The 44,735-nt window shown below is 67.1% G+C and carries 36 protein-coding genes and 2 pseudogenes; 17 read left to right on the top strand and 21 right to left on the bottom strand.

Features of this window, described 5'->3' with window-relative positions; translation table 11 throughout:
* Positions 1-251 precede the first annotated feature (251 nt).
* The gene (locus AA75_RS47255; RefSeq protein WP_149038054.1) at positions 252-1,055 is read right to left on the bottom strand and encodes a hypothetical protein; all 804 of its coding nucleotides are present in this window, start codon (positions 1,053-1,055) and stop codon (positions 252-254) included.
* Positions 1,056-1,360: 305 nt separating this feature from the next.
* Here AA75_RS47255 and AA75_RS10175 point away from each other — a divergent pair, with 305 nt between their 5' ends.
* Positions 1,361-2,383 carry a helix-turn-helix domain-containing protein gene (locus AA75_RS10175; RefSeq protein WP_051812084.1) on the top strand — a complete coding sequence of 341 codons (1,023 nt, stop codon included), beginning with the start codon at positions 1,361-1,363 and terminating at the stop codon, positions 2,381-2,383.
* Between the two features lie 59 nt (positions 2,384-2,442).
* Here AA75_RS10175 and AA75_RS47250 read toward each other — a convergent pair whose 3' ends face one another.
* From AA75_RS47250 to AA75_RS10145, 6 genes are all read right to left on the bottom strand, one after another.
* Positions 2,443-2,901, bottom strand: a complete 459-nt coding sequence (locus AA75_RS47250) for a hypothetical protein (protein ID WP_149038053.1) — start codon at positions 2,899-2,901, stop codon at positions 2,443-2,445.
* A gap of 186 nt (positions 2,902-3,087) precedes the next feature.
* On the bottom strand, positions 3,088-3,927 hold the full coding sequence (locus AA75_RS10165; RefSeq protein WP_033819536.1) for an alpha/beta fold hydrolase: 840 nt from the start codon (positions 3,925-3,927) through the stop codon (positions 3,088-3,090).
* A gap of 219 nt (positions 3,928-4,146) precedes the next feature.
* A complete protein-coding gene (locus AA75_RS10160; protein WP_051812083.1) occupies positions 4,147-4,842 on the bottom strand; it encodes a sterol desaturase family protein in 696 nt (231 codons plus the stop codon).
* The gene (locus AA75_RS10155; protein ID WP_033819535.1) at positions 4,839-5,561 is read right to left on the bottom strand and encodes a FadR/GntR family transcriptional regulator; all 723 of its coding nucleotides are present in this window, start codon (positions 5,559-5,561) and stop codon (positions 4,839-4,841) included. Before AA75_RS10155 ends, AA75_RS10160 begins: the two co-directional genes overlap by 4 nt.
* A gap of 187 nt (positions 5,562-5,748) precedes the next feature.
* A complete protein-coding gene (locus tag AA75_RS10150; protein WP_033819534.1) occupies positions 5,749-6,399 on the bottom strand; it encodes a CE1759 family FMN reductase in 651 nt (216 codons plus the stop codon).
* On the bottom strand, positions 6,396-7,496 hold the full coding sequence (locus AA75_RS10145) for an LLM class flavin-dependent oxidoreductase (RefSeq protein WP_033819533.1): 1,101 nt from the start codon (positions 7,494-7,496) through the stop codon (positions 6,396-6,398). Before AA75_RS10145 ends, AA75_RS10150 begins: the two co-directional genes overlap by 4 nt.
* Before the next feature lie 237 nt (positions 7,497-7,733).
* Between AA75_RS10145 and AA75_RS10140 the strand changes: the two genes are divergently transcribed.
* Complete coding sequence (locus AA75_RS10140) at positions 7,734-9,059, top strand: DUF2252 domain-containing protein (RefSeq protein ID WP_033819532.1); 1,326 nt, start codon at positions 7,734-7,736, stop codon at positions 9,057-9,059.
* 135 nt (positions 9,060-9,194) lie between these two features.
* Positions 9,195-10,475 (top strand): hypothetical protein, encoded by a 1,281-nt coding sequence (locus tag AA75_RS10135; protein WP_033819531.1) that lies wholly within the window; start codon positions 9,195-9,197, stop codon positions 10,473-10,475.
* A gap of 397 nt (positions 10,476-10,872) precedes the next feature.
* Here the strand turns inward: AA75_RS10135 and AA75_RS10130 are convergent, their stop codons facing one another.
* The 4 genes from AA75_RS10130 to AA75_RS10115 form a co-directional block, all read right to left on the bottom strand.
* Positions 10,873-13,263 (bottom strand): hypothetical protein, encoded by a 2,391-nt coding sequence (locus tag AA75_RS10130; protein ID WP_033819530.1) that lies wholly within the window; start codon positions 13,261-13,263, stop codon positions 10,873-10,875.
* Positions 13,263-13,502, bottom strand: coding sequence for a hypothetical protein (locus AA75_RS10125; protein WP_033819529.1), 240 nt, complete (start codon positions 13,500-13,502; stop codon positions 13,263-13,265). Before AA75_RS10125 ends, AA75_RS10130 begins: the two co-directional genes overlap by 1 nt.
* 862 nt (positions 13,503-14,364) lie before the next feature.
* Positions 14,365-16,179 (bottom strand): glycoside hydrolase family 15 protein, encoded by a 1,815-nt coding sequence (locus AA75_RS10120; RefSeq protein ID WP_033819528.1) that lies wholly within the window; start codon positions 16,177-16,179, stop codon positions 14,365-14,367.
* A 107-nt stretch (positions 16,180-16,286) separates the two neighbouring features.
* Positions 16,287-17,909, bottom strand: coding sequence for a GMC oxidoreductase (locus AA75_RS10115; RefSeq protein WP_051812081.1), 1,623 nt, complete (start codon positions 17,907-17,909; stop codon positions 16,287-16,289).
* A 591-nt stretch (positions 17,910-18,500) separates the two neighbouring features.
* Between AA75_RS10115 and AA75_RS10110 the strand changes: the two genes are divergently transcribed.
* Complete coding sequence (locus tag AA75_RS10110; RefSeq protein WP_033819526.1) at positions 18,501-20,009, top strand: hypothetical protein; 1,509 nt, start codon at positions 18,501-18,503, stop codon at positions 20,007-20,009.
* Between the two features lie 30 nt (positions 20,010-20,039).
* Here the strand turns inward: AA75_RS10110 and AA75_RS53955 are convergent, their stop codons facing one another.
* The 5 genes and pseudogenes from AA75_RS53955 to AA75_RS10085 form a co-directional block, all read right to left on the bottom strand.
* Positions 20,040-20,237 carry a hypothetical protein gene (locus tag AA75_RS53955; RefSeq protein WP_033819525.1) on the bottom strand — a complete coding sequence of 66 codons (198 nt, stop codon included), beginning with the start codon at positions 20,235-20,237 and terminating at the stop codon, positions 20,040-20,042.
* A 487-nt stretch (positions 20,238-20,724) separates the two neighbouring features.
* A pseudogene (locus AA75_RS45400) lies at positions 20,725-20,928 on the bottom strand (helix-turn-helix domain-containing protein); the annotation flags it as partial.
* Positions 20,929-21,341: 413 nt separating this feature from the next.
* On the bottom strand, positions 21,342-22,769 hold the full coding sequence (locus tag AA75_RS47240) for a hypothetical protein (RefSeq protein WP_149038052.1): 1,428 nt from the start codon (positions 22,767-22,769) through the stop codon (positions 21,342-21,344).
* Positions 22,770-23,414: 645 nt separating this feature from the next.
* Entirely contained in the window at positions 23,415-23,978 is a 564-nt protein-coding gene (locus AA75_RS10090) for a TetR/AcrR family transcriptional regulator (RefSeq protein WP_033819522.1), read from the bottom strand.
* 46 nt (positions 23,979-24,024) lie between these two features.
* A complete protein-coding gene (locus tag AA75_RS10085) occupies positions 24,025-25,425 on the bottom strand; it encodes an amidase (protein ID WP_051812080.1) in 1,401 nt (466 codons plus the stop codon).
* A gap of 426 nt (positions 25,426-25,851) precedes the next feature.
* Here AA75_RS10085 and AA75_RS10080 point away from each other — a divergent pair, with 426 nt between their 5' ends.
* Entirely contained in the window at positions 25,852-26,175 is a 324-nt protein-coding gene (locus tag AA75_RS10080) for an Lsr2 family protein (RefSeq protein ID WP_033819521.1), read from the top strand.
* 108 nt (positions 26,176-26,283) lie between these two features.
* Here AA75_RS10080 and AA75_RS10075 read toward each other — a convergent pair whose 3' ends face one another.
* Positions 26,284-26,841: a TetR/AcrR family transcriptional regulator gene (locus AA75_RS10075; RefSeq protein WP_033819520.1), complete on the bottom strand. Its 558-nt coding sequence runs from the start codon at positions 26,839-26,841 to the stop codon at positions 26,284-26,286.
* A gap of 445 nt (positions 26,842-27,286) precedes the next feature.
* Between AA75_RS10075 and AA75_RS10070 the strand changes: the two genes are divergently transcribed.
* The 6 genes from AA75_RS10070 (at position 27,287) to AA75_RS10045 (ending at position 33,610) form a co-directional block, all read left to right on the top strand.
* Entirely contained in the window at positions 27,287-28,078 is a 792-nt protein-coding gene (locus tag AA75_RS10070; protein WP_033819519.1) for an SDR family oxidoreductase, read from the top strand.
* Between the two features lie 292 nt (positions 28,079-28,370).
* On the top strand, positions 28,371-29,603 hold the full coding sequence (locus AA75_RS10065; protein WP_149038051.1) for a hypothetical protein: 1,233 nt from the start codon (positions 28,371-28,373) through the stop codon (positions 29,601-29,603).
* A gap of 239 nt (positions 29,604-29,842) precedes the next feature.
* On the top strand, positions 29,843-30,517 hold the full coding sequence (locus tag AA75_RS10060; protein ID WP_033819517.1) for a nitroreductase: 675 nt from the start codon (positions 29,843-29,845) through the stop codon (positions 30,515-30,517).
* 64 nt (positions 30,518-30,581) lie between these two features.
* Complete coding sequence (locus tag AA75_RS10055) at positions 30,582-31,553, top strand: GlxA family transcriptional regulator (protein WP_033819516.1); 972 nt, start codon at positions 30,582-30,584, stop codon at positions 31,551-31,553.
* 214 nt (positions 31,554-31,767) lie between these two features.
* Complete coding sequence (locus tag AA75_RS10050) at positions 31,768-32,133, top strand: nuclear transport factor 2 family protein (protein ID WP_033819545.1); 366 nt, start codon at positions 31,768-31,770, stop codon at positions 32,131-32,133.
* Between the two features lie 1,285 nt (positions 32,134-33,418).
* Complete coding sequence (locus tag AA75_RS10045; RefSeq protein WP_033819515.1) at positions 33,419-33,610, top strand: three-helix bundle dimerization domain-containing protein; 192 nt, start codon at positions 33,419-33,421, stop codon at positions 33,608-33,610.
* Between the two features lie 23 nt (positions 33,611-33,633).
* On the opposite strand, the gene AA75_RS10040 is transcribed toward AA75_RS10045, so the two are convergent.
* Complete coding sequence (locus AA75_RS10040; protein ID WP_149038049.1) at positions 33,634-33,870, bottom strand: hypothetical protein; 237 nt, start codon at positions 33,868-33,870, stop codon at positions 33,634-33,636.
* Between the two features lie 284 nt (positions 33,871-34,154).
* Between AA75_RS10040 and AA75_RS10035 the strand changes: the two genes are divergently transcribed.
* Positions 34,155-34,538, top strand: coding sequence for a hypothetical protein (locus AA75_RS10035; RefSeq protein ID WP_063794324.1), 384 nt, complete (start codon positions 34,155-34,157; stop codon positions 34,536-34,538).
* A 124-nt stretch (positions 34,539-34,662) separates the two neighbouring features.
* Positions 34,663-35,193 carry a hypothetical protein gene (locus tag AA75_RS10030; RefSeq protein WP_149038048.1) on the top strand — a complete coding sequence of 177 codons (531 nt, stop codon included), beginning with the start codon at positions 34,663-34,665 and terminating at the stop codon, positions 35,191-35,193.
* A 28-nt stretch (positions 35,194-35,221) separates the two neighbouring features.
* Here AA75_RS10030 and AA75_RS10025 read toward each other — a convergent pair whose 3' ends face one another.
* Complete coding sequence (locus AA75_RS10025) at positions 35,222-35,749, bottom strand: DUF6069 family protein (RefSeq protein ID WP_149038047.1); 528 nt, start codon at positions 35,747-35,749, stop codon at positions 35,222-35,224.
* A gap of 486 nt (positions 35,750-36,235) precedes the next feature.
* Between AA75_RS10025 and AA75_RS10020 the strand changes: the two genes are divergently transcribed.
* The 4 genes and pseudogenes from AA75_RS10020 to AA75_RS10005 all read left to right on the top strand — a co-directional run bounded on the left by AA75_RS10020 (position 36,236) and on the right by AA75_RS10005 (position 43,338).
* Positions 36,236-38,716 (top strand): CehA/McbA family metallohydrolase, encoded by a 2,481-nt coding sequence (locus tag AA75_RS10020; protein WP_051812078.1) that lies wholly within the window; start codon positions 36,236-36,238, stop codon positions 38,714-38,716.
* Between the two features lie 133 nt (positions 38,717-38,849).
* Positions 38,850-39,476, top strand: coding sequence for a hypothetical protein (locus tag AA75_RS10015; RefSeq protein WP_051812077.1), 627 nt, complete (start codon positions 38,850-38,852; stop codon positions 39,474-39,476).
* A 618-nt stretch (positions 39,477-40,094) separates the two neighbouring features.
* A pseudogene (locus AA75_RS10010) lies at positions 40,095-40,448 on the top strand (transglycosylase family protein); the annotation flags it as partial.
* 442 nt (positions 40,449-40,890) lie between these two features.
* Complete coding sequence (locus AA75_RS10005) at positions 40,891-43,338, top strand: hypothetical protein (RefSeq protein WP_033819512.1); 2,448 nt, start codon at positions 40,891-40,893, stop codon at positions 43,336-43,338.
* A gap of 90 nt (positions 43,339-43,428) precedes the next feature.
* Here AA75_RS10005 and AA75_RS44765 read toward each other — a convergent pair whose 3' ends face one another.
* Positions 43,429-43,755, bottom strand: a complete 327-nt coding sequence (locus tag AA75_RS44765; RefSeq protein ID WP_206743436.1) for a hypothetical protein — start codon at positions 43,753-43,755, stop codon at positions 43,429-43,431.
* Positions 43,756-44,115: 360 nt separating this feature from the next.
* A partial coding sequence (locus AA75_RS09995; RefSeq protein WP_063794322.1) for a DsbA family oxidoreductase occupies positions 44,116-44,735 on the bottom strand: 620 nt, incomplete at its 5' end.

Raw genomic sequence — 44,735 nt, 5'->3', positions numbered from 1 at the left:
TGGGCATGTCCCTGCGTACCACCCGCCGCCACATCGCGGAGACCCAGGCGGTACCGGCTCCGGCCCTACCGCAAGCCGGTGCTCCGGCGGATCCCCGCTGCACGCGAACCGCCCCGCGCCGCCCACTCCCGCCTACCCGCCTACCCCCCGGGGACACCGGCGTCCGGCAGCGCGATCTTCCAGCCCCTGCCGGACACGGCGTTGCGCAGTGCCCGGCGTAGGCGGGCTCGCCAGACTGGCCGACGTCAGTGTCACACTGCCGATGCGTCGGTAGTCGTGATCAATCCAGTCTCAGAAATAACGACACCTTTCAGCCATACTGGAACGCTCTGGGAATTTGATGCACACAACTGCCAGGAATTACCACCGGTCGAGTACATTGCATCTTGCGGAGATTCAGAAAGATTAATTCCGACAGCTGGGAACTTGTAGGCCTGGCCTTGCACATCCATAACGACCTGGTCACCTTCAATCACATTTCCACCATTATCGAAAATGTCTCTTGCGAGGCCCTTGAGGTATTCATCGAAGGCGGCAGCGGCAGAATTCTCATAGTCAACACCGTCTGCATATGATTCACCCTCCCCATCCTTGGGGGAAATTTGGCGACCTGGCGCTTCGAGGGTGACCGTAAATGCCCCCGTCATATTCACAAACGATGGCGGAAGCCATTCCCATGCGTCATCATCGGGCTCCGGCTCAACCCTTGAGTATATGTCCCAGAAAAGGCTGTTTCCATCCGTCGGCTGAACCCCTCCTTGATATATTTCAATAACTCCCTGCGCATCCATGTACGGCACATCGAGGAAATCCGAGCTCCAGCTATCAAGAACGCCCGCAAGATGCATCCTGACAATACGCCTGCTCCCCACAATCCCCTTCATTGCAGGCAGCACTTCGTCCGAGGCGAGCGCCGTTCCGCTCCTCTGCAGGCTAAGATGCCCGCCCACGTGATTTCCGTCATCGAGCAGGCAGGTGACCGTCAGGCAAGTCGTCACTGCCGCATACGGGACTCCTGAAATGCCAAATTCGCCAACTTCACCTTCGGCAAGCATTATTCCTCCTGAGAAACATGATTAATTTGGAGTGCTCTGTTTCGGGAGATTAGGCACACGATCAAGATATCTCTCTGCCCGGATCCTCACGATGCCCTGCTGAGCCACACTTCCAGGCAGGGTTCGGAATCGTCGTGCAAGCGCCAACTCGGTAGCCACGCCTGCAGGCGCCCGGCTTGATCGGGCCGCCCACCGCTTCCGGGGGACTCCCGGACGTCGGGCGCTCATGTCATGATCATTCGATCGTGCGGCATGCGCCGCCGAGGAGCGCCGCTTGCCGGTGGTGCCGCGCAGCTGGGGAGACGATGCTCCGTATTCACTTCACCACGACCGACCTCAACCGGATCCGCTGGGCGCCACACCCCGAGCCGCTGATGGAGACGGTGCTCAGCCTCCAGCTCCTGCAACAGCCGCAGGCGCGCAGCGAACCGTTCGCCCGGTGGTCGGCGGAGGTCGGCCAGAGCCTCGGCCGAAGTGAACGGCAGCTGTTCGCACTCGTCACACCCGACGACGGCACGGTGCCCGAACTCCTCCTCGCGCCCACCGGAGCCGCCACTCTGGCAGACGCGCTGTCCGCCGTGCGGTCGAAGCCCGCCGCCCGGGCCATCTCCGATCTGGCGGTGACCCGCAGTATGCGACCCGACCTGCCGCAGTGGATCGCCGACGTCCACCACGGGCGTCCGGAGGCCACCGAGAGACTGATCGGGCTGTTGAGCGCCTACCACCGTCTGGCGGTCGCGCCGGCCTGGCGGTACGTGGAGCAGGCCGTCCGGGCCGCGTACGGCCGTGCGTCAGCCGCCACCGGCACCATGCTGAACGGCCTTCACCCGGCGATCAGCTGGGAGTTCCCGATCCTCACCGTCCCGTGCCACATTCCGCACGACGTCGACGTCCACCTGTCCGGCCGGGGGTTGCTCCTGATACCCGCATTCTTCCTGCGGGTCCCGACCGCGCGCCTCGACAACTACGACGAGCAGGCTCCCATCGAGCTCTATTTTCCGGTGCGCCACCAGCTCGCCGGTCTCCCGGAGGACACCCCGCACCTCGACCCCGGTCTCGTCCGTCTCCTCGGTCGCACCCGGGCCGCGGCCCTTGCCGCGCTCGCCACCGTTCGGAGCACCGCCGAACTGGCCACCCGGGTCGGCATCTCCGCCGCGACGGCCAGCCACCACCTCAATGCCCTGCGCGCAGGGGGCCTGATCACCACCACGCGCGAGCGCGGCATCACCCGTCACAGCCTCACGCACCTCGGTCTGCGTCTGCTGTACGGCACGCCTCCCGCCCCCGGACGGCCTGTGGCGGCTTTCCCCCCACCCGCCGCACGATGATCCGCCGGACGGAGTCGGCAGGCGCGGTTTACATCGTCGGCCCGCGGCGCGTGACAGGCTCACGCCCAGAGCGAGACGGTCACCTCTGCGTTCACGTCCTCGGAATCCAGCCAGATGCTGTAGAGGCACCTCGGCAGACCGGTCTCGGGGTTTCGGTGGACGCTGTCAAAGTCCCTGATGACCAGGCACTTCCTTCCGTCCTCCCCCGGCTTGAACTGGGTTGTGAATTCTTCTACCCCGCTGCAGACGATTGACGATCTGTTGCTCTTGTCCCAGAGCCGGACTTTACAAGTGATCAGGCTCCCCCCGCTCTCCTCATATCTCGGGGTGGGCAGATTGAATTCCACGACCACCGCATCCTGACGGACGTCGATCCACTCACTGTCAACTCCGGACGAATCATTGGCGCCCAACGGAATATGCTCCGAGTAGCGCAATTTCACTTCGTAGGAATAGATTGCCGCATCGGGCGGCGCTTGGATCGATCCTGCAGAGTCCTCTGATACATATCGGGTCATGCGTCGATACTGGCAGCCGCTCCCTCTTTCGGGCTTCCCGAACCGACTTCCCCTTCAGGCACGACCCGCCGGAGCCAGGGCCCCCGACCGCCCGGCGCGGACGCCCGACGGCCCGCCGGAGGTCCCGGCGGGCCGTCGCTCATCATCCCTCTCACCGCGGTGAGTCCCTGTTCCGCAGTGGGTCGCTCACGACGACGCGGCGTCGAGGATCAGGTTGGTGACTTCCTCCGGGTGAGAGACCGGCGCCGCGTGGGAGGAGTTCACACTCACCGTCGTGGAGTTCGCCCTCTCGGCCATGAACTGCTCCGCCGCGGGCGGGATGGTCTTGTCGCCGCACGCGACGAGGTACCACGACGGGATGTCCTTCCAGGCCGCGCTGTCGGCGGTGTCGCCCAGCGCGGACTGGTCGATGGGCCGCTGGGTGGCGGCCATGACGTCCGTCTTCTCCTGGGGCAGGTCACCCGCGAAGACCGGCCGGAAAGCCTCGGGCTTGATGTAGAGGTCCGTCCCCGTGCTGCCGTCCGGGCGGGTGTACGGGACCGCGTTCTGGTTCTCCGGCGTCAGCTCGCTCCCCGGGAAGGCGGCGAGGATCGAACCGGCACTCTCCCCCACCTCGGGAGCGATCGCGGCGATGTAGACCAGTGCTTTGATGTGAGGTTTGACATCGGGGTCCGAGGCTGCCTCGGTGATCACCTCGCCGCCGTATGAATGACCGCCCAGAATGATTTCGGTGTCCCCCAGGCTCTTGAGGAAACTCACCAGGTAGGACGAGTCCTGATGGAGGCCGCGCAGCGGATTGGCCGGGGCGATCACCCGGTAGCCCTCGTGCTGCAGCCGTGCCACCACCGATTCCCAGCTGGAGGCATCGGCGAAGGCGCCGTGGACCAGGACGATCGTCGGACGCGCCGTCGGGTGGTGACCGTGACCGTGAGAATCCGCCTCGGCGGAGAGCGCGGTACCGAAGCCTAGTGCGCCTGCGAGCACGCCTACGGCAATGGGGCGGAAAATCGCTGAACGGATATTCATGAACGCCTTCCTGGAACCGAATTAAATGCCCGGAGGGCGGCCTTTCAGGCTACGCCCCAGCCATGGATAGCCCAGGGAAAACGATGACAAACACTTATCACATCCGAACGGGTGATTCCGCTCAGGTCCACCGCGCCGGAGGCCGATCGAGGCCGCGAGCCGCGGCGCTCGCCCCGGCCGGCCGGCCGGCCAGCTTTGCTTCCGCACCGGCACCCGCGATCACAACTCGGCCGGGGAGACGGGTTCCGTGATGCCGAGGGTCTTGACCGTCTTCGAGGGCTGCACCTCGTCCTTCGCCGGGTTGGTGTTGAGCACGATGTCGGAGACCGGCGTGACGATGCCGAACCAGTACTTCTCGTTCCGGAAGTGGTGCAGTTGATGCGTCCGCCGGATCTCCCGGTACAGCGGGTTCTTCGGCTTGTAGGACGAGTGCATGAGGAAGTGCGTCCACTCGAACGCGGTGAGCAGGAGCAGTGACGTGGCGGTTCCGGTCAGGGCGGTACGGGTGGACCGGTGGACGGCGGTGTTCACAGCGGCGATGCCGGCCACGGCAACGGGCGCGATCCGCCTGTTGGGGAGGATGAAGGCCAGGGCGGGATCACGCGGGTTCAGGTGGTGCCGGCGGTGTTTGCGTGCGGCGAAGGAGTCGACGGTGCGTCCTCTGAACGTCCGTGGCCGCTGGTGAAGGATGTGGACGTGGACCAGCCATTCCAGGAACGGCTCCAGCGTCACGATCGTCGCGGCGATCCTCACGTCGCGCCGGGACCACCGTCCGAGGCTCACCCGTGCGGCGACGGTCAGCGCGGCCGCCGGGATGAGGACGCGCGGGCTGGGGTAGCGCGAGAAGAGACGGGCCGCACTCCGCAGGGTGAGACCGGCCGCACGGAACTGCGCCGTCCGCTGTTCGGGGTTCATCTGTTCTCCGACCCGGGGAAGAGGGCGTTCATCACGGCGGCGCCGTGTTCCAGCAACAGGGCTGCGCGTGACCGGGCCCGTTCCGGATCATGGTCGGAGATGGCCTCGACCACCTCTCCGTACAGGTGCACGGCGCTGCGTTCTGTGGCGAGGACGTTTCTGACCAGCGGCTCCGCCCGGCGGTACAGGGCGCGCATGCCGTTGAGCGCGAGCCGGTAGCAGATGTTTCCCGAGCCGTCGACGACCAGGTCCCAGAAGCGGATGTCCGCGGTCGGCCGGCTCTCGCCGTCCGGATCCGAGAACTCGCTCAGCACGTCCCTCAGCGCACGGACTTCGGCCTCGCCCGCCCGGGCGGCGCACAGCGCGGCGGCGTCGGCGCCGACCGCCGACCTCATCTCCGTCATCGCCCTGACGACCAGCAGGTCGATCGTGCCGTCGGTGCGCTGCAGGAGGTGTGGCACCAGATCGAGCCCGGCGCTGGTCCGGAAGTCCCGTACCCGGGTTGACTCCCCGTGCCGGATCTCCACCAGGCCGAGCTGGCTCAGGCGTTGAAGGGCCTCGCGCAGTGCCTGCCGGTTGACTCCGAACGTCTCGGTCAGGCTCCGTTCCGGTGGCAGGGACGAGCCCGCAGGCAGCGTCCCGTCCAGGATCCTGTTGGCGATCTGGTCAAAGACCGCATCTGACAACGCAGTTCGTCTCACCACGGTGAAGTCCGCCACGTGCTCCAGGCTGAGTCACATCTCCCCGAGTGGTCAAGAGGTCTGACCACCGGGAGTTCCGGATCTTCACCTGCATACGGGGGCACTCCGGTGCAGTCCAGGTCGCGGCCCGCGCGGTGCGGGGCCCGGGTCTCGCCCCCCGGGTCCGGCGGAGGTGGCCGCGGACCGGGGAGGGCGGTTGCGGCTCCTACACCCGTAGCGCGGCCAGCCGTTGTGCGAACGGCACCACGTCGAAGCCGTCCTGCGGATCCACCGAGGTGATCGCCCCGGTCAGCGAGCGGGGTGCGATCGCGGCGGCGGTGTCGACGTCCGGGGTGGTACCCCGTGCGGCGGGCGTCAGGAAATGGGCCAGCTCCGCGCCGGCCCGCGCGATCCGCTGCGCCAGGCCTTCCTCGCCCCAGTCCTCAGAGGCGGCGTAGACGGCGGTCGGCAGGACGAGCGCGCGCAGGTGGGTGAACAGCGGGCGCATGGCGTGTTCGGTGACCAGGGAGTGCCGGGCGGTGCCGCCGGTCGCGCCGAGGAGCACGGGTTTCCCGGTGAGCGCGTCCTTGTCGATGACGTCGAAGAACGACTTGAACAGACCGCTGTAGGACGCCGCGAACACCGGTGTCACGGTGATCAGGCCGTCCGCGGCCGCCACGCCGTCGAGCGCGGCGGCCAGCCGGGCGGACGGGAACCCGGTGACGAAGTGCTGGGCGATGTCGGTGGCGAGGTCCCGAAGTTCGATCACTTCGAGCTCCGCATCGACGTGCCCGAGCGTCGCGGCCGCGAGCCGGTCGGCGAGCAGGCGGGTGGCGGAGGGCGAACTCAACCCTGCCGATACGACGATCAGCTTCATGCCGTCCTTCCCTCCTTCGTGGTCTCCTGAGCGGCGGCCACCCGGGCCTGGTGCGTCGGTGCGTCCGGCACGCCGGCCGGGCGCAGGTTGGCGAACTCCTTGCGCAGGACCGGTACGACCTCCTCGCCGAGCAGGTCGAGCTGCTCCAGCACGGTCTTCAGCGGAAGGCCCGCGTGGTCCATCAGGAACAGCTGGCGCTGGTAGTCGCCGACGTGGTCACGGAAGGACAGGGTGCGGTCGATGACCTCCTGCGGCGACCCGACGGTGAGCGGGGTCTGGGAGGTGAACTCCTCCAGGGACGGGCCGTGCCCGTAGACCGGCGCGTTGTCGAAGTAGGGGCGGAACTCGCGTACCGCGTCCTGCGAGCGCTTGCGCATGAAGACCTGGCCGCCGAGGCCCACGATGGCCTGCTCGGGGGTGCCGTGTCCGTAGTGGGCGTAGCGCTGCCGGTAGAGGTTCACCATCTGCTTGGTGTGGGCGGCGGGCCAGAAGATGTTGTTGTGGAAGAAGCCGTCGCCGTAGTAGGCGGCCTGTTCGGCGATCTCGGGCGAGCGGATGGAGCCGTGCCACACGAAGGGGGCGACGCCGTCCAGCGGGCGGGGGGTGGAGGTGAAGGACTGCAGCGGGGTGCGGAACTTGCCCTTCCAGGTGACGACGTCCTCGTCCCACAGGCGGCGCAGCAGGGCGTAGTTCTCGACGGCGAGGTCGATGCCGTCGCGGATGTCCTTGCCGAACCAGGGGTAGACCGGGCCGGTGTTGCCGCGGCCCATCATCAGGTCGACGCGGCCGTCGGCGACGTGCTGGAGCATCGCGAAGTCCTCGGCGATCTTCACCGGGTCGTTGGTGGTGATCAGCGTCGTGGAGGTCGAAAGGATCAGGCTCTCGGTGCGTGCGGCGATGTAGCCGAGCATGGTGGTCGGCGAGGAGGGGACGAACGGTGGGTTGTGGTGCTCGCCGGTGGCGAAGACGTCGAGGCCTACCTCCTCGGCTTTCAGCGCGATCGCCAGCATGGCCTTGATCCGCTCGCGCTCGGTCGGGGTCCGACCGGTGGTGGGGTCGGTGGTCACGTCGCCGACGGTGAAGATCCCGAACTGCATCGTCCTCAACTCCTCTTTTGATTGAATATTCAATCATGCTCGCGAACCAGCCGCGACGCGGGGGTATTCCCGCCGCGCCGCACGTCCGGCGCTGCGGCACCTGTGGCGGTGACCGGTCCCCCGCTCCGCGCCCACGGCCACTCTGCCCGCCACGCGGTACCGAGGGGCAGGACATGTGGTCCGCCGTGCCCGGATCCTGGCGGTGATCCTGCCGTCCGCCCCCGAAGGATGCCGCACATGTCCGCCGCCGTTCCCGACCCCGCCGATCGCTGCGCGACCATCCTGCGGGTCTTCGACGCCGCCTTCGGCGAGCTGATGGCCGAGGACCCGGCCGCCTTCCGGGTGAAGTTCCGCAAGATGGCAGCCTCCGCGTTCGCCTTCTACCGGGGCACCGCCTGCCTCTACTACGCGGATGTGGCGGACGGACCGTTCGCCTCCTACGGCTCCGCCTTTCTCGACGAGCGGACCGGCAGGGTCTGGATCCACGGTGATCTGCACGCCGAGAACTTCGGCACCTACCTCAACTCCGAGGGCCGGCTGGTCTTCAACGTGAACGACTTCGACGAGGCGTACGTCGGGGCCTTCGTCTGGGACGTACAGCGGCTGGCCGCCTCCCTGGCACTGATCGGCTACGCCAAGGCGCTCTCCGACTCGATGATCACCGACCTGGTGAGGACCTTCGCGACGGCGTACCGTGCCCAGATCGGCGCCCTGGTCACCTCCGGCCGGCCCGCCTCGTACACCCTCGACACGGCCACCGGCCCGATCCTCGACGCCCTGCACCGGGCGCGCATGCGGACCCGGGTCGCACTGCTGGAGGCCGACACCGTCGTCGAGGGGTACGAGCGGCGCTTCCTGACCGGCAACGGCGCCGTCGAGCTGGACGAGGCCACCCGGGCCGACGTCCTCACGGCCTTCGCCCGCTACCTCGGCACCCTGCCGCCCGCCTCCCGCACCCGCCCGAACTCACTGCGGGTCAAGGACGTGGTCGGACGCCGGGGCATCGGCATCGGCAGCGCCGGCCTCCCCTCCTACAACCTGCTGCTGGAAGGCCCCACCGACGCCCTCGAGAACGATGTGATCATCTATATGAAACAGGGCCAGACGCCTGCGGCCGCACGGCACATCGACGATCCGGCCGTCCGCGGCCATTTCCAGCACGAGGGCCACCGGACGGTGATCTCCCAACGGGCCCTCCAGGACCACAGCGATCCCTGGCTCGGCCACACCGTGCTCGGCGAACGCGGCCAACTGGTCGCCGAGGTCTCGCCCTACGCCACCGACCTCGACTGGACCGACCTCAACGAGGGCGCCGACCTGCTCGCGGTCACGGAGTGCCTCGGCCGGACCACCGCCACCATGCACGCCGCGGCCGACGAGTCCGGCGGCCACAGCCTGGTGCCCTTCTCCACCGAGCACGCCATAGACGCGGCGATCGCCCGGGACGAACGGGGATTCATCGACCTCCTGGTGGACTTCGCCCACACCTACGGGGCCCGGACCCGCGCCGACCACCAGCTCTTCGTCGATCTCCACCGCAACGCCCGGATCCCCGGGCTATGACCGGACCGCTGGAACGAATGGCAGAACTCAGCGGACAGGAAACCGTCGGGGACGGCGCACCGCCGGCCGATCGGACCGCACGCTGTGCAAGAGGCCTGGCACAAAATTCAAGAACCGTACGGCAGGAGGCTAATCATGGAGCATGATCATATTTCACCGGAGAAGGTCGAGATCTTCGCCACATCGGAAGAACTGGCCGAAGAATTCACCCGCGAATGGGCATCCCTCGTTTCGACCGTAAACGGCATGCGCGACACATCGGCAAACTTGAAGGCCAGCTTCGACGCCGATCTGATACGCAAGCTGCCGGTGGAGTTCAGCAAGGCAATCGATGAAATCTCCATCAATCTGAAAAAGTACGAATCGGCGACCGTTCGCATTTACAGGACGATAAAAGGCATATGGGGGAGGCGTAACCCGGGGCGGGGGGCGATCACCGCCTTCGAAATGTTCACAAGCACCGACAGGAAGGTGATCAGGAATCAAATAAAGAGGATTATTGATGCGCTGGACAACGCAGGGTCCAGCCTCTCCGACCTTGAGCTCCTGGTCGCGGAAGAAGGAAGGGCGGGGGCCGGGTCGACGACAGCATCTCTCGGACACCTGTTCCAATCCGCGGAAACGAACTACGCCGCAGCAAAAATACGCGCAGACGTCATCATACGCGCCGCAAGAGGCTTCGTCTCGATGTCGCGCAAAATGGAGAATCTAGGCACCCGACTGGCCGATCTCAATGCCATGTACGCGGCAGAGGAAAGATCTGCCCACGAAGCCGAAAGCAAGAAGCTGGACGATCTGATCAGCGGCCTGTCCCTGGTGTACGGCTCACTTGCCGCAGATGACGACCAGATCAAGAAGCTCGCCGAATCCCTTAAAGCCGTTCGAGATTCCTCCGAACGGCTTGCAGACGACGGCGAGGCAGCTTTTCTCATCCCCCCCGAAATTCCCGATGAAAGCCGCGAGGCAGCGCTCCAGGCAATAAGAGATAACCTGAGGAGCACCGCAGCGGCTGCCTCCGATGCTCGCGCCACCCTCAAACCTCTCCTCATGGAATACGAGGAGGAAGGGCTCGGCAATATTGATACGATTAACGCGATCAAGCCATCCATAAAAAAGCTCGGGCCATCCAAAGCGCCCGGGAGCAAGACTGTGAAGGACATAGTCACTCTGGTCAAATTCCACCAGGGCAGGCTGATCGATGCTACATCCAACCTGGACAAACTGATCAAATCCCTGCAGTGCTTCCATACGCTCATCACTCAGGATGAGCCCGACTCCAGCCATTTCACAATCCTGGAGGCACGGAAAGCAGAGAATGATTACACGCTTCATTCCGAAAGATACTTCCACGTGATTCTAGAAATTCAGACCGGCCTCGACAGAGCCCTGGCGATGATTAGCCCTGAGGGTATCTGACCGCGCGTCGGGCTCACGCAGGGCCGCCGGCAGCGGACGGTGACCACGAAGCTGGAAACAGCGGAGAACAACTGCCGCCGCAGGCGACGAGCGGCGGCAGTTCCCAGTCAGAGGCGGGCATGCCCGTCGAAGCCGCCAGACCGAACCCGAACTGGACCGTGTCCGGGCCTGCCGGACCCAGAAGCCGATGGCGCCCCGTAAGCGCTCAGCGATCAGACCGGCGGACACGGACACAGAACCCGGAATCGCGGCGTCCAGCGACAGCCCAACAACGACGCCCACTGCGGCACGCCGGCCGCCCTCCGACCCCGTCCGCCTTCCGGATGACGAGCAGCGCTGCGCCCCACACACACGACCAGCCACTCGCGGCGGGTCGAATGCGGCGGGACAGGTGATGTCAATCGGATTTCTCGGGGTCCTCGAGGGAATCAGATTCCTCAATTTCTTGGTCACTGGTTCGACTGTCTTCCGGGCTACGATTGCGGTAGGTGCTGATGGGAGTGCTGTCCGTGCTGTAAAGGACCGCCTCACCGTCGTCATCGAATCTCGCGACATGGGTGTCCGGATGCGCTTCCTTGAACTCCTCGATACGTTGCCGCCGCTGTTCCTCCCGCTCCGCCTCCACCGTCTCCTCGTGTCGGATGCGACGCACCTCCGCGGACCTGTCAAGATGCTCACGGTATACGGCCTGCGTCGCAGCCGCCTCGTTCGCGGCCTCCTTGCGCGCGGCTCGGAGACCGAGATCGGCTGGTCCGGACAGAAACTCCGCAGCAGTCATCTCGGTGTTTCCATTCGGACCTATGATTTCGACCGTGGGAGATTTTCCGCGGCGTTCGCCGACGATGTCGTAGCCTGCGGCCGAGAGATCACCCAGGGCCTGGTACATGTCTTCGCTGCCAGGCTCATAGTGTCCGCTCTTGTTGGTCATACTCTCGATGTACCCGCCCTCCTCGATGATGATCTCCCCGGCACCGCCGACGTTGGCACCGGCCAGGACGGACGAGTGGTGGATGAACTCGATGTACCAGTCGATGTCCGTTCTCTGCAGTTCCTTCACCATCGTGTTGAATTGCTCGACCGTGCCCAGCGGAATGAATTTCTTCCCGAAGATGCTATTCCCGTCACGGTCGGTGACGGCAATGGCCTTCGGGTCGAACAGATAGAGCCGATTGGACTTTTCCCCGGCATCGGTGACCCAACCGTAACGGCCCGATGGAAAAGGCTTACCATTTTTGAGCAGCAGGCGTCCCGACACACAGTCCGGATGGGCCACCAACTCCTCGCGTTCCGCCGCATCATAATAGTAGGTCCCGGCCCGACCGACATCATCCGGCAGAGCCTTGTTGCGGGCAGCCGACCGGGCGCGGCTCTCCCCGTGCCACTCACCCTTCACCTGAATTCCCGGTGACTGGGGGTCACGCGGAGTCGGAGGATTGTCCCGTAGCCTGGTGCGCTGCTGCGGCTCGCTCAGCAGCTCAGCGGCCTGGTCGAGATTTCCTACGACATTCGTCAGCCTGGGCTTCAAGGTCCGGCGGACCTCTTCGGACGTGAAGTCGGTCCTTCGCTGCAGCAGTCCCCGGTTGCGCCACCACGCGTGATTGGGGTGGTTCCTGTTGGTGATATCGACCATCAGGAGGATTTTGAGGGCATCCGGATCGAAAGCGACCAGGTGATGTTTCTTGTGCCCCTGCTTCGGTTCCTTCCTCGGTACATGGATCTGAGTGGCCCGGTATCCATGCTCCCTCGCCCAGATTCCCCAGGTATCAGTTGTCGCCGCCCCCGGTGGGAAGTCCGGTAGATCACGTAGTTCTTTCGGAACCCGGCGCGCTTCGAAAAGATCAGCGAAATCATCCTTCAGTCCGAGGCTCCCCACCTTGTAGAGATGCAGGACCTCCACACCATGTGCGAGCTCGCTCTTCAAAATCGGCCCGGGTCCCTTGTTCACGAGAGTGCGAGCACCATCATCGGTGTATTCCGAAGCGGTCTCCAGATATGGGGTGGCGTAGGCCCCTCTCCCATAAGCACCCCATCCACTGGGCTTCAGCCCGGAGGTCTGGATCTTCGCTCCCACATCGTTGCTCGTCGTGCCGTGGAAGAAGATCTCCTCCTGTGGCTGTACATCGTGCAGAGGATTGCCCGGGACGGTCAGGTCGCTGCCGATGTCCATCCAGGCCTGACAGAGGCGATCGAACCGGACGATAGCCAATTTGACATGACTGACGATCCGCTGGCCCAAATCGATTACCTCACCATTGGAGTTAAGCCAGAGCGGAGCGCCGCTGACGGGATCCGGGCAGTTTGCGTAATCATCAAGATCTGTTTTCAGCGAGCCCAGTGAGGAAGCTATGGCCTGCTCGTTCACACGCATCTTCCTGGCCAGGCTGTCGAGACTCTCGACAGCCCACGCCGTAAAATCCCGATACCCCTCCTGGTCCTCGTCGGCCCGCCAGGTCGCCTGGTCCTCGAGGGCACCGAGCGTGTAGGTCTCGTCCACGTGGCGCCTGAGGTCTTCCACCTCCCCCTTGATGCATGAAATCCTCTCGAGGATTCTCTTGCGATTCCTTTCTATTGCCTCGTCGGCCTCGGTCACCGGCTCCGCATAGTTGGGAATCTCGAATTCCAGGGCATATACCAGATATATGAGATCCGCCATGAGTGCAGCGTGATTTATGCGCTTCCTTCCATCCCCGGAATAGTCCTCCTCCCCGTACAGTGCATGCAGGACGGTGGCGTGCTCGCCGACCGCTGCGACGAGGTCGGGCGAAATCAGGTACCTGGGCTCCACCATCACTCCGAATTTTCGAGTACGGTGCGGCAGAAATCCGCCACATCGGGGCGACCTCTGTCCATGCAGGCGGATTCGACGGTCTCCATTCCAACCCCCCTGATCATCTTTCCCAGCCTGCCCGTGTCCGACTTGCCGTTCGCGATGAGTGCGAGTTCGCCGACAAGCATGTTGAACTGAAGGGCGGCGCGCTCGTCGGCGGCCAGGCCTTCAATCTTCAGCGCGGCCTGCCAGACCTTCATTGCTTCGACGTATCTCCCTGCCGAAAACAACTGATCCGGAAGAATCTCGTACTGTTGTGATTCCTCGCCGCCGGCCGCCCCGGATGGGGCCACCGGCTGTGCCGGGCCGACCCCAGAACCGCCGACGTCCAGTTTCGATGCCCCTCCTGGATGTGTCTCGGGTCCACCGTGGCAGGGTCCGGCATCCGGGGAAGGGCCCTTTCCGCCGGATTTTGAATTTTGCATAGCTGCACCCACTCGTCACTTCCCCCCTGGAAGTCACGCTAAGTTAGCATTCTTCGGGTTCCGGGAGAGTGCGCCATCGGGCAGATGTGCGGGCATGTCGATCCGCATATCTCGTGCGCACCGCGCCCCTATTTGTCAACGAGGAATCGAGGAAGGATCCGAAGTGCAGTACCACCCATATTCTGGACGCGGAAAGTCTGCCGACCACCAGACCGTCCGAGCAACGTGCCGGCCCCGGTGTACTGGAGGCGGCGTGCCGTGGGTAACGACACACCGCCGGGCCGTCGCATCATCGTGTGGCTTTCCCCGGTATACACCCGGCGGGGTTTCGGCCAGTGCCTGCCGGGCCGTGGCGATGATGCGTGCCGGCCCCTTGGCCACGATCCCAGTGACGAAGGGCTGTCCGGGCCGGACAGATCACAGGTGCGGCAGTGGTCCGTGACCAGCTCGCTGCTCGGCTCGCGCAGGATCTCGCGCAGATCGTTCTCACCGGTCGGCAACTCGGCTGACAGACGGACCGACAGATTGCGCACGTTCAGACGACGCCGTGGACACATCCCGTCCCTCCGGTCGCAGGGAGCGCGGAGCGCAGGGAGACGGCTGCGCGCAGCAGTCGCACCCGACGAGGCCTGCGCTGTCAGGCGCGTTCTTCTGCACGACCGAGTGCAAGCGCGGTGTTCACGAGGGCGACGTGGGTGAACGCCTGTGGGGTGTTGCCGAGTTGGCGGCCCGCAAGCGGATCCCACTCCTCGGATATCAGGCCGAGGTCGTTGGCCAGACCGCGCAGCCGGTCGAAGAGTTCCCGCGCCTCGTCGGTTCTGCCGATGGCGATCAGGGCGTCGCAGAGCCAGTAGGAGCAGGCCAGGAAGGCTCCTTCGGATCCGGTGAGCCCGTCCACCGCGTCCGCCTGCTGCTCGGCCGCAGGTGTCGGGTAGCGGAGGATGAAGCCGTCGTGGTGCAGGTCGCGGCGGATCGCCTCGACCGTCGCGGCCACCCGCGGGTCGTCGGCGGGCAGGAAACCGGACTTGACCGCGAAGAGCGTGGCCGCGTCCAGCTCACGGCCGCCGTAGTACTGGGTGAAGACGCCGCGCCGGTGGTCGACGCCCCGGGTGCAGACGTCGCTGTGGATGAGGTCGCGCAGCTCGCGCCAGCGCTCGACGGGGCCCGGGAGCCTGGTCTCCTCCGCGAGCTTGACCGCACGGTCGTACGCCGCCCAGCACATGATCTTGGAGTGGACGAAGTGCCGGCGTGGGCCCCGTACCTCCCACAGACCCTCGTCCGGGTCGGACCAGCGTTCCTCCAGGAACTCCAGCAGTCTGACCAGCATGCTCCACACGTGACGCTCGATCCGGATGCCGGACCGATGGGCCAGGTAGAGGGTGTCCACCACCTCGCCGTACACGTCCAGTTGCAGCTGGTCGACGGCGGCGTTCCCGAAGCGGACCGGCCGGGAGCCCTCGTAGCCGGGGAGCCAGTCGGCGGTCTCCTCTGGTAGTCGGCGTTCTCCGCCGACGCCGTACATGATCTGCAGCTCGGCCGGGTCGCCGGCGATGGCGCGCAGCAACCAGTCGTACCAGGCTCTGGCCTCCTGGTGGTAGCCCGCGTTGAGCAGTGCCGACAGGGTCATGGTGGAGTCCCGCAGCCAGCAGAAGCGGTAGTCCCAGTTCCGCTCGCCGCCGATCTCTTCCGGCAGTCCCGCCGTGGCGGCGGCGACGATGCCGCCCGTCGGTTCATAGGTGAGCGCCTTCAACGTGATCAGCGAGCGGCGTACCGCCGCGACGTCCGTCTCGGCGACCTGCGCCGAGAAGCGCGACGACCAGGTCTGCCAGTCTTCGAGGGTGTGCCGCAGCGCCTTCTCCGGGTCCTGGCGGGGGCCCTGCCGGTGGTGTGAGGGGGTCCAGCTGAGCACGAACGGTATCCGTTCGCCCGCATGGACGGTGAACTCGGAGATGGTGGCGAAGTCGCGTCCCCTGGTGCGCACGCCGTTGGGGGATCCGTTTCCGCATCTCAGCCAGACGGCGTCCGGGCCGGCGACGGCGATGCGGTGGTTCTCGGTGCGGCGCATCCACGGGATGATCCGTCCGTAGTCGAAGCGCAGCCGTAGCTCCCCCACCATCTTCACGGAGCCGCTGACGCCCTCGACGATGCGCATCACGTCGGGGGTGCGGTCGCGTTGCGGCATGAAATCGATCACCCGGACGCGGCCGGTCGACGTGGTCCATTCGGTCTGCAGCACCAGGCTGTCGCCGACGTAGGAGCGCTCCGGTGCCTCGCCCTCGAACGCGGGGGCGAGGCGCCAGTGGCCGTGCTCGTCGCCTCCGAGCAGGGCGGCGAAGCAGCTGGCCGAGTCGAATCGCGGCAGGCAGAGCCAGTCGATCGAGCCGTCCCTGCCCACCAGTGCCGCCGTCTGCAGGTCGCCGATGAGTGCGTAGTCTTCGATGCGTCCGGGCATGGCATCACCTTGCCCCGGAGCGGGGCCAGGATCGTTGGCTGTCGGGTCGAGTGGATCGGGCAGTGTGCACGGCTTTCACGCTGCTCGATGGGGCAGTTGTCCTGGCGTCAGGCGAAATCGTTCGCGAGCACGTTCTCGATGTTCCGCTCCGCCAGGGCCGTGATGGTCACGAACGGGTTGACGCCGGTGCTGCCCGGGATCAGGGAGCCGTCGGTGACGTAGAGGCCGGGGTACTCGGGCAGCCGCCCGTACGGGTCGGTGGCCTTGCCGAGGACGCAGCCGCCGAGGGGGTGGTAGACGAAGTCGTCGCCCCAGGTCTTGTGGACCCCGAACAGGTCGCTGCGGTAGACCGTGCCCTCGGCGGCGTTGATCCGGTCGAAGACCCGTTCCGCGGCGGCGATCGACGGTGCTGTGAAGGAGGGCTGCCAGCTCAGGTCCACGCCGCCGGTGCCGGTGTTGTAGGTGAAGGCGGCCCGGTTCGGGTTCTTGGTGATCGCCAGGTAGAGGCTGATCCAGAGCTCGGTGCCGGCGGGGAAGGGGGAGATCTCCGCGAAGCAGGGACCGCCCGGGTCGTCCCAGTTGTCGATGCCCTGGACCGGTATGCAGGACTGGAGCGATCCGGTCGGCGACCACAGGTGATTGGCGCGGCCGACCATGACGTTGCCGTTGTTGCCCCACTCCTGTCCGACGGCGGCGGACAGGTCCGGCAGGCGGCCGGTGGCCCGCATCGTCACCAGCAGCTTGCTGGTGCCGACGCTGCCCGCGGCGAGGAAGACCTTGTCGGCGGTGACGGTCTTCCTGGCGATGACGTTCCCCGCGGTGTCCAGCTGCGACATCTCCACGGTGTAGCCGCTACCGATCACGGCCGGCTGAACGGCGGTGACCTGGTGGAGCGGGCTGATCGAGAGCCGCCCGGTGGCGGCTGCGGCCGCCAGGTAGGTCTTGTCCAGCGACTGCTTGCCGTGGTTGTTGCCGTAGATGACCTCGCCGGCCAGCGCCGAGCGCGGCGCGGTGCCGGCCAGCTCGTCCCGGAGGTGGGGAAAGCTGTAGACGTTGGGAACGGAGACGGTCCTGAAGCCGGCGTCCTGTGCCTGCTGCGCGCCCACCCTCGCGTACCGGTAGCAGGATGCGGATTCGTACCATGCCTGGTCCATGGTGTTGGTGCCGAGTCCGGCGTTGGCCCGGGGGAAATAGACGCCGTACATCGCGTCCGCGTCGACCTGCGGCAGGATCTCCTCGAAGTACGGGCGCCGCGGCACCACGGCCATCCCCCCGTTGACCAGTGAACCGCCGCCCACCCCGCGGCCCTGGTAGACGCGGGTGGCCGCGAAGTGCTCGCAGTCGAGGACACCGGTGTAGCGGGTGATGCTCCTGTTGTAGGGCGCCCCCAGGAAGTAGCTCACCGGCTGGTCTGTCCGGGTCCGCAGCCAGGTGGAGCGTCCATCGGGGGCCAGCATGGTGCAGAAGACGTTCCCGTCACTGCCGGGTGTGGTCCAGCTCCGTCCCATCTCGACCAGGGCGGTCGGTATACCGGCCTGCGTCAGCCGCAGCGCGGTCACGGCTCCGCCGTAACCGCTGCCGACCACCAGTGCCGGCACCCGGTCCCCGCTCTCCAGTGCTCTCGCGGGCGCCGCCGCTGCCTTGAGGAACAGCGACGAGGCGGTCAACGTTCCGGCCAGCGCTGCTGTTCCGGAGAGGAACTGACGGCGTGATAATGATCTTTCGGGCATGGCTGTGCCTTCCGTTCGGCCTGAAATGGGTTGGCCTTCCCTGTCGGCGGAACCGGCGCGAGATGGTAGAGTCCTGAGGGCCTGTCACGAGGGACGTGAGCAGCGCGCCGCCGTGTTGACGGTGTACCGCGCCTTTCTGCTCCGGCCAAGGGGTGGCGGCGGGGGGATTTTTCGGTGGCCGGGCCGTGGCGCCCGCCAGCGGACCACTCTCATGCGATCCGGACCTGACCGCCAGGGCTCTGCGGAGCGCACATCCATGCTGTGAGCGGCCGGGCCCCTCCAGGTCCGCACCCTCCCGGCGGAGCGGCTTCGCCGGAGATCGGCCGCCGGGAAACCTCACCGAAGGGAAGTCCGGGCTGCCCCGCCCGCTGCCTCGGTGCCGGGTATCCCACGGCACGCGAGCAACTACCGTCCTATAGAGGATTTCTCTGCTCACGTACCGGCCCGCTCCGACCGGCAACACTCACCCCTGCAGTCAAATCCGATGAATCACAGATTTCCGTCAACTTGTGCACCAGCAGCACCAGAAAGGGTCGGAGTGCCAGCACGTCACCAATCGATAGCATCACAAATAGGTATGCTGAGCTTCAGATGGATGCCGGGGCCATTCTCGCCTGCAACTATCAGCAGGCGATCAGCTACCAATGGTCGGAAAATCTGGTTCCCGCACATTTCATGATGTACTGCGCCACCAACTGGGGAACGGAAAGCCGTGACGACGTAGTGACAAATTACAGCAAGATTGCCGCCCAGGCCCGCGCGTGCGCGGACTGCGCCCAGCTGGCCGGAGTGCTGAAGTGGATGCTCGAAACCAACCATATCCCCCTTCAGCAGGGCTGGATTCCATCGGAGATCCTGGGCTACAAGATCATATCCCAGGGAGGAGTCCAGGCATTCAGTTCAACAGGTGCCGACCTTTTCGCCGCCCCCCTGAGGATCATGCAAAGCGCCTGCAAGCATGTCTCCACCGGGGCGGCACTGACGATCAGCAGCGACGACGAGGAGGACCTGGAAGATTACGAGCTCGTCGCCGATCCGGGCGTCGTCGACTTCTATGCGCGCCTGAAGGGCCTGTCCTCTTTCAGCAACATCGAAACCACCTGGTACGACTACCAGGTGGACTGGAATGGCGGCAACCATCCCATGGACGACTCGTACAAGCCGCAGCCGGTAACGCAGGACCGGATGAACCAGCTGAATTCCGATATCGACGAGGTCGGCCGTCTGCATGATGAACTGCTCCGGCTGGAGGACGGCCGGCTGACCGAGAAAGCGCGGCGGCAGTACCTGGAGGCGCAGGCGGAGAAGGCGCGCAGACTGGAAGGAACGGAGAAGGAGAATTTCCTGAGAGGGGTGGTTGATGAATTTGTCCCGTCGCAGCAGGAGAAGCTTCCCGAGGTCGAGAGAATCCCGGCTGATTGGGGGCTTCCGTCGCTGCCGAAGCCGGACGCCGGCAATCCGGCCGCAGCCAAGTACGCCCTGGGCTACTCCGGCCTGTCCGGTAACGCATGGCGGCTCCTCACAGATGAGGGCGGCGGATCCGAACTGCTGACGAACATCGTCGTGACGGCCGAGACGACCTTCTGGGGTTCACTGCCGAACGAATATAAGAGGGAGGCCGGCGAGGAAGATCAACCAGGCTTTGAAGCCTTCATGATCATCAACGAAACATGGAAGGAGCAGCGGGCCGACCTGTGCGGCAGGTTCGGAGCGGTATTCAGGGCTCGGGTCGTCGAACCTTCCCACAGGGTTCTCATGTTTCATCCGAGCGGAAACGAGAAGGCTGACACAGATTCGGCGAATTGGCTCCTCCATGGCAACTACGAAAGTATGGCAGCGTTCGTCGCATTGGAGGGATCCGGAGCCATCGATGACTTCATCGCAGCCATCCGGACGAGTCGCGAAGAAATGATGAGCAACCTACTGAAGCGCGAGACCGAAAAGGTCAAGGCGATGATCAAAGAAGGGCTCCCGCAGGACGAGGCGAAGCAGAGGATTCGCTACTTCAGGGACTCGGCGAACATCTTCACCAGATGCTTCACAGATGCGAGGCGCTTGTGGCGGGAGTCCGCCAAGGGCGCGGTCCGTCATCTTGGCTGACCTCCACCTCGGTGTCCGGCCCGGAGATCGTCACCCCCGGTCGGTCGCCGGCCAGCAGAGCAGGGCTTCGACGAGGTCGTCCCCGGCGGCGCCGGTGACCAGGTGGCGCAGTTGCAGGCCGAGGACCAAGGAGTGGAGCCCGTTGTACTGCTGTGCGGCGGGCGTTGCTGGCGGCACGTCGGTGGCCGCCGCGGCGTTCGACTCGCGCAAGAAGTCTTCGGGCGTCACGGACTTGAGCTGCCATCCGGGTCCGTCGGCCGGGCCAGGGGTTCCTGCGGGCCTGGGCAGGCCGCTCGTGTGGTCGAGCAGCTGGCGCACGGTGACGCGGTCGTATGCCTTGGGCGGTCGGCGTCGCGGACGCCGGGGGCGCTGGACGCAGGCGTGGTGGCGGTTGCGGGCAGAGCCGCCCCCGCAGTGAGAGCAGTGGCCAGGGCGAGGGTTGTGACGGCGAGGCGGATGCGCATCGAGTCTCTCCTGAACGGCGCTCATGGGACTTGTTGACCGCGTCAACTCTGCTGCGTACAGCTGGCGCCGCCCATCAGTGATCACCCTGACAACGACCCTGGACCGTCCCCTGGGTGATCGACCTGGACCACCACCACATCAGTTCGCCGGGTCGATCAGCCGGCGGCTGCTGCAAGAGGGCGTCCGCCCCATCGGATGCCCTTCTCGCTGCGGACGCGGGCGCGCTCGCGGCGTTGGGCGGCCAGGACTTGAACCGGTGGATCACGTCCCGCACCGTGTCCTCGTCCGCTTGGACCAGCCGGGCGATGGCCGGGACGCGGTTGCCGCCGGCTGAGGCCAGCAGCATCATCGCCCGCCGGTAGCGCACGGTGTTCGTGCTGCCCCGGCGCACGATCCTCGGTGGCTGCTGACCTTCCTGGTCCGTCAGTCTGCGAACCCCGACCGGCTCCGCCACCTGGGGCCCCCTTCCGAGCTGAACGTCTCACGACACCCAACCGGCCGAAGGCCCTCCGGCGCCAACCCGGCGAACCTATTGCGGTCACAGCACTAGACCTCCCCGCCCCATGGCCTCAGACGCTCCTGGGCGGGGGCCCGACCCACGACACTCCACCGTGTGACTGAACCGGGGCGGAACCCACCATCGCTGCTGATCGCCGCCGAGCATCGGCAAGACAGGTGGAGCACATGAGCCGCGCCCGGGGCGGCCAAACCCGGATTCCCTACCTACGGCGAACGCCCGCACAAGGCGCTCGGCCGGAGATACCCGGCCAAGCGCTTGCCTGCACTGCTCGCAGCCTGATCAATCGGCCCCGGCGTTCCAGCGACTCCTCAACGTCTCCGGGACCAACGAAAAGACCCCGTTCCGTATCAGCCGAAAGGCGCCCTGAAGTCCGCCAGCCAAAGATTGTTCGCAGCGGTGAGGGTGCCTCGGAAAACCTTGAGAGATTCCAATACTACTCGATCATTCCGGGGATTCTGATAGGAATTTACGAACTTATCCCCCATTTCCTCCACCCTCTTGAAGAGACGCGCACCCCATGTCCGGAAATGCACCACAACAAAAGACCGCATGCTGGTTTTCCCCTCCAGGTATTCTGCGGCGATTGCGTCCCCATCCGGGAAGCTGTCCCTGGGCAAGGACAGGATCTGGCCGACCTTTCCGAGGACCTCGTTGACGAGACCGTCCTGCACTTGCTTGACGAGGGCAGGGATCTTGACTCCCCTCTCCGCCTCCCAATCAGCAAGGATCGCCTGGAATTTTCCGCGAACAATCTCCCGATGGACCTCGATCTCCAATTCCGCAGGAAGGGTGGATTGGGCAACCTGATCAACTTCGCCCATGAACATGCTTTCGAGGTTGCGCGAAAATGACTTCCGTATGAACTGCAACTTGGCCGATATCAGTGGGGCGTCACCCGCCAGACTCTCCCACTGCTCGCGCGTCAGGCCGAGAAATCCATTGGCGAAGATATCCTCAATGCCACCTTCCGGCTGGACTACAATTTCCTGCCAGCTGGAATCTTGATCATTTTGCGGGATCTGCTCAGGCGGAGGGGCGATAGTCCTGAACAATCCTTCGGCCTTCCATTCCTTGCAATACATATCCCAATATCCACCAATGAGATCATGGTTATTTACAAGCAATTCCACATCATTCCAGAAACCCTGCTCCGGCGAGTACGCCTTGAATGCGGCCTTGTCATGCTCTTCGCTTTCGGAGTCGCTCTCGGTATCACCGGAAGGACTGTGCCCGATGGCCTCGTAAGAGTCACCTTCGCTCTCCGAATCGTCATCGGGACCTGAATACGGCTTCGTGTACGCAACAGCCCGCACGGCGAGCTCACCCTGAATGCTGTGCGCATCCAGGGAAGGAAGGATGTACTGGAAAGGGACACTGAAGATCGGGTATTGTGGCGAAATTTCCGCAGGGATTTTGGGCGGGGCCAGGATTCGCCAACCCCTGAGCACGGACGGAAGATAGTCAAGCTCAGTCGCAATGGACTCAGCCGACCTCGGGGCAAACCCGTTATTTTGAAGTATCCAGCCTATTGTGACTGCCAGCTTCCCGCACTTTTCACATTCGCGCCCTCGACGCGCCGCCGACTCATAGTAGTCGTTGACTTTTGCCACACCGCTCTGTCCGCCATCCAAAAGGCAGTACAGCAGAAAATGGGCAGCGAGCCCGTCCGGAAAGTCGAACCCTCCGTCCATCACCTCCGTCCAGGAGCCTCGCGTAGCCTGGACGAGCCGAGCATTATTCTCCGTCAGAGCCGTGGATGAGAAATCCAAAGGCATAGTCTCTCCTTATTTCATGCGCTCTCGCCTGCATATCCCGGTTTCCGCAGCGAAGACAATAGGCGAAAGCCCCGTTACCGGAGGGTGGCCGCGTCCGCCAGAAGCCATGCAGAATCCAGCTTCCCCCAGCCCGGGCTGCTCAAAGTGCCCGATGGGGAATCAGGCGAGGCACTCGTTCGCGAGTCACAGGTCAGCATGTGTCGATTATGGAATCAGGAGGGGCAGTACCGGAAATAGGCTTTCCGGGCGCCCAGATCAGATGCCGGACCGGCCGGTCCGTGCTGTCGGGTTGACGTCGCACACCGCGGCACCGGACCGGAAATCGCGTAGGGGATCTGCCCTGAACAAACTGCACTCATCCGCCGCATTAATTACCAAGTAGAGACGGCATTCCTTGTCGAAGCCGACCCGGGTCGCCAAGGCCCAGACCTGATACACGGTCACTCCACCAGCCCAGGTCCCGTATCCAGATCAGTGATCGAGGAACTCATAGTACGATCACAGGGGCTACTCGCTCAGCTGTCGCCGGCAGATGAGTGCGCGAGCAAGTGAAACCGGAAGTCCCCGGTGTCGAGGCGTCGTTCCCAGCACGGCGATCCGTTTGAACCGGCGCTCCAAAGGACCGGAGTGGCCCTCACCGCACTGTCACCCCGGTCGGTCGCCGGCCAGCAGGAGCAGGGCTTCGACGAGGTCGTCCCCGGCGGTCCCGGTGGCCAGGTGGCGCAGTTGCAGGCCGCAGACCATCGCCACCGCGGCCTTGGCCAGCCGTTCGGCGTTCTCGACGCCGAGTGCGCGCATGATGGAGGTGGCCAACTGGTCGTAGGCGGCGAAGCATTCGGCGGCGGCCTCCTGGAGTTCGGTGTCCCGTCCCGCCTGGAGGTAGAGCTCGAACGAGGCGGTGTGCTCGCCGGCGAGGTCGGGTCCGATGGCGAGCCGGCGCACCGCCGCTGCGGCTCCCGGCAGGTCGATCCGGCGGGTGTCGGCCTGTTCGGCGAGTTCGGTGAAGCGGCGGGTCTCCTCGGCGACGAAGGCCCTCAGGCTCTCCCGTAGCAGGTCGTGCTGGCTGGCGAAGTGATAGGTCACCGACCCGAGGGCAACGGCCGCCTCGGTGGCGATCCGGCGGTTGGTCAGTCCGCTCACACCTTCCTTGCCGATGATCCGCAGTGCGGCCGCGATGATCCGGTCTCGGGTTTCCGGGGGTTTGGGCATGGCTCCGATGGTCTCATCCGGTCGCTGAGGTCCGGGTGGCGGTCCGTCAGGGGTTGGGCCAGCGTTGGTGCCAGCGCAGTTCGTCCTCCAGTTGGGCCGCGAGTGAGATCAGCAGCGGCTCGCTGCACGCCGGACCGAGTAGCTGCGCGCCGAGGGGCAGTCCTCGTCCGGTGAAGCCGGCCGGGACGCTGATGGCGGGCCAGCCCAGCACGTTCCAAGGCCACGCGTAGGGGCAGGCGGCGATCACGGCCCGGTTGGTCCGGCTGCTCGAGAGTCCTGCCGTGGCGCCGACGCGTGGCGCGGGCCGGGCGGTGGTCGGGGTGAGCACCACGTCGAACCTGTCGAAGATCGCGCCGACCCGGCGCTGCAGGGGGCCTTCGGCCGCACGGGCCCAACGCAGTGCCCGGCTGCCGAGCAGCCGGCCGAGCGCGATGTTGCGCTTGGTCCGGGGGTCCAGCAGGCCGAGGTCCGGGGCCTCCTCGGCCTTGTCCCGGATTCCCGCCATGGCACGGGGCAGTTGGGCCGGGCCGATGAGCCCGTACCGGGGGTCTGCCTCCTCCACCTCGTGTCCCAGCCGTGCCAGGGTCTCGGCCATCCGGAGTGTGGCATCGCGGGCCTCACGGTCCAGCGGCGCCGGTGTGACGGCGTACGCGCTGCGCAGTGACACCGCCACGCGGAGTCGGCCGGGGTCGCGGTCGGCGGCTCTCAGCATGCGCTGCGGTGCGATGCGGTGACGGTCGGCCGGGTGGTTGCCGGCGACGGCGTCCAGCAGGAGGGCGGCGTCCGCCACCGTGCGGGCGAGGGGGCCGGCGACGGTCAGTCCGTAGAAGGATTCCGGGTCGGGCCAGGTGGAGATCCGTCCTCGCTGGGGTTTGATGCCGACGAGGTGGGTCCAGGCTGCGGGGATGCGGATCGAGCCGGCACCGTCGGAGCCGAGGGCGGCGGTGACGAGGCCTGCGGCCACCGCGGCGGCGGATCCTCCGGACGAGCCGCCGGGTGTGTGGCCGAGGTTCCACGGATTGCGGACCGCGCCGAACGCGGTGCCCTCGGTGAACGGCCACTGCGCCAGTTCGGGGGTGTTGGTCTTTCCGACGATGACGGCGCCCGCCGCTCGCAGGCGTCGTACGCACTCCGAGTCGTATTTCTTGCGGGTGGCCGTTCCGGGACACCCCAGTGCCGTCGGTTCTCCGGCGACGTCCATGTCGTCCTTGACCGCGATGGGCACACCGAGCAGCGGCAGGCGTTCCCCCGCCGCGAGACGGCGGTCGGCCTCGGCGGCCTCGTCCAGCGCGGCTTCGTAGCGCACCAGGCGGAAGGCGTTGAGCGTGGCTTGCGAGGCATCGATGCAGCGCAGGGTCCGGTCGGCGAGCTCCATTGCGGACAGCTGCCTCCCGGCGAGGACCGAGGCCTGTCCGATCAAGCCTCCCTGCAGGGGAGCAGACACCATGGACGAAACCACCCTTCACTGTTCGTTCGAACGAACAGTAGTCGAAGGATGCTCCGGCGCACCAGCGGTTCCGGTCATGTCAGTCAGTGCCCCGACGGTTCTCCCGAACCTCCGCCGGAAGAACCTCCGACCCCGCGGCGGGAAGCGGCTCGGCGGCCGGTCGGGCACCCGCCGGGAGCCCCTGGGGTGCCGATCGCGCAGCAGTCGCGCAGCGGTCGGGCGACGGGCCCGCACGATAAGCCGGATTTAATTTCCCGCCCCGGCCGGAGCACAGAACCGAGGATCACGCCGGTAAACCGTACCTCGTGCGGGGGAAATCCCGCCGAACACCGAGTGCGCCGCTCCGCCCTGGTGAATAATTCTTTTCAATGCCAATCCATAGGCGTATGATGATCAATGCAGAAGAACATCGATCCTGGAGTGAAGATGGCGCAGCGCGTGCATGTCGTGTTGGAAGACGACCTGGAGGGTGGAGCGGCGGCCGAGACCGTTCACTTCGCTCTTGACGGAAGGTCTTACGAGATCGATCTGAACAGCGTGAACGCGGACAAGCTTCGTGACGCCCTTGCGCCGTTCGTCGATAGTGCTCGCCGTCAGAGCGGTCGCGGCGCAGGTCCCCGGCGGCCCGTTCGCACCTCGAAGGAGGACACCGCGAAAATCCGGGACTGGGCTCGTTCCAACGGGTACGACATCAGCGATCGCGGGCGGGTTCCGTCGAATGTTCGAGAGGCTTACGAGCAGGCGAACTGAAGCGGCGTCCCGGCCCGAGCCCCTGCGTCCCGGGCCGGGATGCGTCGTACGGGCGGCTGCGGGCGGGGCGGGGCGCCCGCTCCGGTAGGGGGTGTGCGGCCAGGAGCCTCAGGCGGGTGTGTCGATCAGGAGGAGGAGTGCTTCCACCAGGTCGTCCGCGAGGACGCCGGTCGCCATGCGGCGGAGCTGCAGCCCGATGACCAGGGCCACCACGGCTCGTGCCAGGCGGTGGGGTTCGGGCACACCGAGGTTGGCCAGGATCGAGGTCGCCAGGTGGTCGTAGGCTTCGAAGCATTCGGCGGCGGCCTCACGCAGCTCGGGGTCCCGGCCTGCCTGCAGGTAGAGCTCGAAGGGGGCGATGTCCTCCTTGTCCATGGCGGAATCGGCCACCACCTGCCTCACGAGCGTGCCGGCTTCCTGCAGGGTGATCCGGTCGGCGCTGAGGGCGGCCAGATCGTTGAACCGGCAGGTCTCCTGGGTGACGAAGAATCGCAGGCTCTCGCGCAGCAGGTCGTGCTGGGTGGCGAAGTGGTAGGTGATCGAGCCGAGGGAGACGTCGGCTTCCTTCGCGATGCGGCGATTGGTGACCGCTGCAACGCCGTCTTCGCCGATGATCTGCAAGGTGGCCGCGACAATGCGTTCCCGGGCTCCGGTGGGGTTCGCCATGGGCACATTGTTCCACGGAGACCGCACGGGTCGTGCGCATGAAGCGGCGGCGGGTGCTCCCGCGACGCGACGGCCGCCGGGGTGACCGGCATGGACTTCTCGGCCGCTCCCCGTGCAAGCCGCCGTCGGACTCCTGCCGGGGAATGCGGCGCGTGATCGGTCGTACCACTCGGCACCGGGCCGCTATGGACCCCCGCCGCCCGTTCGTGCGGGCCGATGTCCGCACGACATTTCCACGCGCGCCCCCGGAAGCGTTACAACCGTCTTCCGGTATCGACGAGTTCTCTGCGAAAGGCGCAAATGGCTGTCGGCTCCGGCGTCGCACAAGCAGCACACCTCCCCTCGCGCCCCGCATGCGTCCGAGGCCGGTCCTGCCGCGCGTAGGCATCGCGCTCGTTCCCGCCCTCCGCTACTGTTCGTTCGAACGAACGACTGGAGGGTCACATTGGACATCAGTGGATCGACCGTTCTTCTCACCGGGGCCAATGGCGGCATCGGACGAGCGCTGACCCGTGGTCTGCTCGCCCGGGGAGCGAACGTCGTGGTCAGTACCAGACGTGCCGAAGCGCTCGACGCCCTGGTGAAGGAATTCCGCGTCCGCGGCATCGTCGCCGATCTGAGCCATCGCCAGGCCGTCGAACGTCTGGCCGAAGAAGCCGGCGCTGTGGACATCCTGGTGGCGAACGCCGCTCTGCCCGCCAGCGGTGACCTGCTCGACTACACGCCGGAGCAGATCGACCGGTCGTTGGAGGTCAATCTGAGGGCGCCGTTGGTGCTTGCCCGGCTACTGGCACCGCGGATGGTCAAGGTCGGCCGCGGCCATCTGGTGATGATCGGATCCATCTCGGGACGCACCGCGTCACCCGCGACGTCGCTCTACAGTGCTGCGAAGTTCGGCCTGCGCGGGTTCGTTCACGGCCTGCGGCAGGACCTGCACGGCACCGGGGTCGGTGTGTCGATCGTGCAGCCGGGATTCGTCCGGGACGCCGGGATGTTCGCCGATACCGGCGCCAAACCGCCCGCGGGCATCCGCACGGTCAGCCCGGAACAGGTGGCCGCCGGTACCGTGAACGCGATCGAACGCGACCGGGTCGAGGTCAACGTGGCACCGGTCTCCCTCCGGGTCGGCAGCGCCATCGGCGGCCTGTTCCCCGGTGTCTCGGCGGCCGTGCAGCGCCGGACGGTCCCTCGTTCCCTCCTGCGGCAGATCACCGAATCCCAGCAGCACAAGAGGTGAGTGCGCGTGCAGTGACGCCCCGCGGGCCTCACCCCACCGGTGGGGTTCCGCGGGGCGGCCGAAGGCGCGCATGGCCCGGAGCGCAGTCGTCGCCGGCCAGGTCATGCAGCTTCCGACGGGGCGCGGTCGTGCGCAAGTCGGTTGCCGTCCCCCGGGGTTGAGCGTATCGGGGGGCGCACCCAGGGCCGGACCCCAAAGACTGGACTTTCGGGAAGCCCGTGCACCGCCGGGGGCAGTCAGTCTTGTGGCACATCTTGTCCACCTGCATGCTGCCGGAGGAGGGCCGACCATCGTGGAACCGCCAACGAGAGTCGACTGGACCGCGATCGACTCCGACGTCCATCCCGCAACATACGAAGGACAGCCCGTCTACTGCCACGGGTATCCCGTGCTCGCGGATCCCGATGGATACCTCTACGTGGTCGACGAGAACCGTGAAATCCGGTACGTCTGCACGGCCGTCGACCAGTATGTCCCACAAAACCCTCAGGTCGATTCGACCGTCCATCTCGGGAACTGGGGAGGCTGCTGGGTCATCACTGATGAATACGGCGCTCAAGCCGTGCTGGAAGCGCCCTCGATCGGCGAGATTCCCCCACCGCCGAGCACCGGCGGAGCGACTCAGGGATCCGTTGACGATCCGACGGCCGGAGCGTACGACACCACAGCGGCGAAAGGCGAAATAGCCGCTCGGCTGCGTGAGCTCGGAGCGGCTGCGGGCGGCGGCGACGAAACCGCGCTCATCAAGGACGTCAAGTCCGTCATAGAAAGCATCGAAGGAATATTCTATCCGAGCTTCGTACTGAGCGGAGTCGTCTTCCTGAGCCACGTTTCCCAAGAGGTTCAATACTGGCTTTCAGTCGGCTTCTCCACCGGAGATCTTGCGGACCTGCTCAGTGATGCACTGGCAGCGCATGGGACCACGATGCGCGTGGATCAGCTCCCCCAGAAAGACGTCCAGGCATACCTCGGCCTCGGCTACACATTGCTCCGCGACACCTGGTCCAGCCTTCGGACCCCCGAAGACAGAATCGCATTCGTCCGCGAGAACATGAATACCGACAAATACAACTACGGCCGGGCAATCGAGGCACTGGGGCGGGCCCCCCGGCGGAACATGGGAACCGTCGACATCATGATGGAGCACATGTTCACCAATGCCAATACGAAGACATTCGGAACTTTCCAGTACGGCAGGCCGAACACCCACTTCACCCAGATCGAGGACGAGCTCGCCTCCGGAAAAGACTCAGCAGCACTGAGGGTGGCAATAGAGAAATCCTTCGTGCAAGTTCTCGGAGTAATTTGGAACGGCCACTTCGCCAAGCACAAGTCAAATCATGGAGAGCTCCGCCTCGATGCATTCACCGAACTGGTATGGGGTGACATGGAGGCAATAGTCGGATTCTTCCCCGAGGCCGCACAGATGCTGGTACGAAGTATTTGCCCGGACCGGGAGAGCCTCAGGGTGATACTCGATGAACAGCTGATGCTGTGGGCGGAGGACGGCAACTACTTCCAGTAGCTGCAGATCTGGTCCACCGGGCCGAGGAGAGGCCGCGTGGGCGGGCGCAGGCGTACACCCGCGGGCTCCTGGCGGTTTCCCATCGATAGCTGTCGGCCCGGCCGCTTCCGCCCGGGGTCGGGAACCCGGAGGATTCCGGTGTGATGAAGGTGCCTCCCTCCACGGCGCTCCGCGCCGAGGCCGTTCATCGCCGCCGCCCGGCGGCGCCGCTTCACGCCTCCCGATCAAGGAAACACCGAATGTCCCCCACCCCGTCCTTCAGCGACGTCGTTCGCGACCGCCGTGCGATCCGCTCGTTCCTCGACAGGTCCGTGCCCGACGACGTGCTGCGCGCAGTGCTGGACGAGGCGCAGCTGACTCCGTCCAACTCCAACACCCAGCCGTGGATCGTGCACGTGGTCCGGGGTACGGCGCGTGACCGGCTGTCCGAGGCTCTGTTGCGCGCGGACGACGAGGAGCGTTACAGCCTCGACTTCCCGCACGACGGGGCCGCATACGAAGGCGCGTACGGGGAGCGGCGGCGGGTGCAGGCGAAGGCGCTGCTCGACGGATGGGGAGTGTCGCGCGAGGACGAGGCGGGACGCCGGGCCGTGGTGCGTCGCAATCTGGAGTTCTTCGGCGCGCCGCAGGTCGCGCTCCTCTGCGTACCCGCGTTCGCGGGAGCGCGGATCGCGGCGGACGCCGGTATGTACGCCCAGACCTTTCTGCTGGCTCTGGCGGCACGGGGGTTGGGTGGTGTCGCACAGACGACCGTGGGTTTCTACGCGGACACGGTCCGCGCGACGCTCGGTCTGCCCGATGATCACCGGCTGTTGTTCGGGATGTCCTTCGGGTACCCGGACGAAGCATGGGCGGCGCGGACCGGGCGGATGGGGCGGGCGGGCATCGGGGAATCCGTACACTTTCACGAGTGATAGGTGATTCATACCATTTGTTGCGCTTGATGGCGGCCTGCCCGCTCGTTGCGGCGTCCCGCTCGTGAACGCGGTCGATCTGGTCGTCTTCGACGGGGTCCGGACGTTCGACTACGCCGTGGTCGGCGAGGTCTGGGGACCGCACCGGGCGGTCCCCGGCGCCCCGCTGGCCGACCTTCTGGTGTGCGCTCCGGAGTTGCGTACGGTCCGTCTCGACACCGGTCTGCTGTGCGCTCCGGACCATGACCTCGATGCCTTGGCGGGATGCGGGCTGATTCTCGTGCCGGGCCTGGGAGACCCGGCACTACGGCCGCCCGAGCGGGTGCTGCGTGCCCTGCGGCACGCCCACGGCCGGGGTACCCCGATCGCCGCCCTGTGCGCGGGGGCGTTCGTTCTGGCTGCGGCGGGCCTCCTTGACGGGAGGACGGCCACCACGCACTGGGCTCTCGCCGATGACCTGGCCCGGCGCCATCCGCTGGTGACGGTGGATCCGAAAGTGCTGTTCACGGGCGACGGCCGGGTCTGGACGTCGGCCGGCGTGGCGGCCGGCATCGACCTGTGCCTGCACCTGGTGCGCCGGTCCCACGGCGACACGACCGCGAGCGCCCTCGCCCGGGCCATGGTGACCGCCCCGTTCCGGGCCGGCGGCCAGGCCCAGTTCATCACCACCCCGATCCCTCCCGGGCCGGCGGACACCCGGGACCCCATCGCCCAGGTGTGCCGGCACGTCCAAGGCGCCCTGGCGGACTCCTGGACGGTCGCCGGCATGGCCGCGATCGCCGCCATGACGGAGCGGACCTTCGCCCGCCACTTCACCGCCGCCATGGGGACCAGCCCGCGCCACTGGCTCCTGCAGCAGCGCCTGCGCGCGGCCCAGCACCTGCTGGAGAACGGCGACAGCCCGATCGAGGACATCGCCCACCGCTGCGGCTTCGGCACCGGGGTCTCGCTGCGCCAGCACTTCCGCCGGCATCTGGGCACGGCTCCCCGGGACTACCGGCGCACCTTCCGTGCGATCGGCCGCTCCCCCGCCTGAGGGGGATACGCCCGGAGGACCGGCGCCAGGCGGTCGTCCGCCTCCCGGGTCCGGTGCTCGCATCGACGGTGCGGCCGCTTGCCCGCACAGGGGCGCAGAAGGGCGGTGTGTCGCACATCAGTGCGGTCGGAGCCCGCCGAAGACCACGTCGAAGATCCGTTGCCTGGCCGCCGGGTCTGCTCCGAGATGTTCCACCGTCACGCCGGTGCCGGCCATGGCCCGGCTCTACGCCGAGGACGCCGTGGTCGAGACCGTCTTCGAGCCGGTCGGACCACGCCGCACCCAGGGGCGGGCCGCACTCGCAGAGCGGTTCGCACAGGTGGCCGCGGGCAGTCCCGTGGAGCTGACCCCGGTGAACGTGGTGGTCCGGGGGACCGACGACCCGGAGGTGGTCGTCGCCGAATGGGACTACCAGGTACACCACCGTCCCACCGGACGGACCTTCGAGTCCGCCGACATCCAGGTCCTGCGGGTCCGCGACGGCCTGATCGTCCACAGCCGGGACTTCCACGACCACCTGGCCCTCATCACGGCGAGCGGCGCTCTGCCCCAGCTGGTAGCCGCACTGGACGGCAAGTAGCGAGCACGGGCCCGGATCTCCCGGCCGCAGCGCCTACACCGGCAGCCGGCACGGACGGGAGGACGGCCGCTCCGGCTGACGACCGGACTCGCAAGGGCCGGTGACTCTTCAGGGCGGCCGCCATCGGGAGCCGGCCGGACGGGACGGTTGTGGGCCGGTCGAGCAAGGTCGTGACGTCTCAACTCTCCCGCCGGGGAGCCCTGGTGGCCATTTCGGTGACGGTCGCACCGACTGCTCGGGCAAGCACCTTCGCAACGGCGTGAACCTACGGATCAACAGAGTCCACGCCGGACAGCGCCACCGGACTGGCTCAGCAGTGGTTTCGCCGGGTCGAAGGTCGTTCCGTTGATCCGCCGCTGGCCGCCGCCGCGGGAGAAGACCAGGCGGCGCTGTGCAGGGTGCGGTGGGTGACCTGGTGGGCCAGTAGTCCTCCGTCGCTGCCGACTTGTACGAAGGTGCGGTCCGCGGTGGCGCCGAGTTCCAGTTCGTGGCGGCGGGCGTTGGAGGCGTTGACGAATCGCAGGCGGTAGCGGGCGGAGGTGACTTCAGTTTGGACATGCCCGGTTCGCCGAGGAGCGCCGGGTCCGGGGTCGGGTAGATCAGCTGCCCGTCCGGAGCCGTCCCGCGGAGGGCGCGGACGCGCCACCCCGAGCTGCCACCAGAGCGGTTGCGGCTTTGTGGCCTGGCATGATCTGCCCCCTTCCACTTCCGCCACGGACCCCGCACCGGAAAGATCGGGTCTGCACGCAACACGCCGATCTCCGACCTCGAACCACCGTGCACAGAAAGGGAGCCACCCGCGCCGAAGGCCCTCCGGCTGCTCGCCGTCGTCCCTTCCTTCACCGCGATCGCCCCCACCGATGGGCGGGACGTCGGCCAGGACTGACGGTCGGTTCGCTGCGCATCCGGCTCTCCTGGACGTCTCGGCCGTGACGAGGCCGGATCCGTCGACGTCCAGAGGCTCGCGGGCACGCGTGACTCCGGGTGACGGCCCTGAGCACGAACCGCCCGACGGTCAACACCGCCCACCCCCGGCGGCGGCAACACCCTGACCAATGGTTTCAGCACCACCAGCGGCTACACCTACGACGCAACCGGCCGCCGCACCGACGCCGGCTACGACTCGGCCACCGGCCTGTTCCTGCAGACCGGCCCGGTGCTTACCTACTGGGTACCGACCGGCCGATCGACCGTACGGACCTGCTGTCCGGGCACGTCCTACGCGACCGGCGCTCGTCGTCCCGAAGGAGAGCCATTGTCCAGGCCACCCCGAGAGGAAGATGCCATGCGGAAGATCGTCAAACGGTTGGAGGCCGCCTACGGTGGACGGCGCTCACGCGATCAGATCCTCCTGGCCGTTCTCGACGGGCGCCAGGAGCTCCACGGCAGCCACATCCCCGACTTCCTGCCGATCCTGGTCGAACGTCGGGCCCGAGCCATCCTGGACGCTCAGGACGAGGCACGCACGGCACGTTGACAACGGCCTCGGTCGGCCGGTGATCACAACGGGCAGCCGGGCTCAGGGGCGAAGGTGACGGTGACCTCGGCCCAGCCGTCCCCGGTGCACAGGCGACTGGTCGACCCCACCGCGGCGTGCCGCCAGTCGGTGCAGAGCTCTTTCAGGTCGCGCTGCAGCCCGGCCGGGCGTGGATCGTTCAACGGCGCGGTCCCACGTGCCGCCTCGACGGCCGCGTGCAGGAGAGGCTCCAGGTCCGGGCCGTTCTCAGCCCCGGTCACGCGTGACCCACCGGCTCCGATCGCCCACCGGACCTCCCACACGAACGGATTCCCGGGGTGGTGCAGCACCTCGGCGCCGATCTCCGCGACGGCCCACGACGCCGCATCCGGCCGCGTCCCGCCAGGGAAACGTCTGAGGTGCCCGTGAAAAACGCTATCCGTGCTTCCCCCACCGGCGCTGCGGACACGGGGATTTCCTCCCACCGTCCCGACCGTGGCCCGCCCCCTCGCGCGGACGCGCCGTCGGTTCGCGCAATGTACCGTCCCGGGCGTACACCGGAGGGATGAACAGTTCTGGCGGTGCGCACGCGGACGGCCCGGCCGGCGAATGGGAGCTGTGCGACCAGTGCGGCACGCTGGTGCCCATCGGCGATGCGGTGGGGTTGCGCGTTCCGGACTCCTCCGCGGTGACCGCGGAGGCCCGGTTCGACGGCGAGCGTCTGCTGCGGGCGTGCTGCGAGTCGCACCTGTTCCAGCTGGCCGATTTCTACCACCGCCGTCCCTTCGTCAAGGAGGAGCTGTGGTCCGGGCAGATAACCCGGGCGGTGGGCGAGCTCGGTCCGCTGGACGAGGACGAGATGTACGAACGGGTGATGGCCGTGACCGGTCTGGACGAGGAGCAGCTGATGAGGGCCGTCGCCTGGCGGGACAGTCAGGACCGGTCGTAGGGTCTCGGGCCGCCCGGTGCGGTCGGGTGTGGAGCGGACTCGTGCCCTTCGGTGCTGGTCGTCCGAACGGGTGCCGGACCTGCGGAGCGGGGCATGAGGGGCGTTCCCCGGGAAGAAGTTCCGTATGAGCACCCCCTACTCTCAACGACCGGCCCTGACGACGAGGTTCGGCGCGGTCCCCCGCCTCACCCCGCCCGGTGTCGCCCCGACGGACGACGCTCTGGGCGCGGCCAGGAATACGGTGCTGCGGGCGGCGGCCGAGCGCGGGGCGCGGGCCGGCCTGTGGCTGTCCGGGCTCGCCTCACGCCGCCCCGGCTCCGAACTGGGCGACGCGCTCGACGGAATGGCCGAGGCCGTCACCTTCGTCCTCATGGCCTACGGCCGGCGGCTGACCGGTCTCTCCGCCGACGAGCGGACCGTGCTGCTCTCGCACCTCGATCCCCATCTCAGCCCTGCCGGGTCCATCGTGGCTCCGAGGCGGGGTCAGCACTTGGGTATCGGTGACCTCTCCGCCGCCATCGCGCTGACCTCCGCCGTCCGGACCGCCTTCGCCATGGCTGCCGCCGACTGGGCGGAGAGCCTGCCGTCGCTCCTGGCCGTCATCGACCACGTGCTCGACCAGGCCGACGCGCCCCCGATCACCGGGCGGGAGTGAGTCGGACGCCTCGTCCGAGCCGCCTCTGCTATGCCCGGGGCCGCCCCTGCGGACGGTCACGTCCCGGCCACCGGTACGCGGCCTGGTCCGCCGGGGGGACCGCCTCGGTCGGCACGATCGGAAGGATCGAGGACCGGGTGGCCACCGTGATGAGCAGCCCGGTCTCCAGCCCGAGCACGGCATAGATGACGGCGGAGGCCACCTGTACCGAGCGGGTCGAGTCCCCGGTGAAGGGAGTGAGGACGGCGAGGACGGTGAAGAGCCCCACGATCCAGCCGAAGTAGAGGAGTGGTCTGGGCACTGCCTTCAGCAGTATCAGCATCAGGCCGGTGGCGGTGAGCGCCGCGATCGCGGACCACAGGGCGAGTGATCCGCTGGTCAGGTGGCCGCGTACCGGGTGCGAGCCTGACGAGAAGACGGGTATGTCGAGAACGCCCCGGACGAACAGCACGGCGATCACTGCGGTGAGGGCCGCCACCACCGCGGTGGCGGCGCCTGCGGCCCACAGACGGCCGGGGCGCAGAACACCGCAGGGAAGGCCGTCGTCATCTCTCACCGAGATCACGCGACGCTTGTCGGGGCCCGCACGACGCGGTAGCGGTTGGCTCATCATGCACCTCGGGTCCGGCGGAATTCCGATGCCGCGTCTCGGTATCGTCCGGCGGGCTTGTGAGAGAGCGTCTCCCCGCACCGGCATCGGCATGCACGTCGTGGTGTGCGGCGGCGCGAAAAGGCAGCGGCGTCTTCCTTGAGCGCTTCCCGTTCGTATCTCCCGGCCACCCCGGCCCCCATTCGTCGGAGCGCCGTCACCGCCGACGGCACAGTGATCGGGTGGCCGGGCGTGCCAGGTTTTCGCGTTTCAGCCCCTGGCGATTGGCAGGGACTTGTCATACCGTTCGTTCGAACGATCCAGGCTTCATCGCAGACCCACGGTGACGGACGGCGACCGCGGTTCTCCCAGCCCCGCGACGGGCACCGGCCTGGTTCGGCCGTCCGTGTCGCTCGCACTCCGCTGCCGGAACCCGACGAAGAAAGGGCTCGCATGAGCGACGTTCCGAACGATCCCGGCACCATCCGCACGCCGGCAGGGCATCTGGGGCGCAGGGACCTGCTGCGCCTCGGATCGCTGCTGGCCGCGGGAGGACTCGCCGCGTTGGTCCCCGCCGACATCGCGCGGGCCGATACCGCCGGAACGCCCGGGCAGACGGTGAGGACCACCTACGACGGGCACTCCCCGTTCGGGTTCGACCAGTGGTCGTCGGTCGACTTCGACGTACCGGCCGGCGTGCGGCGGATATCGGTGAGCTCCACCTTCGATCCCGCGAAATCCCCCTCCGTCCCGGGCACCTGGTCCAACATGCTGGACATCGGCATCTTCGGGCCGACCGGATTCCGCGGCTGGTCGGGCGGGGCACGACGGGACTTCACCCTGTCCGGTTCCGACGCCACCCCGGGATACGTACCGGGCCCGATCCAGGCGGGACGGTGGTCCGTCGCGCTCGGGCCACTGGTCAGTGAACCCGGCGGGATGAACTGGCAGATCCAGGTCACCCTCGAGTACGGCGATCAGCTGCCCCCGGTCCCCTACGACATCCTCCCCTCCGCGGTACCCGGCCGCGGCGCCGGCTGGTACCGGGGCGATCTCCATCTGCACAGCGAACACTCGGACGGGGGCCGGACCGTCGACCAGCTCGTCGCCGCCGCCCGCGCCGGCCGGATGGACTTCATCGCCACCTCCGACCACAACACCAACTCGACCGGCCTCGGTTGGCACGGCAACGTCCCCCGCGACCTCCTGGTCATCAATGCCGAGGAGGTGACGACCAGGCACGGGCACTGGCTGGCCGTCGGCCTGCCGCAGGGCGACTGGATCGATTGGCACTACAGCCCCGCGAGCGGTCAGTTCGACCAGTACGCGCAGCACGTGCGTGCCCGGGGCGGGCTCGTCGTCGCCGCCCACCCCATGACACCGGGCGCCGGATCGTTCTGGGAGTTCGGCCTGGACAAGGTCGACGCGATGGAGATCTGGAACGGGCCCTGGACGCTGGACGACGAGGCCAACGTCGCGCTGTGGCACACCCTGCTCTTCGGCGGGAAGCGGATCCCCGGGCTCGGCAACAGCGACGCGCACGGCGGCGACGTCGTAGGACTGCCCCACAACGTGGTCAGGGCGAGCTCCCTGTCGAAGAACGCCGTGCTCGAAGCCCTGCGGCTGGGCAGGTCGTACGCGGCCGAGTCGGCCGACGTGACGGTCGACTTCACCGCGAGCGCGCACGGGATGACCGTCGGCCCGGGGGAGGAACTGCCGGTCGGCGTCTTCGACGCCGTGGACGTGAACGTCACGGTCACCGGCGCCCCGGACACCGTCGTCCTGCTGTACAACGCCTGGGGGATCATGGCGTCCACCAGTATCGGTGCCGGGGGAAGCGCCGGGCTGCACTGGCGGGGCTGGGGCAAAGCCTCACTGTTCACCCGAGCCGAGGTGCGCAGGCTCAAGCCCGCGTGGACGGTGCTCGACCAGATGGTCGCCGTCACCAACCCGATCTGGTTCTACAACGCCCCGGTCCTCTCCCCGCCCACGCCCTACGTCCCCACCGGGATCGCCTCCCCCGAGGTCCCGTTCGAGCCCGGCATGGCCCGGGGAATCCCGCCCCTGGGCGCCATCAACGGCGGCCACGCGAACCAGGCAACTCTGGCGTTCCCGCACTCGGACAGCCCGTACGCCGTCGCCGTGGGCGACGACCAGGGCCTCTACCTCGTGCGGCTGGGCTGGAACAACGTGTGGTCGGGCTGGCGCCGCCTGGCCGGCCCCGAGAACGCCGCCGACTTCAAGGTCCGGACGGCCGCCGTCACCGGCATGCCCGACGGCACCACCCAGATCCTCGCCACCGGCACGGACGGCACCCTCTACCACCAGACCCGGGGCTCCGGCCTCATCGGCAGGCTCAGCGGGTTCCAGCCCGTCCCCGGACCGGACGGCTCACCGCGCTGGACCGCCGTCAGGGCGGCCATCACCGGGATGCCGGACGGCTCCGCGCAGGTCCTCGCCTACGGCCTCGACGGCGCCCTCCACCTGAACGTCATCCGCAGCGACCGCTCCTGGGCGGGCTGGAGCCGCGTCCCCGGATACCAGGACTCCCCCGCCTTCTCGGGCTCGGCCCTGGCCGTCGCCGCGATGGCGGACGGATCGTCCGAGATCGTCGTCATCGGACTCGACGGCCTGGTCTACCACCAGGTCCGCCGCCCCGATGGCACGTACACCGGGTTCACCCGCCTGCCGGGCGTGAACACCCCGGCCATGGCGGCCGGCGCGGTCTCCATCGCCGGCGCCGGCGGGACCGCGCACGTCGTCGCCGTGGCACCGGACGGCAGCGCATGGCACACCGCCCACAACCCGGACGGCTCGTGGAGCGTCTGGGAGGCGGCCATCGACCCCGCCGTGCGCAGCCGCGTCGCGGGCCAGGTTCAGGTCGCGGTCACGCCCGGAGGACTGGTCGTCGTCCTGGCCGTCACCACGAGCTGACCGGCACGACCGCGAGCCCCCGCGCCGCCTCGCACCGGGGCCGTTCCGACCACGGCCCCGGTGCCCGCCCCCACCGGGAACGCTCCCCCGTCCGCGCAGATCGGGAGGACTCCGCTGCGGGTACCACTCCGGTATGACACCGTTCGACCTGCCCATCGACGTCGCGCTGGCCCGCCCCGTGGAGGACTTCCCCGGCGGTCCGGGTCTCCTGCTGACCCCTGCCGTCGACGGCTGGCGGGCCGTGTTGCGCACCGGAGCGGACGCCGCGCTGTTCTCCTCCCACGGCACCGATCTGACCCGCACCTTCGCCGACCTCGCCGCCGCCGCCCGGGACCTCCCGCAAGCCGTCCTCGACGGCGAGATCCTGGCCGTGCTGCCGAACGGCGACCTGTCCTCCGCGCTGCTGCACACCCGTGCGGGCGGCGGCCCCCGCCGTGGCGAGCCCTTCGTCGTCCGCTACGCCGCCTTCGACCTGCTCGGCCTCGCCGACGACTGGCGGCCGCTCCCCCACCGGGACAGGTACGAGCGGCTGGTCCGGCTCCTCAACAGCGGCTCGCGGACCATCCGGGCGTTGCCCGCCACGGACGACCCCCACGTGGCACTGGAGTGGACCGGCCCCTTCGCCCGGGGCGTCGTCGCCAGACCGGCCGGGCTCCCTTACCTCCCCGGCCACGGCTCGAAGTGGCTGAGCTGGCAGCGCCACCGCACCGCCGAGCAGGTCGGAGCCGACGCCGGGCCCACGGGCGACGCCGTCCGGTAGACAGCCCGTCCAGCCGCCCCGGCCCTTCTTCCGTACCCGGCCGCAGCGCCGGGCCCGGTTCTCCACGGGGCCGTCCGCCGGGGGGGCACACCGTCCCCGGTGAGTGCCGGTGCGCCGGCCCGGGAACACCGCCCCACCGCCCTACCCGACCGCATGTGGCCCATGTCACTTTCATCCGGGCCTGACCGGGTTGCACCGTGGCCGCCCGTGCCGGGGCCGTCGCCGATCGTCGCCGATCTGCCCGTACCGGCTGCCCGATCGCGCGGGGGGCGGCCCCACCCGGGGCACTCCGGAACCCCGCGAACTCGGCAAACCCGCTCCCCCACTGGGGCCGGACCCGGCCCGTACCTGCGGTAACACTGCACCGACCTGCACAGATAACCGAAAGCTTGGCCGCGCTCCAGCCGGTCCGTAGCTTCGTCACCAGTGCAACGAGCACTACCCGGGACCGCCCGACGGACCCGCACGGAACGGCCCCCGGCCGCCCGTCGCGGCCGATCCGGGCAAGCGTCCGGAGCGCCGCACCGCGCCGGACATCCCAGCCGCCGAACGCGCACGACACACCCACCTTGAGCGATCGGTGAACGCTGCCCACCCGGGTCCCACGAAAGGAACCGCATGACCTCCCGCCAGATCACCACCCGTGCCAAGCGCAACCGCACCCGCACCGCCCTCATCGGCGCCACCGTGGCCCTTCTGCCGGCGACAGGCCTCCTCGCGGCCGCCGGTTCCGCCTCCGCCGCATCGGCGTCCACCTGGGACAAGGTCGCCCAGTGCGAAGCCGGGGGGAACTGGAGCATCAACACCGGCAACGGCTTCTACGGCGGGCTGCAGATCTCCCCCTCGACCTGGCAGGCCTTCGGCGGCACCTCCTACGCCTCCCAGGCCAACCTGGCGTCCAAGGCGCAGCAGATCACCGTCGGCGAGAGGATCCTCGCCTCCCAGGGCCCCGGCGCTTGGCCCGTCTGTGGCCCCCGGGCCGGCCTCACCCGCTGACCTGCGCGCCCGGAGCGACGCCGGCCAGAGCCGTGAAGTCGCCCTTTGCTCCGATGCGGCGACGGGCCGAGTGACCATCGGTGACCATCCACGAGGTGGATCGTTGGTCGGGGCGTGCCTCCCCGAAGACACCAGAGGCATATCGGTGGCCGAGGATCAGCCTGAGGCTTCGATCCCGCGACTCAGGCCTCCGACGCGGGCACCGATTCGTCGGGCGGCCTCCCGGGAGAAAACCCGGGGAGGCCGCCCTTCGTCTTGCCACCGGCCCGTACCGCCCAGGTGCCGGCCGACTGGGCAGCCGTTCGGGAAATCGATTCCGCGCCCGGCCCGACACTCGCGAGCACGGCACCCGGCGCACGGCGGGAGCAGACTCACCCCAGGATCGATACCAGGAAAGTCTGCCTACGACGGAGTATCCATGGACAGTACGACATTCGAGTGGGCGCTCCGTCAAAGCGTGGCGGCCCGGGACAATACCGATGTCGAAAGCTACATAAAATGGATCGGCATAATCGCCAACGACAGCGAGTGGTATTACAACCCGGTCATCGTTTCCAGCCTGTACGACGAGACCGGCCCGTCGTGCACCCTGACCACAGTCCACATGGGTGACGATCCGAATCCCCTCCCCCTCACCGAGGAGCTGGTCCTGGAGTTCCTGGAACACGTCTACCTGGGATACCGCTACACCCCCGTGGAGTCCTTCCCCGACCTGCACATGTTCTCTCGGGTGGACCGTCTGTACAATAAAGTCGAATACAGCGACGACCAGATGACATGGAACGTGCAGGACGCGTCCGGAGGATGGCACTACCAGAATTACGATTCGGTCGAGCTGGCCTACGAACCGTATGAGCCGATCACCGAGAACTTCACCTTCGAGGTCGAAGATTCGAGCGAGGATCCGGTGAGCGACTCCGAGGTGTCGTCCGAAAGCACCGACAGCGAGGGTGATCAGACTCCCGTTCACCCTCCCAAGCGGCAACCCCCGGCGAAGCCGGCGAACATGCCGAACCTGAGAATTGACCGACTGGGCGGCGCGACCGGGGCGCCGACCACCCGGCGGGCCGGCACCCGGAGGGGTGAGACGTCCAGGAAGAGCGACCGAGACACCTTCCGGGCCAAGACATTCAGAAAGGTCAAGCCCGCCGGAACACCTCGGGTGGAGAGCGGGAAGGCCACACACTCCGGTTCCGGAGCAACCCGGGACAATAATCCGGGCCGCGTCTGGTCCCCCGAGCACGAGGCTTACCTCGCCCTCGACGAGCAGGGGATGCCGGTCCGCGCCTGGTCCCCCGAGCACAGGGCTTTCCTCGCCCTCGACGAGCAGGGCAACAGATTGGAGGGCCGGTACTACAGGCACGAGACCGACCCGGATGACACCGGAATGAGCCAGGAAGAGTACGACGAGTACCGGGCGAAGTCCAGGGCGCGCCGCAGAGAGGTCGACCGGAAGATCTCCGAAAATATAACCCGGGTTTCCAAGAGGAAGCCCGCCGACCCGATGGACGAGAGAAAGTCCGAAGACTACGACGTGCGGCTCAACGACCCGGTCGCCATGGATCCGAAGCTCTTCGGCGTGGACGCAGGAGACACCGGGGCCACTCCGGTCATCTATTTCAAGGCCGATTCGATTCTTGACCGGGTGGTCATTCAGGCCACGTCCGATGCCGAGGGCAGGGATGCGCTTCTCTTCCGCGCTTTCGAAAGCTACCTGCAGGACAGGAAATACGGGTGGATCCTGGACATCGAACATAATCTCTTCGTTTTCGACCAGGGTTTGGAGATATTCTCGCTCGAGCTCGACCCGGAGGATGAACGGTCCCTTCGGCGGGCCACGGCTGCGGACACACAGCTCCAGTATCTCCTCGGCAAGGGGATGCTGACCTGGGGCGACGTGACCCGCCTGAAGAAGGATCCCGGCGGGAATAAATATGATTTCAGGTACCGCCACAGCAGCCATTCATCCGGCGAACCGGTCATCTGCGCGGGGATACTGGAGCTCAAAACCACGGTCGAGAATGGAATTAATGTCCAGAGAATTTCCCACATAAACAACGACAGCGGGCACTACGCCCCGACCGCCGGAAACCTCTCGTCCGCGGTCAAAATACTCACCGACAAGGGCTGGATGAGCCCCCTGTCCGATGTCGAAGTGGTCGGGAAGAACCGAGCCGGAGCCGTCGTCACGGGAGTCGCCGGCACGTACCCGGCCAACGATTTCATCCAGGCTGCAGAGCTTGCCGAGAAATATGAACAGCCGCTGGCGACCGGCCGCCAGATCAACGCCCACCGCAATGTCTCGCTATCGGCGGCTGCGCATGCCCTGCGCCATCCCGCTACCCGGAAGACCGCCAACGAGGCCTTGCTGGCGAACAACTCGGCGATCGTCGCCACCACGCGGGCGCGTTTCGAGCGGGTGGTCGCCGGCGTTCGAAAGAACCCCAGGCAGGTCAGCCAGATGGAATGGTCCACCTTCGAGAGCTACCTCGAGCGCACCGACCAGTTCAGGAATATTCGACACGTCGTCAACTCCGCACCGATCACCTGGACGCACGGTCAGGTCGAAGACTTCTGCGGCTTCTTCAAGCGGGCTTCGACTTCCCCCGGATATGACAACGACGAGACCGAGGAAGACCCGATCGACCTGGATGTGGCCCTCTGTGCGCTCAAGGACGACGAGCTGAGCCTGGTAGGCATGGAGATACCAACGGACCGTTGGGGTATGGAGAGCGTGGACATCGGTATCGCCGAGGTGATCCTCGACCCCGAACACCTCGACATCGAGTTCGCCGAGAGCCCCGAGGAACGTCGGCGCGATGAGCCGGTGATGCACGCGGGGGACTACAGCAGCGACGATGGCTAGAGAGGGCATCCCGCCTCGGGCCGGTTTTCCGGCCCGAGGCGGGTGATCCTCGGGAGAGAACGGGAACGAACCTCGAAATCCCGTTCCCCCTCAGACCGCCCGGTCCGGTCCTGCGTCGAGCGCATCGCCGCCGTCCCGGTCGCCCCGGGCCGGCGGAGGTGCCTCGGGGAGCAGGCTCATCGGTTCGGAGGCCTCACGGCCGTCGTGCAGAAGTGTCACGTGCGCGACGCCAGCGTCGAGGAGCCCTCGCCAGGCGAGACCGACCCACGTCTCCGCGTCGTCTCGGGACTCGAAGGAGACTTCCGACGCCCCCGCGGCCGTGCCCCGCTCCGGGGGTTCCGATACGGGGTCCGCGGCCGGCAGCACCAGTGCGGTGCCCTCGCCGTCCTCGAAACGCCATTTCCAGGACATCCCCATGGTTTCTCCTAGCGCAGGTGCGAGCACGGCTCCCGGTCCCGCGCGGACCGGGCCGCGCGGCGGGCAACGGCAAAGCCCGCCGCTCTCCACGGCACCGCATACCGCGAGCCGCTGCGAGAGCAGACCGCGCCGGCTGTCGGGCAGTCCTCACCGTACTGGACACCCCCGCACGGGCTCGGACGGACAGATCGTCCGCCGGACCGGTCACGCGGCCCGCCGCGCCCATGCGAACGGCCCGGCCGCCGGGGGGGTGGGTCGACCGAGCCGTACACGGTGAGTGGCATGGGCACCGCTCGCCTTCACCGTACGACGGATGGTGGCGGACGTACGGCAGGTTCGGGATGTGTCGGATGCAGGCCGCTACCGCCAATCCGTCGTGCCGGCGGCGACCTTCTCCATGACCTCCAGGAGGAGTTCGGGGCTCTGGGCGCCCGGGACGGCGACCTGTCCGTCGAAGACGAAGGTGGGTACCGAGGTGATGCCCAGCTCGGCGGCTTCGGCGAGCTCGGACCGGACCTCGGCGACGCCGTCCTGTGAGGCGAGGAACGCCTCGACCTGGTCGCGGTCCAGGCCCGCGGCGACGCCGACGTCCGCCAGCTGGGCCTTGTCGGCGAGGTGGCCGCCGTTGGTGAAGTAGTGGGCCAGCAGGCCTTCCTTCACCTCGCTCTGGAGACCGTGGCGTGCGGCGAACCAGATCAGCCGGTGTGCCGAGAAGGTGTTGGCCGCGATGGCGTCGTCCATCCGGAAGGTGATCCCCTCCGCGGCGGCGGCCTGCGTGAGCGGGCCGAAGATGGCCTGCGCCGGCTTCCCGAACTTCCGCTCGTAGACCTGCGACGAAGGCTCCCCGGCCTCGGAGGAGAGCGGGTTGAGCTGGAACGGGCGGTAGACGACCTCGACGTCGGCGGCCTGCGGGAAGGCCTCCAGGGCCTTCTCGAAGCGCCGCTTGCCGATGTAGCACCACGGGCACACGACGTCCGAGT

It is taken from the genome of Kitasatospora sp. MBT63 (genome assembly GCF_000710465.2).
GTDB lineage: Bacteria > Actinomycetota > Actinomycetes > Streptomycetales > Streptomycetaceae > Kitasatospora.
The sequence above is the reverse complement of the archived record's forward strand: the minus strand, read 5'-3'. Positions and strand labels throughout refer to the sequence as shown.

What these genes read in the sequence shown, in the direction of transcription:
- AA75_RS47255 (WP_149038054.1), bottom strand. Translation starts at nt 1,055, where the DNA reads ATGCTTGCCGAAGGTGAAGTTGGCGAATTTGGCATTTCAGGAGTCCCG.
- AA75_RS10175 (WP_051812084.1), top strand. Translation starts at nt 1,361, where the DNA reads ATGCTCCGTATTCACTTCACCACGACCGACCTCAACCGGATCCGCTGG.
- AA75_RS47250 (WP_149038053.1), bottom strand. Translation starts at nt 2,901, where the DNA reads ATGACCCGATATGTATCAGAGGACTCTGCAGGATCGATCCAAGCGCCG.
- AA75_RS10165 (WP_033819536.1), bottom strand. Translation starts at nt 3,927, where the DNA reads ATGAATATCCGTTCAGCGATTTTCCGCCCCATTGCCGTAGGCGTGCTC.
- AA75_RS10160 (WP_051812083.1), bottom strand. Translation starts at nt 4,842, where the DNA reads ATGAACCCCGAACAGCGGACGGCGCAGTTCCGTGCGGCCGGTCTCACC.
- AA75_RS10150 (WP_033819534.1), bottom strand. Translation starts at nt 6,399, where the DNA reads ATGAAGCTGATCGTCGTATCGGCAGGGTTGAGTTCGCCCTCCGCCACC.
- AA75_RS10145 (WP_033819533.1), bottom strand. Translation starts at nt 7,496, where the DNA reads ATGCAGTTCGGGATCTTCACCGTCGGCGACGTGACCACCGACCCCACC.
- AA75_RS10140 (WP_033819532.1), top strand. Translation starts at nt 7,734, where the DNA reads ATGTCCGCCGCCGTTCCCGACCCCGCCGATCGCTGCGCGACCATCCTG.
- AA75_RS10135 (WP_033819531.1), top strand. Translation starts at nt 9,195, where the DNA reads ATGGAGCATGATCATATTTCACCGGAGAAGGTCGAGATCTTCGCCACA.
- AA75_RS10130 (WP_033819530.1), bottom strand. Translation starts at nt 13,263, where the DNA reads ATGGTGGAGCCCAGGTACCTGATTTCGCCCGACCTCGTCGCAGCGGTC.
- AA75_RS10125 (WP_033819529.1), bottom strand. Translation starts at nt 13,502, where the DNA reads ATGAAGGTCTGGCAGGCCGCGCTGAAGATTGAAGGCCTGGCCGCCGAC.
- AA75_RS10120 (WP_033819528.1), bottom strand. Translation starts at nt 16,179, where the DNA reads ATGCCCGGACGCATCGAAGACTACGCACTCATCGGCGACCTGCAGACG.
- AA75_RS10115 (WP_051812081.1), bottom strand. Translation starts at nt 17,909, where the DNA reads ATGCCCGAAAGATCATTATCACGCCGTCAGTTCCTCTCCGGAACAGCA.
- AA75_RS10110 (WP_033819526.1), top strand. Translation starts at nt 18,501, where the DNA reads ATGGATGCCGGGGCCATTCTCGCCTGCAACTATCAGCAGGCGATCAGC.
- AA75_RS47240 (WP_149038052.1), bottom strand. Translation starts at nt 22,769, where the DNA reads ATGCCTTTGGATTTCTCATCCACGGCTCTGACGGAGAATAATGCTCGG.
- AA75_RS10090 (WP_033819522.1), bottom strand. Translation starts at nt 23,978, where the DNA reads ATGCCCAAACCCCCGGAAACCCGAGACCGGATCATCGCGGCCGCACTG.
- AA75_RS10085 (WP_051812080.1), bottom strand. Translation starts at nt 25,425, where the DNA reads ATGGTGTCTGCTCCCCTGCAGGGAGGCTTGATCGGACAGGCCTCGGTC.
- AA75_RS10080 (WP_033819521.1), top strand. Translation starts at nt 25,852, where the DNA reads ATGGCGCAGCGCGTGCATGTCGTGTTGGAAGACGACCTGGAGGGTGGA.
- AA75_RS10075 (WP_033819520.1), bottom strand. Translation starts at nt 26,841, where the DNA reads ATGGCGAACCCCACCGGAGCCCGGGAACGCATTGTCGCGGCCACCTTG.
- AA75_RS10060 (WP_033819517.1), top strand. Translation starts at nt 29,843, where the DNA reads ATGTCCCCCACCCCGTCCTTCAGCGACGTCGTTCGCGACCGCCGTGCG.
- AA75_RS10050 (WP_033819545.1), top strand. Translation starts at nt 31,768, where the DNA reads ATGGCCCGGCTCTACGCCGAGGACGCCGTGGTCGAGACCGTCTTCGAG.
- AA75_RS10045 (WP_033819515.1), top strand. Translation starts at nt 33,419, where the DNA reads ATGCGGAAGATCGTCAAACGGTTGGAGGCCGCCTACGGTGGACGGCGC.
- AA75_RS10035 (WP_063794324.1), top strand. Translation starts at nt 34,155, where the DNA reads ATGAACAGTTCTGGCGGTGCGCACGCGGACGGCCCGGCCGGCGAATGG.
- AA75_RS10030 (WP_149038048.1), top strand. Translation starts at nt 34,663, where the DNA reads ATGAGCACCCCCTACTCTCAACGACCGGCCCTGACGACGAGGTTCGGC.
- AA75_RS10020 (WP_051812078.1), top strand. Translation starts at nt 36,236, where the DNA reads ATGAGCGACGTTCCGAACGATCCCGGCACCATCCGCACGCCGGCAGGG.
- AA75_RS10015 (WP_051812077.1), top strand. Translation starts at nt 38,850, where the DNA reads ATGACACCGTTCGACCTGCCCATCGACGTCGCGCTGGCCCGCCCCGTG.
- AA75_RS10005 (WP_033819512.1), top strand. Translation starts at nt 40,891, where the DNA reads ATGGACAGTACGACATTCGAGTGGGCGCTCCGTCAAAGCGTGGCGGCC.
- AA75_RS44765 (WP_206743436.1), bottom strand. Translation starts at nt 43,755, where the DNA reads ATGGGGATGTCCTGGAAATGGCGTTTCGAGGACGGCGAGGGCACCGCA.